Below are 55601 nucleotides of genomic sequence, written 5' to 3' on the forward strand. Positions count from 1 at the left end.
GATCGGCGCCGTCCTGGTCTGGGTCGCCTACTACGGCCACTTCGTGGCCCACCTCACCGACCGGGAGGTGGTCGGTGGTCCGGGCGCCCAGGCCACCGCGGTCGCCGACCGGGAGGAAAAGCAGGTCAAGGGCCCCGGCCCGGTGCTCGGCGTGTTCTCCACCGGTCCGGAGATCCGTAACGCGGCGCAGAACCTGGCCACCGAGGCCATCGGCACCTTTGTACTGGTCCTGGCGATCCTCTCCCTGGGGCTCACCGAGGGCCTGGCGGTCTCCGGCACCGGAGTGCTCATCGTCGCTCTTGTCGTCGTGGGTATCGGCCTCTCGCTCGGCGGCCCGACCGGGTACGCGATCAACCCCGCTCGTGACCTCGGCCCGCGTATCGTGCACGCACTGCTGCCGCTGCCGAACAAGGGCGGTTCAGACTGGAGCTATGCGTGGGTTCCGGTCGTTGGTCCGCTGCTCGGCGGCGCGCTGGCCGGCGGCATCTACCAGCTCGCGTTCGCCTGAGGCTTTCTCCTTTCCCCACACGACTTCTTGGAGTATCCACACTATGACTGACAGCCACACCACCGGCCCATTTATCGCCGCGATCGACCAGGGCACCACCTCCAGCCGCTGCATCGTCTTCGACACCGACGGCCGGATCGTCGCGGTCGACCAGAAGGAGCACGAGCAGATCTTCCCGAAGCCGGGCTGGGTCGAGCACGACGCCATGGAGATCTGGACCAACGTCAAGGAGGTCGTCGACGGGGCGATCGCCAAGGCGGGCATCACCCGGGACGATGTCAAGGCCATCGGCATCACCAACCAGCGCGAGACAACCGTGCTGTGGGACAAGAAGACCGGTGAGCCCGTCCACAACGCACTCGTCTGGCAGGACACCCGCACCGACACGCTCTGCAAGGAGCTGGGCCGTAACGTCGGCCAGGACCGCTTCCGCCGGGAGACGGGCCTCCCGCTCGCCTCCTACTTCTCTGGGCCCAAGATCGTCTGGACGCTCGACCATGTCGAGGGACTGCGTGAGCGTGCCGAGCGCGGCGAGATCCTCTTCGGCACCATGGACTCCTGGGTCATCTGGAACCTCACGGGTGGTACGGACGGCGGCGTGCACGTCACCGACGTCACCAACGCCTCCCGCACCATGCTCATGAACCTGCACACCATGGCCTGGGACGAGAAGATCTGCCAGTCCATGGGCGTCCCCATGGCGGTGCTGCCCGAGATCCGCTCCTCCGCCGAGGTGTACGGCCTCGCCAAGGGCGGTGCGCTGGACGGTGTACCGGTCGCCTCCGCGCTCGGCGACCAGCAGGCCGCCCTGTTCGGGCAGACCTGCTTCGCCACCGGTGAGGGCAAGTCGACCTATGGCACCGGCACCTTCCTGCTGATGAACACCGGCAATGAGCCTGTCAACTCCTACAACGGCCTGCTGACCACCGTCGGCTACCGCATCGGCGACCAGGAGCCGGTCTACGCCCTGGAGGGCGCGATCGCGGTCACCGGGGCGCTGGTGCAGTGGATGCGGGACCAGATGGGCCTGATCAGCACCGCGGCCGAGATCGAGACCCTGGCCAGCTCCGTCGAGGACAACGGCGGCGCCTACTTCGTACCGGCCTTCTCCGGTCTCTTCGCCCCGTACTGGCGCTCGGACGCGCGCGGTGTCATCGCGGGCCTCACCCGCTATGTGACCAAGGCCCACCTGGCGCGGGCCGTGCTCGAGGCCACCGCCTGGCAGACGCGCGAGATCGTCGACGCGATGGCCAAGGACTCCGGTGTCGAGCTGACCGCGCTCAAGGTCGACGGCGGAATGACCTCCAACAACCTGCTGATGCAGGCCATCTCGGACTTCGTGGACGCGCCCGTGGTGCGGCCCATGGTCGCCGAGACCACCTGCCTCGGCGCTGCCTACGCGGCCGGCCTGGCCGTCGGCTACTGGCCCGACACCGACGCGCTGCGCGCCAACTGGCGCCGGGCCGCTGAGTGGACCCCCCATATGGATGCGGACGTACGCGACCGCGAGTACAAGAACTGGCTCAAGGCCGTCGAGCGGACCATGGGCTGGCTCGAAGAGGAGAACTGATCAGCATGAACACCCTGCAGAGCGTCCCCACCCTTGGGACGCACCCGGCTGCCGGTTTCAACCCTGGCCGTGCCGAGACAAGAGAGGTGCTCGCGAACGCGACATACGACCTCCTGGTCATCGGCGGCGGCATCCTGGGCACCTCGGTGGCCTGGCATGCGGCGCAGTCGGGGCTGCGGGTGGCGATGGTGGACGCCGGCGACTTCGCCGGTGCCACTTCGTCCGCGTCCTCGAAGCTGGTCCACGGCGGACTGCGCTATCTGCAGACCGGCTCGGTCAAGCTGGTCGCGGAGAACCACCACGAGCGGCGGGTGCTGGCCAAGGATGTGGCTCCGCACCTGGTCAATCCGCTCACCTTCTATCTGCCGGTCTACAAGGGCGGCCCGCACGGCGCCGTCAAGCTGGGCGCGGGCGTCTTCGCCTACTCCGCGCTCTCCGCCTTCGGTGACGGTGTCGGCCGGGTGATATCCCCGGCCAAGGCCGCCGCCGACAACCCCGGGCTTCGCACCGAGAACCTCAAGGCGGTCGCGGTCTACGGCGACCACCAGATGAACGACTCCCGGGTCGCCGTCATGACGGTCCGGGCGGCCGTCGAGTCGGGCGCTGTGGTCCTCAATCACGCCGAGGTCACCGGGCTGCGCTTCACCCATGGCCGGGTGACCGGTGCGGAGCTCAAGGACCGGCTGGACGGCACCGAGTTCGGGGTGAACGCCCGGCTGGTGCTCAACGCCACCGGGCCCTGGATCGACCACCTGCGGACGATGGAGTACGCGGGCGCCGCGCCCAGCATCCGGCTGTCCAAGGGTGCTCATGTGGTGCTCAAGCGCAAGGCGCCGTGGAAGGCCGCCATGGCCACCCCGGTCGACAAGTACCGCATCACGTTCGCCCTGCCGTGGGAGGACCAGCTCATGCTGGGCACCACGGACGAGGCGTACGAGGGCGACCCGGCCGACGTCCGCGCCACCGAGGCCGATATCCAGCAGATCCTGGAGGAGGCGGCCTTCTCGGTCCGTGACGAGCACCTCTCCCGTGATCTGATCACCTATGCCTTCGCGGGCCTGCGGGTGCTGCCCGGCGGTCCGGGCGGCGTCGAGTCCGCCAAGCGCGAGACCGTCGTCACCGAGGGCCGGGGCGGCATGCTGTCGGTCGCGGGCGGCAAGTGGACCACGTACCGGCACATCGGCCGCACCGTCATGAACAAGCTCGCTCAGCTGCCCGGCGGGCCGCTGAACGAGGACATGGAGCCGATCTCGCAGCTGCCCCGCCGGGTGCCGCTGCCGGGCATCGCCAACCCCAACGCGGTCGCACACCGGCTGCTGGTGGACCGCGAGCCCAGTACCCGGCTCGACCCGCTGACCGCGCGGCATCTCGCCACCCACTACGGGGCGCTGTCCTTCGACATCGCCCGCCTGGTGAACGAGGACCCGTCGCTCGCTGAGCGGATCCACCCGGACGGCCCGGAGATCTGGGCGCAGGTCGTCTACGCCCGGGACCACGAGTGGGCCCAGACCGTCGACGATGTGCTCCGCCGTCGCACCACGGTGACCATCCGTGGCCTGGACACCCCGGAGGTGCAGGACCGGGTGGAGAAGCTGCTGGGCGATCGCCAGGCCTGACCTGGTCCGGCGGTGCCGTACCCGTATGACCGAGCGCGCACGCCGCTCGGTCATACGGGTACGCGCGTTCATACGGGTAACGCACACCGGTACCGATGGTCACTGAGGTGTTTCAGCCAAGTTGCCCGCGCTGCCAGGCCAGTTGTGGTGACCAGCGGCGACGCCGCAATGCCCCAGCGGGGCGGGTACGGGAGTTATGTCACCCGGCGAAACATGGCTCGTCCCGCGGGTGACGCCCGGCCGAGCCGGGCGGATTCCGGCCCGCCAGCGGGGCGGGACCGACTCAGCAGGCTCATAGGCGTGCGAGGGCTGCGGCATGGGCACCGTCACGCCGTAGGCTGGGCCCGCACGTACAACGAACGGCAGCCGGTGCGGAGTGGACGACTTCGTCCCGGCCGGAAGGAGGCACTGGGTGATCGAGCTCGAGGGGGTTCCCGAGCTGGTCGACCCGGTTATGGTGGCCGCGTTCGAAGGCTGGAACGACGCCGGCGACGCCGCCTCCACCGCGGTCGGGCACTTGGACCGGGAATGGAAGGGCGAGGTATTCGCGGCGCTGGACGCCGAGGATTACTACGACTTCCAGGTCAACCGGCCGCATGTGTGGCTGGACGGCGGGGTGCGGAAGATCACCTGGCCGACGACCCGGCTGTCGGTGGTCCGGGTGGGCGGTGACAAGCCACGGGACCTGGTGCTGGTGCGCGGCATCGAGCCGAGCATGCGGTGGCGGTCGTTCTGCAATGAGCTGCTGGGCTTCGCCCATGAGCTGGGCGTGGAGATGGTCGTCGTGCTGGGCGCGCTGCTCGGCGACACCCCGCACACCCGTCCGGTACCGGTCACCGGTGTCACCTCGGACGCGGACCTGGCGCGCACGCTCGACCTGGAGGAGTCCCGCTACGAGGGCCCCACGGGCATCGTCGGCATCCTGCAGGAGGCGTGCACCCACGCCGGCGTACCGGCCGTGAGCCTGTGGGCCGCAGTGCCGCACTATGTCTCGCAGCCGCCCAACCCCAAGGCCACTCTCGCCCTGCTGAACCGGCTGGAGGACCTGCTCGGTGTGCGGATCCCGCTGGGTGAGCTCCCGGAGGACGCCCGGGCCTGGCAGCTGGGCGTGGACCAGCTGGCGGCCGAGGACAGTGAGGTGGCGGAGTACGTCCAGTCGCTGGAGGAGGCACGGGACACCGCGGAGCTGCCGGAGGCATCCGGCGAGGCGATCGCCAAGGAGTTTGAGCGCTATCTGCGGCGCCGCGACGGCCAGCCGGGCGGGCATGGCGGGCACGCCACGGACAGCGGGCTCGGTGGCGTCGGCGGTGCCGGTGACACGGGCTCGTATCTGCGCGATACGGGCAGCGGCCGCACCCGGCCGCCGAAGCGGAAGCCCGGTGACACGGAAGAGCCGCCGGAGACATCCGGTTCAACGGAAGAACCGGACGACTCCGACGGCTCGGAGAAGTAGCGCTGCAGAAAGAACGCCGCCGCGGCAAGACGTTCAGAGTGCGACACCCAGGAGGGCGTCCACGGCCCGGGAGACCAGGCCGGGGGCGCCCTCGTCCGTACCACCCGACGAGTGCTGGGTGGCGGCCCAGCGGTCGACCGCGGCCAGCGCGGCGGGGGTGTCGAGATCGTTGGCGAGCGCCGCGCGGATCTCCTCGACCAGCGCGTCGGCGCCGGGACCGTCGGGGCGGGAGACGGCGGCGCGCCAGCGGCCCAGCCGGGCGGTGGCCTCTTCGAGTACCGCGTCGGTGTACTCCCAGTCCGCGCGGTAGTGGCGGGCCAGCAACGTGAGCCGGATGGCGGCCGGGTCGACCCCGTCCCGGCGCAGGGCGGAGACAAAGACCAGGTTGCCCTTGGACTTCGACATCTTCTCGCCGTTCAGGGCGACCATACCGGCGTGCACATACGTCTTCGCGAACGGGTAGTCGCCAGTGAGCGCTTGGGCGTGCGAGGCGCCCATCTCATGGTGCGGAAAGGCGAGATCGGAGCCGCCACCCTGAACGTCGAAGCCCATACCGAGATATTGGAGGGCGATGGCGACGCACTCGATGTGCCAGCCGGGCCGGCCGGGCCCGAGTGAGGCGCCGTCCCAGCGCGGTTCACCGTCGCGGGCGGCCATCCACAGCATCGGGTCCAGCGGGTTCTTCTTCCCCGGGCGGTCCGGGTCCCCGCCGCGCTCGGCGGAGAGCAGCCGCATGGCCTCGGCGTCCAGCCCGGAGACCTCACCGAAGTGCGGGTCGGCTTCGACGGAGAAGTAGATGTCGCCCTCAAGCTCATAGGCGGCACCGGCGTCACGCAGTCGCTCAACGAGGGGGATAATCCTGGGTATTGACTCCACGGCGCCGATGAACTGCCTCGGGGGGAGCATCCGCAGGGCGGTCATGTCCTCCCGGAAGAGCGCGGTCTCGCGCTCGGCCAGCTCGGTCCAGTCCTGCCCGGTGGCGCCGGCCCGCTCCAGGAGGGGGTCGTCGATGTCGGTGACGTTCTGTACGTAGTGGACCTGCCGCTTCGTGTCGAGCCATACGCGCTGCACGAGGTCGAACGCGTTGTACGTCGCCGCGTGCCCCAGATGGGTGGCGTCGTAAGGCGTGATGCCACAGACGTAGATACGGGCGACGGGACCGGGGGCGAGGGTTACCCGTCCGCCGGTCGCGGTGTCGTGGATCCTGAGGTCGCGGCCCTTGCCAGGCAGGGCGGGGACCTCGGAAGCGGGCCAGGCATGCATGGACACGAGCCTAACCGGACGGTTGTTCTTGAAACGAACGGCACCTGCGCAGATGGCCGAAACCGTGCGCACGGAAGCCGGCTCCGCCGCGCGGCGGGGCTCCGCCCCCAGGGCCCCGGGGATCGCCGCTGCGGCTCTGCCGCGTGGCGGGGCTTCGCCCGGCTGCGGGGTGCTGTGGGTGGGGGTTCCCCAATTCCCGCCCCTTCCCGGCTGTGCCGATATGCGGCTCAGCCGCGTGGCGGGGCATCGCCCGGCTGCGGGCGTGCCGTGGGTGGGTGTCCCCGTGTCCCGCCCCTTCCCGGAAACCGGGGCTCCGCCCCGGGGCCCCCGGGGTTGGCCGGTGCGGGCCGGTGGCCGGGTGTTGTGCCCACCCTCCCCCATAGCCTTAAGGGCATGGGGGGACCCCCATCGCCCCTCGGGCGGAACGACTGCCCACAACACGGGTGGGGGTCTGGGGGCGTAAGCCCACAGTTTCGGGAAGGGGTGGGTCAGGGGGATTCCCCCCGGGCACCTACACCGGTGGCCAGGGGATGGCGGGCCAGTCGCCGCTGGGCAGGGGGTGGCGTCCGGTGTGCAGCAGGGCGTCGGTTCGCTTGCGCAGCGCGTCCAGCTCGGCCGGGGTGATCAGCTCGGCCAGCCGGGTGGCCAGCGGCCGCCCCCCGGAGAGTTCGTCGGCCAGCGCGCGCAGCGACGCCAGCGCCTCGGCGGGCAAGGGCTCGCCGGACCACCCCCACAGCAGGGTGCGCAGCTTGTCGTCGGTGTGGAAGGTGACCCCGTGATCGATGGCGAACAGCCGGCCGTCCGGCAGCGGCAGCAGATGGCCGCCCTTGCGGTCGGCATTGTTGATCACCGCGTCCAGCACGGCGAGCCGGCGCAGCCGCTCATCATCGGCGTGCACCAGCAGCGCGGTGCGGCCTTGGCCCACGTCCGCGAGGCCCACAGCTTTCCAGCCCGGCTCGGGCTCCTCGCTGTCCACCAGCGCGAGGAGCTCCTCCGCCGCCAGCGGCTCCGCCTCCGCCGTGTCCGGGGCGGGCCCGACCCACTGCTGGCACATGCCTTCGCCATAGGGCCCGTCCCGCAGGACCGTGGGCGGCACCAAGTCCCAGCCCAGCGCCCGGCAGACCTCGTACGTGGCCACCTCGCGCTGGGCGAGGGTGCCGTCGGGGAAGTCCCACAGCGGGCGTTCCCCCGCGACTGGTTTGTAGACACAGGGCGTGTTCTGGCCGTCGGCGGCGACCGTGCCGTAGAGCACCGCGTTGGACGCCTCCCGGATGCGCCCGCGCACCGTCAGCTCGCCGCTGGCCAGCAGCGTGGCCAGGGCTTCCGGGGTCACGCCGCCCCGCGGCGGTATCCGTTCTGGCGCGGACATACGTGTCCTTCCGGATCAAGCGGCAGACTGCACAGCGGGCAGGGCGGACGGCCCGCGTTGACGACCTCCATGGCGCGCTTGGCGAAGGCCCGCGCCATGGCCCCGCTGAGCCGTACCCGGAGCATGGGCGGGCCGTTCTCGTCGTCCTGGAGCAGCCGCTCCTCGGCCTCGGCGAGGTCCTCTTCGGAGTCGGCCTCCAATTCAACCAGGGCCTGCGCCTCAACGACCATCCGCTCGCTCTCCCCGTCCCAGGCGAGCGCCATGGTGCCAACCCGGAATTCTTCCTCAACGGGCGACTCCAGCGGCTCGGTGTCGGAGACCTCGGACGGCGCTACGGCCGGGACGGGCGCGCTGCCGCCGCTGCGCCGTACGACCTCGTCAAGGAGCTCATCGATCCGCTCGGCCAGCGCTTCGACCTGGGCCTTCTCCAGGGCGACGCTGGTGGTACGGCTGCCTGCGGACGCCTGCAGGAAGAAGGTGCGCCGTCCGGGCAGCCCGACCGTACCGGCGACAAATCGGTCCGGGGGGTCGTAGAGGAACACCTGACGGGACACGTCCGCTCCAACGGATTCGACTACTGGGGTCACTGGCACCCTACTGCCCGTACTGATCAACGCGCTTACGCACCGCCCCCGACAGCGGCGTCCGCCGGGTTTCCCTCCCGCCCGCCGGGGGACGTGGAATCCTCACGCGGGGCCAGCGACCCGAGTGCCCCGGTCTCGCCGAGCCGCAGCAGAAAGGGCCGCAGCGGGGTGTAGCGGATCACGGTGACGGTGCCGGGTGCGACGGAGATCCGCTGGAACAGGTCCAGATGCATACCGAGGGCGTCGGCAACGATCGACTTGATGATGTCGCCGTGCGAGCACATCAGATAGAACGCGTCCGCCCCGTGCTCCGCCTCAACGCGGATGTTCCAGTCCCGTACGGCCTCAACGGCGCGCTGCTGCATGGCGCGCATCGACTCACCGCCGGGGAAGACGGCGGCGCTGGGATGCTGCTGAACGGTGGCCATCAGCGGTTCATCCGCGAGTTCGGCGAGCTTACGGCCCGTCCAGTCGCCGTAGTCGCACTCGCCGATGCGCTCATCGGCGGTGATCTTCAGCTCCGGCCGCTGTGCTGCCAGCGGTTCAAGGGTCTCCCGGCAGCGCCGCAGTGGGCTGTGTACAGCGGCGGCCAGCGGGAGTCCGGCGAACCGTTCAGGCAGGGCGGCGGCCTGTGCGACGCCCCGGTCGTCCAGCGCGACGCCGGGCGTACGGCCCGCGAGCACTCCGGAGGTGTTGGCGGTGGACCGGCCATGGCGCACAAGCAGCAGCGTGGGCATGCCAGCCAGCGTAAGGCAGGCCGGGCGTAACCCCTCGGGGCCGGTGGGCGTTGTGCTGAATGACGGCCGTGGCGGGGAAGACCCCGAGCCCCCACCACGGCCGCAGAACGCGTAGAGAGGGGCGGGGGTTACGCCAGCCCGGCCCGTTCCATGGCCTCGACCGCCGCCCGCAGCGAGGCGATCCGCTCGTCCAGGGTGAAGCCCGCGGGTGCCAGCGAGAGCGTGGTCACCCCGGCTTCGGCGTAGGCCCGCATCCGGTCGGCGATCCGGTCGACGGGGCCGAGCAGGGTGGTGGAGTCGATGAGCTGCCGGGGCACGGCCGCGGCGGCGCCCTCCTTGTCGCCGGCCAGGTACTTGTCCTGGATCTCGGCGGCCTCCTTCTCGTAACCCATGCGCTGGGCGAGCCTGTTGTAGAAGTTCTGCTTACGGCTGCCCATGCCCCCCACATAGAGCGCGGTGTACGGGCGGAACTGGTCGGCCAGCGCGTCCACATCATCGCCGACCGCCATCGGCACGGTCGGGCAGACATCGAAGTCCGCAAGGTCCTTGCCCGCCTTCTCGCATCCGGCACGCAGCGAGCCGAGGGTCGTCTCCTCGGCGTGCTCAGGCGCGAAGAAGATCAGCAGGGCGCCATCGGCGATCTCACCGGTCTGCTCCAGGTTCTTCGGGCCGATGGCGGCGATGTAGAGCGGAATGTGCTCGCGTACCGGGTGGACGGTGAGCTTGATGGGCTTGCCCGGGCCGTCCGGCAGCGGCAGGGTCCAGTGCTCACCGGAGTGGGTCAGCCGCTCGCGGGACATCGCCTTGCGGACAATCTCGACGTATTCGCGGGTGCGGGCGAGCGGCTTGTCGAACTTCACGCCGTACCAGCCCTCGGAGACCTGCGGACCGGAGACGCCCAGGCCCAGCCGAAAGCGTCCGCCGGAGAGCGAGTCGAGGGTGGCCGCGGTCATGGCGGTCATGGCGGGCGTACGGGCCGGGATCTGGAAGATGCCGGAGCCGACGTCGATCCGCTCGGTCTGGGCCGCCACCCAGGAGAGCACTGTGGGCGCATCGGAGCCATAGGCCTCAGCGGCCCAGCAGACCGCGTAGCCGAGGCGGTCAGCCTCCTGCGCGACCGCGAGATTGTCCTGGTCCATCCCGGCGCCCCAGTAACCGAGGTTGATCCCGAGTCGCATCGCGCTCTCCTTACTGATCAGTAACGTAACTGTCCCCCGGACTCTAGCGCGCCCCCGGAAGTAGTCTCAACGCCCATGGAGCCACGGCACCTGGGCCACACGGGCCTGCGCGTATCCCGGATCGGACTGGGCACCCTCACCTGGGCGCGGGACACCGGGGAGCACGGCTTCATGGAACAGCACGCCGAGCAGCACGCCGCCGACCTGCTGAAGACGTTCTGGGAAGCGGGCGGCACCCTGGTGGACACCGCCGATGTCTACGCGGACGGCGGTGCGGAATATCTTCTGGGGCGGCTGCTGGACGGTCTGGTGCCCAGGCGGGAGCTGGTGATCGCGACCAAGGCGGGCAGCGTGCCGGACCCGTACCGGCGCTTCGACGGCTCGCGCGGGCACCTGCTCGCGGCGCTGGATGCCTCACTGCAGCGGCTCGGCACCGACTATGTCGACCTCTGGCAGGTCCACGCCTTCGACCCGCGGACGCCGCTGGAGGAGACGCTGCAGACGCTGGATATCGCGGTGAGCAGCGGCCGTGCCCGCTATGCCGGGGTCTCCAACTTCTGCGGCTGGCAGCTCGCCAAGGCCGCCACCTGGCAGCTCGCCGCACCGGGAACACGTACCCGGCTGGCGAGCACACAGATGGAGTATTCGCTGCTCCAGCGGGGCGTGGAGCGGGAAGTGCTGCCCGCCGCGCTCGATCTGGGGGTCGGGCTGCTGCCGTCCTCACCGCTGGGTCGCGGGGTGCTGACCGGGAAGTACCGGAGCGGGGCGAGCCCGGTGGGCTCACGGGGCGCCTCGGAGCGGCTGGCGGCTTTTGTGGCGCCGTATCTCGACGAGGCGGCGGGACGGATCGTGGACGCGGTCGCCATAGCGGCCGACGGGCTGGCGGTCACCCCGCTCCAGGTGGCCCTGGCATGGGTGCGTGACCGGCCGGGAGTGGCCGCGCCGATCGTTGGCGCGCGGACATCACAGCAGCTCACAGAGGCTTTGTCGGTGGAAGCCCTTACTCTTCCTGATGAGATCAACCAGGCGCTGGACGATGTGTCCGCCCCGGTGCACCACTATCCCGATCAGGACTGGAGCGCGCTGTGACCATCCCTCAGGGCCCCCAGGGCAAGGCAGCCGAGCTGCTTGCCGCCGTGCGCGCGGTGGAAAGCGGCGAGCGCTCGGCCGCGGAGTTCTTCGCCGCCCCCGAGCCCGCCTCCCGGCCCCGGCGGGCCGCCACACCGACGCCTGCTCCCACCCCCGCTGCCGGGGAGCCGGGACCGGTCACGGTGCCGGACGAGGTGCGGACGGTGCTGGCCGAGGGCGGGGCCCCGGAGTCCCTGGGCCGCGCGGTCGTGGCGGCGCTCGGCCAGCAGGCCGCCGAGGGACTGCGCGAGGACCCCTGGCGGCTGCTGGCGGTCGCCGGAGTCCGGCCCGAGCAGGCGGACTCCTTCGCCCGGGCGCTGCTGGGCGCGGAGGCCAGGGGGTGCGGCCCGGATGAGCCACGGCGGGCTCAGGCCCTGGTGGTCTGGCTGCTGGAGCGGGCGGCGCGCTCCGGGCACACCGCGCTGGAGGCCACGGCGCTGGGCAAGGGGCTCGCACAGTACGGCGTGCCCGATCCGGAAGGGGCGGTCCGCGAGGCGGTGGAGGCCGGTGCGGTGCTGGCCTTCCACGACATCATCAGCGATGGCAGCAGCCAGCCCACGGCCGGGGAGGCCGAGGAGATCGCGGGGGCCGGAGAGGCCGGGGAGGCCGGGGAGGAGCAGCCCGTACGGATCCTGCTGGGCCTGGACCGCTGGGCGCTGGCCGAGGAGAGCCTTGCCGACGGGCTGAACCGGCTGGTGAACACCTTCGCGCCGCCCGGCGAGGAGGACACCGCGGCCAGTCGTTCGGCCTGGGAGGACACCGCCGCCGCGGCGGTGTCGCCCTCCACGGCGGAGCTCATCCGCGCCGCGGCGGGCAGTGGTCTGGTCGTCCACACCGGCGGCGAAGCCGCGCGGGCGGAGCCCGCGGCGCTGGTGGCCGCGGCGCGGGCACTGGGGCTGCGCGCCTGTGCGGCGGTCCACAGCGAGGACGGCCGCCAGCGGCTCGCGGCGCTCATCGGCACCGCCGCCCGCGCAGACGAGGAGTCCGCCGAGGAGCCCCTGCCCGCCGTAGTGACCGTTGCCGGGCTGCTGGCCGGGCGGGAGGGGCCCGGGCGGGACGAGGACGGGGCGTATGACATCGATCTGCTCGCCGTGCTGGACGCTCCGCAGCTGGACGCCGAGACAGCGGCGACGCTCGTGGAGTCACTGCCCGACGGTGCCCGGCTGGTCCTCAGCGGCGACCCGCGGGTGCTCGGGGCGGCCGGCGCGGGTCAGGTACTGACCGACCTGCTCGCGGCCCGGATCTGTCCGCAGGTGGCCTCCCGGACACCGGATCCCGGCCCGGTCGGCGAGCTGGTCTCGGGGATCGGGATCGGCGAGCTGGGCCAAGTGGCGGCGCCCGGCAAGGAGGTTGTGATCGTTCCTGTGCGGGATGCCGGGGAGGCGGTGCACCGCACCGTGCAGCTGGTCGCGGACTCGGTGCCGCGGGCCATCGGGGTGCCCACCGAGCAGACTCAGGTGATCACGCCGGGCCATGGCGGCGCGGCGGGCACCCGGGTGCTGAACGCGGCCTTGAAGGAGCGGCTGAACCCGGGCCCTGGCCGGTTCGGCGGCTTCGACCCGGGTGACCGGGTGGTCTGCTCCCCCGCCGCGGGGCGCTCCGTCATCGGCTCCGTGGTCTCGGCCGACGCGGACGGGCTGCGACTGGAGTGTGCCGGGCATCCGGTCACCGTGGCACGGGAGCGGGTCGCCGAGACGGTACGGCACGGCTGGGCGGTCACCGCGCACCAAGCGGCCGGCCAGCGGTGGCCTGCCGCCGTAGTGGTCCTGCCGGGCGATGCCGTCCAGGCCCTGGACCGGGCCTGGGTGTACACCGCGTTCGGACGGGCGGAACGGCATCTTTCGGTCGTGCAGGGCGTGGACCAGGCGCTGCCCCACGCTGTCGCGGAGCGTCCCGCGCCGGAGCGCATGACCCGGCTGCGCGGTCTGCTTCGCGGCTAGGTGCGGGGAGGGACCGGTCAGGGCGCTGCCTCGTCGTCATGGGTGCCGTAGAGCTCTTCTTCGTCGAAGACGGAGCTGATGTCGAAGCGGCAGATGACCCGCTGCGGGTCGACCGCGTCAAAGGGAGCGGCCAGCCACTCCCCCGGCTCGGCGGGCTCGTCGCCGGCCGCCACCCAGAGCGTGGAGTCGCCCTCCGTCAGGCCGAACTCCTTGTGTCTGGTGGCGATCTCATCGGGCTCGAACTCCCCGAAGAGCACCCCGAGTGCGGCGTGCACACTGCTGCCCGCCGCCGGGCCCTCGCCCTCGGCGGTGTCCGCCGAGTCCGGGTCGAGTTCGGTGATGCGCTGGGCCTGGGCAAGCAGCCGCAGCGGTTCGGAGACGGTGTAGTCCCGGCGGATCAGCACGCTGAGCACGCTTGGGTCATCGGGACCGAGATAGGCGGGCGCGCTTTCGCCGCTCGGAATCTCGAAGGGGGTGACCTCGTCATAGGCGTCGTACAGCAGCTCGTCGTACGCTTCGCCCGCGGCGGCCAGCTCGTCGAATGCGGAGTAGACGTCCGTATCCGCCTCGGCGGCCGCGTTTCCGTCGGAGGCCCGTCGTTCGATGGCGTCGAGGTGACGGTCCAGCGCGGTCTTCAGCGCTTCGACGGCGGCACGTACCTCGGCAGCGGTGGGCTGCGCAGCATCAGACATAGTGCAGACGCTATCCGTATCCGGGCCCCACACGCACAATAGATGCGATGCCGGAATACGAATTCTGTGATGTGTACGTCCCGCGAGGGGTCTCCCGCAGAGCCGCCACTCGTCTGCTGACCGACCAGGCCGAGTACGAGCACTGGGAATTGGACCGGTTGCGGCTCAATCCCGATGGCAGTCGCCGGGTGCGGTTGCGCCGACGGATCATCCGACAGTTGCGCGCCACGTGGTAACGCGGATGGCGGCGAAGCGGGCTCCACCGAGGCGGGACCCGCTCCACATGGTGCCGTACGCCCGGGCTCAGCCTCGCGCGGTGCGGGAGCGCCGGTAGAGCACGTAGCCACCGATCAGCAGCCCGGCGCCGGCGGGGAGGGCGGCGCTCAACGCGGCCCCACCGGTCTGCGCCAGCTCGGGCCCCGGCTGCCGCACCGGCCGCTCAGGGGCCGATCCGCTGCGCTGCTCCGGAATGCCGACGTGCGCCTGTTCAGCCATGGCCTGCTCGGTCCTGGCCTGCCCGGCCTCGCCCCGCGCGGCCTTGGTCTTCCCGGGCTTGGTCTTTCCGGGCTTGCCGGTCGTGGACTTGCTGTCCTTGCCGTTCTTGCCCCTGTCCGAGGCGTCCGCCTCCGGGTCCAGGATCTCGGCCTCCGGCCTCTCCGACGTGTCCTTCCCGTGCCCCGGCTGCTCCGTCTTCGGCCACTTGTGCTTCGGGTGCTTCGGCTTGGAGTGCTCCGGGGCGTGGCCCGAGGAGTTCTCGCAGCTGTTGCCCGTCGCGGTGTTGCCGGCGCCAACGACGTTGACGCTGTTGCCACAGGCGTTGACCGGGACATTCACAGGTGCCTGCACGGTGTTGCCGGAGGCGACACCGGGTGAACCCTGGGCCTCGCCCCTGGCATGCGAGGAGCCCTGCCCTGCGTGGCCGTGGGCTTGCGCGCCACCGTTGACGCACTTGTTGCCCATCGCCGGGTTGAGCACGCCGACCCCGTTCACGGTGTTGCCGCAGGCATTCACCGGTACGTGCACGGGAGCCTGCACGGTGTTGCCGGAGGCGACACCGGGTGAACCCTGGGCCGTGCCGTCGGCGCCCGCGTCCGCCTGCGCCACCCCGCTCGACATGGCGAGCGCGCCGCCCACGGCGGCTACGGAGATCAGGCTCTTCCTGGTGACCTGTCGCATGGTTGACTCCTGCATTCGTTGCTTGCGAAATGCGCACAGGCGGCTCTACGGACTCACGTCCTGGGCACACCTGCTCGACCAGAAACCCGACGACCCCGGAGCGCATGGCGCGCACTCCGGGGTCATGGCATCCGCCTCGGGTTGAGACAACGACGTCAGTCGTTGACGCAGGTGTTGCCGAAGGTGGGGTTCAGCAGCCCGATGATGTCGATGGTGTTACCGCAGAGGTTGATCGGAATGTGGATGGGCACCTGAATAACATTGCCGGACAGGACACCCGGGGAGCCCACGGCGGCGCCCTTGGCACCGGCGTCGGCGACGGCCACACCTGAACCGGCGAGGACCAGACCACCGGTGGCAGCCGCGGTAGCGACAACCTTCTTGAGCATTCTTCCTCCTTGTTGGCAATGCGGTCCCAGCCGCGGACCGCATCACCTGTAACGAGGAGGGAGGAATCGGGCAACGACCCGGGGCACGCATTCACCCTTCCTGAGTACACACGTACACCCGGACGATTCCGACATCGGGCGGCGTTCCGGTCAGCCCGTCAGCACTGGTCCAGGAACCGGTCCAGCACCCGTACGCCGAACTTCAGCCCATCCACCGGCACCCGCTCATCGACGCCGTGGAACATTCCGGCGAAGTCCAGCTCCGGCGGCAGCTTCAGCGGTGCGAAGCCGAAGCATCGGATGCCCAGATCGTCAAAGTGCTTGGCGTCGGTACCGCCGGAGAGCATGTACGGCACGGCCCGCGCGGCCGGGTCCTCGGCTTTGAGCGAGGACCGCATCGCCTCGACGAGCGCCCCGTCGAAGGTGGTCTCCAGAGCCTTGTCGGCGTGGTCGTCCGTACGTTTCACCTTCGGCCCGAGGATGCGGTCCAGATCGGCCAGGAACTCCTCCTCGTATCCCGGCAGAAAGCGGCCGTCCACATGTGCGGTCGCCTGCCCGGGGATCACATTGACCTTGTAGCCGGCGCCGAGCTGGGTCGGTGCCGCGGTGTTCTGCAGCGTAGCGCCGATGATCTTGGCGATGCCGCCCAGCTTGGCGAGCGTCTCCGCCATGTCCTCGGGATCCAGCTCGGTGCCGAGGGCGTCGGAGAGCTCATCGAGGAAAGCCCGTACGGTCTTGGTGGGCCGGACCGGGAACTTGTGCCGGCCGAGCCGGGCCACCGCCTCGCACAGCTCGGTGATCGCGTTGTCGGTGTTGGTCATCGAACCGTGCCCGGCGGTGCCCTCGACGGTGAGCCGCATCCAGTGCATGCCCTTCTGGGCGGTCTCGATCAGATAGAGCCGCAGATTCTCGTTGACGGTGAACGAGAACCCGCCGACCTCGCCGATCGCCTCGGTGACCCCCTCGAAGAGCCCGGGGTGCCGGTCGACCAGGTGCCGGGCGCCGTACACACCCCCCGCCTCCTCGTCCGCGAGGAACGCGAGCACGATGTCACGCGGGGGCCTGCGTCCGGTGCGCAGCCGATCGCGTACGACCGCGAGGGTCATCGCGTCCATGTCCTTCATATCGACGGCACCACGCCCCCAGACGCAGCCGTCGGCGATCTCCCCGGAGAACGGGTGATGGGCCCAGTCATCCGCGTTGGCCGGAACCACATCCGTGTGCCCATGGATGAGCAGCGCGGGCCGGGAAGGGTCCTCGCCCTCGATTCTGGCAACGGTCGAGGCCCGCCCCGGAAGCGATTCGAAGATCTGCGGCTCCAGCCCGACCTCGGCGAGCTGCTCGGCCACATACTCGGCGGCGGCCCGCTCGCCGGGGCCTTCGTTGTTGCCGTAGTTGCTGGTGTCGATCCGGATGAGATCGCGGCAGATGTCAACGACCTCATCCTCGCTGGTAGCGACGCTGCCTGCCGTGGTCGAGCTCGACTCGCTCACACTGCCTCCTCCTGTAGCGGGGTCCGCCCCCATCCTCCCGCCTTCGCCTCCCCGCCCCAAGGGCCAGGGGTGATCGCCGGGGCCGATTCCAGTGCTATGGTTGACGGCGTCGTGAGCGGCCAGGGCCGCGCGGCACCACCGGTCCGGGTGGCGGAATGGCAGACGCGCTAGCTTGAGGTGCTAGTGCCCTTTAACGGGCGTGGGGGTTCAAGTCCCCCCTCGGACACAGACCGTAACTCCCTCTTGTGCGGGTCGAGGCAAGCCTCGGCCCGCACAAGCTGTTTTCCGGGCTCGTACGCCCCGGCGGCGGGTGGGGGTATTGAGCCACGGCAGGCGACGCCTGCTGAGGGCAGCATCAGAACGCGAGGGCCGGCACCAGCTGGTGGTGACCCTCGCGTTGTCGGTCATGCGGCGGGACGGTTATGCGGGGCCTCCCTTCGCCGCGTCCTCCTCGTCGATGATTTCCGCGTCCACAACCTCCTCGTCACCGGAGCCCTCGCGTGCCTCCGTGCCGGTGGTTTCCTGCTGTTGCTCCTGCGCCCGGGCGTACAGGGCCGAGCCGATTTTCTGGCTTGCCTCGGCGACCTTCTCGGTCGCGGTGCGGACGGCAGCTGTGTCGTCGCCCTTGAGGCTTTCCCTGAGGTCCGAGACAGCGGATTCGGTCTCCTGCTTGGCGTCCGCCGGGATGTTGTCGGCGTTCTCCCGCAGGAGCTTCTCGGTCTGGTAGACGAGCTGCTCGGCGTGGTTGCGGGTCTCGGCGGCCTCGCGCTTCTGACGGTCCTCGTCCGCGTGCCGCTCCGCCTCACGGACCATGCGGTCGATGTCCTCCTTCGGCAGCGCCGATCCACCGGTGATGGTCATGCGCTGCTCCTTGTTGGTGGCGAGGTCCTTGGCGGAGACGTGCATGATGCCGTTGGCGTCGATGTCGAAGGTGACCTCGATCTGCGGGACGCCGCGCGGGGCGGGCGGCAGACCGGTCAGCTCCAGCATGCCGAGCCTCTTGTTGTACGCCGCGATCTCCCGCTCCCCCTGGTAGACCTGCACATTCACGGAGGGCTGGTTGTCCTCGGCCGTGGTGAAGATCTCCGAGCGCTTGGTCGGGATCGTGGTGTTGCGCTCGATCAGCTTGGTCATGATGCCGCCCTTGGTCTCGATACCGAGGGACAGCGGGGTGACATCCAGCAGCAGAACGTCCTTGACCTCACCCTTGAGCACACCGGCCTGGAGCGCGGCGCCGATGGCGACCACCTCATCCGGGTTGACGCCCTTGTGCGGCTCCTTACCGGTGAGCTCCTTCACCAGATTGGTCACTGCGGGCATCCTGGTCGAGCCACCGACGAGGATCACGTGGTTGATATCGGAGACCTTGATCCCGGCGTCCTTGACCGCCTGGTGGAACGGTCCCTCGCAGCGTTCGAGCAGGTCGGCGGTGAGCTGCTCGAACTGCGAGCGCGTGAGCCGCTCGTCCAGGTGCAGCGGGCCCTCGGACGAGGCGCTGATGTACGGCAGGTTGATGTTCGTCTCGGTGGTGGCCGACAGCTCGACCTTGGCCTTCTCCGCGGCCTCGCGTAGCCGCTGGACCGCCATCTTGTCCTTGGACAGGTCCACGCCGTAGCCGTTCTTGAACTGCTTCACCAGGTGGTCGACGACCCGCTGATCCCAGTCGTCGCCGCCCAGGTGGGTGTCCCCAGAGGTGGACCTCACCTCGACCACGCCCTCGCCGATGTCCAGCAGCGACACATCGAAGGTGCCACCACCGAGGTCGAAGACCAGGATGGTCTGGTCGTTCTCCTTGTCCAGGCCGTAGGCCAGCGCCGCGGACGTCGGCTCGTTGATGATCCGCAGGACATTCAGACCCGCGATCTCCCCGGCCTCCTTGGTCGCGGTGCGCTGGGAGTCGTTGAAGTACGCGGGCACGGTGATGACGGCGTCCTTGACGTCCTCGCCCAGGTAGGACTCGGCGTCGCGCTTGAGCTTCTGCAGCACGCGAGCGGAGATCTCCTGTGCCGTGTACCTCTTGCCGTCGATGCTGCCCGACTCCGGGAAACGCCAGTCGGCCTCACCCATATGGCGCTTGACCGAGCGCGCCGTGCGCTCCACATTCGTGACTGTCTGACGCTTGGCGACCTCCCCAACCAGCAGATCTCCGCTCTTGGCGAAGGCCACTACCGATGGTGTGGTCCGCGAACCCTCCGTGTTGGCGATGACGCTGGGCTCACCGCCCTCCAGCACGGCGACCACCGAGTTGGTTGTCCCAAGGTCGATACCGACCGCTCGTGCCATCTCAGGTCTCCTCCTCCGACCATGTCACGTGCCACCAGGCGCGGGCCGGTGTTGGGGACGCCGACTCCCACACGGGCACTGGGCTTCCGGCTTTGATCGGGGCGGCAGGGTTCACAGCCATCCGCCTCCTGAGATCCATCGCGGGCCCCATAGGGCACCGCCGCGTCGAGGCCTGATCGCTGTGTACCGCTGTGGCGGCTCCACCCGGACGGGACCGCCGCAGCGGCGGCTCGGTCACGGGTCCGCCTGCCGGGGCTTGTGGGGTATCCATGACCCGCACCCGGACGGGACGGCCACGCGGAGCGCTGGGCTTGCGATTCCTGCGGTCGCGCTCCGCGTCGTAGGCCGATCGCTGCGCCGGGTCATGGAGCGTTTCGTATGCGTCCACCACTTCGGCGAAGCGCTCCGGGGCTTCCGGCTGGCTGGGCCGGGAGTCCGGGTGGAGCGAACGCACCAGCGTGCGGTAGGCCGACGTGATCTCCCGCGCGGAAGCCGACGGCTCTATGCCCAGCACACCGTAGTGGTCCCGCCACGCCGCCACCGCGATCACCTCCCGTCTGCCGGGACCGTCGCTCAGAGTCAGGGGCCGCTCCGCATGAAACCTCTAACACTTCTTAGATAAAATCTGCGCAGGACATTGTCAAGGCGCCCACAAAGAGGTATATGACCCATAAGGGACACTACCCGCCATAAGGTACGAGTTGGAAGCTGTCATACGTTGAGACTGTCATACGTTGAGAGGGGTGTGACCGATGGTGCTGATGCGTACCGATCCCTTCCGCGAACTCGACCGGCTTACCGAGCGTGTCCTGGGGACGGTCGCCCGTCCGGCCGCCATGCCGCTGGACGCCTACGAGCATGACGGCATGTTCACGGTCCACTTCGACCTGCCCGGTGTGGAACCGGACTCGATCGACCTGAACGTCGAGCAGAACGTCCTCACGGTGCGGGCCGAGCGCCCCGCCCCGGTGGGCGCGGACGTGGAGCTGGTCGTGGCCGAGCGTCCGCGCGGTGTGTTCAGCCGACAGGTCTTCCTTGGAGAGACGCTGCAGCTGGACAAGATCGAGGCGAGCTACGAAGCCGGCGTGCTCACGGTGCGGATCCCCGTCGCCGAAGAGGCGAAGCCGCGAAAGATCGAGATCAGCAGCGGTGGTGGGGCGAAGCAGATCCCCAGCTGACCGCCCAGGGACGAAGCCCGAGGTTGCTGGCCCGCACGGGCCACCGCCTCGGGCTTTTGACGCCGTCGCCCCGCGCCTCAGCTTCCGTCGCCGGTGGACTGACCGACCGAATCCCCCTCGGCGTCACCGCGCTCATCCCCGCCCCGAGCGGCGGCCAGGTCCGCCTCCAGGTCCTCAACCCTGGCCTGCAGGGCCAGCACACGCCGTACACCGGTCAGAGTGAGGCCCTCGCGAGTCAGCCTGATCACCTCAGCCACCTGGCTGATTTCCCGCCGGGAATAGCGCCGCTGGCCGCCTGCCGAGCGGCGCGGGACCACCACCCCCTGCTCATCGAGGCGCCTGAGGAAGGCCACCTGCACATCGAGCATGGCCGCGACCTGCCCGACCGTATACAGCGGAGCATTCACGTCATCGATCGGCAGCTCCACCACGGGTCTCCCATCCACAAACCAAGGAGAAAATCTGCGTCCCAGCTTACAGGTTTCCTCCGCAGGAGATGGTAGCCGCAGCGGAGATGACCGACCGCCGCGGCCGTGTGCGTGTGCGTGTGCGTGTGCGTGTGCGTGTGCGCATAAGGGTGGCCCCCACGGCGTGTGGAGGAGAACCGTGGAGGCCATGCCTGTTGCGCCGCGAAGCGCAACTCAGTCTTCAGGGTAAATCGCCCCGCCCCGGGACCAGCAATTACCCGCTTACGGATTCCGGCCGCACGAAGCCACCTTTATTGCTCGACCTCTCCCTCATCCGCCCGGTAAGTCCTGGTCCACGTGGCACCGCAGCGGCAGTCAGACTGCTCCAGCAGCTCGCCTTCCTCGGTCACAGCCAGACCGCGGCTGATGCGGACGTGAACATGCTTACTCATAACGGGGGCTTCCTCTTGAGGGACGTTTCTTACCCATGTAAAGGAAGCGATGATACAGGAACCCAGCGACGCTCGAATATTGGAATATGCCGTCACGGAATATCAAGAAAGAAAAACGGAAAGTGAGCTCGGATGGCGTCGTGGCGACAGATGGGCGGGAGCGGAGTCAGTCATTGACGGGAGGTAATAGTAGGCAGGGGACAGAGTGCGGGCGCAGGGGTGTGAGGAAGGACACCCGCGGTCCTGAAGGCTTGTGCGGCAGGGGAGTTGGGGCGCCGGGGGCGGGCCGTGGCAAGGCAGTCAGTTCCAGTGCCGGGGAGCATCTGTGAGCATGGGGGATCGCCGGGCCCGCACCGTTGCGGAGCCAGCACGCCGAGCCGCTGTCTGCCGCTCGACTTGCCCCGAGCCCCCGGGCGGGCCCCCCGACCAAGCCTTTCACTATGCCTTCATCTTCTGCGATGCCCTCTTCTGCTGCCCCTGTCCCTGATACCGCCCCCGATCCTGCCGAGTCCGCGCCGCCCTCCAGACTCCGCCTCGCCCTGCGCCGCCGGAAGGCCGGGCAGGGCGAGGACCGTAAGCCGTGGCGGTGCCTGCGGTATCCCAGCATGCGACTGTGGTCCGCCGCGAATCTCGTCTCCAATGCCGGCACCTGGATGCAGATGGTGGTCCAGAACCTGCTGGTGCTCCAGATCACCGGTTCCGCCGCGCTGACCGGTGTATCGGTGGCCGTGCAGGCCGCGCCCGGCCTGCTGCTCGGCCTCGCGGGCGGTGCCGTCGTGGACTCCTGGCCCCGTAAGCTCACCGCTACGGTGAGTCAGGCCGTGCTGGGGCTCGTCGCCTTCACCACGGCCTCTCTGGTGGCCTTCGACATCCTGAACGTGCCACTGCTCCTGACGCTGGCCGCGGTCACCGGACTGATCGCCACGGTGGACGGTCCGGCGTGCGCGCTGCTGGGCAACGACCTGGTGGAGGCCAAGGACGTACCGTCCGCCATCGCGCTCGGCTCCATGGTGCACAGCGTCGGCCGTCTGGCCGGCACCGCGCTGGCCGGTGTGGCGGTGGCCTGGTTCGGCACCGCCGCCGCGTACGCCGCCAATGGGCTGTCGTTTCTTGTGGTCGCCGCCGTCATTCCGTTCCTCCGGCCGGTGGCCAAGGCGCTCGATCGCCCCGCCGAGCCCGCCGGGGAGAAGCCGCAGCGGAAGAAGCGTGGCAGCTCCCGTGAGGGGCTGGCGTTCTTCCTCCGCAGGCCACAGCTGGTCGCCCTGGCGGGGATCACCGGGCTGGCCGCGATCTTCGGCCGGAACTACGGGCTGACGCTGGCCGTTCTGGTCACGGGTCCGCTGGCCGGCGGTGCGGGGGACTTCGGAACCGTCTCCACCGTCCTGGCCATCGGCGGCATGACGGGAGCGGTGCTCGCCGGACGGCTGCGCAAGCCGTCTGTCCGGCTGGTGGCCACCCTGGCCGCCACCGGGGCGCTGCTCCAGATCGCCGCCGGACTCTCGCCCACGCTGTCCGTGCTGATCCTGCTGGTGGGCCTGATGGCCATCGCGGAGTCGGTCTCCGATACCGCGGGCGCCACCGTGCTGCAGACGGACCCGCCCGCCCATATGCGTGGCCGGGTCCTCGGGGTCTGGCGGAGCGCGAGCACCGGCTGGGGGCTTATCGGTCCTCCGCTGCTCGGTGTGCTCATGGAGCTGGCGGGTGCCCGTGGTGCCCTGGTCATCGGTGGCCTGGTCATCATTGGTGCCACCGGTGCGGGCGCGCTGCTGCGCAGCCGCCGCCGTACCGAGCCCGTGGCCGTGGTTCCCGCCCCGCGCCGGCCCGCCTCCGAACCGGTGCGGGAGCTGGCCCAGGTGGCCTGAGCACGGGCCGCCGGTGAACGGGAATCTGCCCACTTCGACCTCTGGACCACAGTGACTGTCAATCTCTCGTCCGTCATAGCCGCCACTACCCGGTGGCTGACCCGGGCCTACCCCGCGGCGGAAGGCGCGCTGAGCGGCACCCTTGCCGAGGCACAGGCGCGGCAGGCAGTCACGGTCGCGGCGTGGCTGCGCTACCCGACGGCCGTGGACGCCGAGCTGGTCATGGTGGTGGGGCCGGGCGGTTCCGGACGGCTCGACCAGCTCTGCGGTGCCGACCCCTCCGGGTCCGAAGACGGGGAGTACGCATGGCGCACCTGGGTGGATGAGGTCCTCGTCAGCTGGGCTGCCTGCCTGCTGACATCGCCCGCCCTGGCGGACGCCGCGGTGGCCGAGATCACCGCCAGTGAGCATGCGAGCGGTTCGCCCGTCGCCTTCCGCCGCCTGACCGCACCCGATGCGCTCGACCGGGCGGCCGCGCCGCTGCTGCGGCATCCGGATCTGCTGGCTCCGGTCGCTGATCTGCACCGCGCCGAGCTCCGGCGGCGTCTCGGCCCGGAGCAGGACCCGGACGGTGACCCGGAGAGCATCACGGCCGACTGACGGACCCGCCCCTCCGCGGGAGCGATGTCGGCGTTTCACGTGATGCGCTCCGGGGACCCGATTGCCGGGTTCGCGAAGCGGGACACCGGCAGGAGGTGGCCGCTATGACGGCCAAGGCGGGCGAGAAGGCCCAGAAGACAGGCGACTTCTACTGCGCCAAGTGCGATGGCAAAGTCCATGTGCAGCAGGGCGACAAGATTCCGAAGTGCCCGAATGGCCACACGGAATTCGAAACCCGGCGCCACGAGCCCGATACGAAGACATAGGGCCCGACGATGAGACTGTCCTTCCTTGAACCGCTGTACGCGCGCCCGGGCCCGTATGCCTCGGTCTGTCTGGACACCTCGCGTGACATCGACGATCCGGAGAGGGCCATCGAGCTGCGCTGGCGGCATCTGCGCGACGATCTGGTGGAGCAAGGTGCCGATGACGGGACCGTGCAGGCCCTGGCGGATGCGGTGGGCACCGACCGGGATGTGCCCGGACGGCACGGGCAGGCGCTGTTCGCGGCACACGGGCAGGTTCTGCTGTCGGAGGAACTGCCCGAACCACCGGCACAGGACCTGGCACGTTTCGCCCCGCTGCCGGAGGCGATGCCGCTGGCCCTTCAGCACGCCCCCGACATCACGTACGCGGCCGTCGTCATCCACCGCATCGACCGGCGGGACAGCGGCGCCGACCATGATGAGCTGGACGTGGATCTCCAGATCGGGCAGTGGCCGCTCAGCAAGGTGCGGCCGGGCGCCCGTGTCCACCGGCACTTTCGTTTCGCGTCGGACGCGTGGCAGGAGGGCGCGGCACGGGTTGTCGATGACCTCGTTGATCCCACGCGTCAGGACGCCGTCGAGGCGGTCGTCGTCTGCGGAGAGGTGTGGGCGCGTGGCGTCCTGATCAACCGCATGCCCGTAGCCCTGCGTGAACGTGTCGAGACGCTGGAGGAGGACGGCGGGCGGACCCGGGAAACGGACCGGGCGCTGCTGGAGGAGGAACTGAACGGCCTGTTCCAGGGGCGTATGAATGACCAGGACGCGGCTTTGACGGAGACATTCCTGGCCCAGCGTGCGGCCCGGGGCGGGAGTGAGGTGGAGGGGAAGGCAGCGGCCATCGAGGCCTTGCAGCGTGCTCAGGTACGGGCCCTCCTCATCAATCCCGCCGCGGACTTGTCGGAACCGGTGTGGGTGGGTGCGGAGCCGGCGCAGATTGCTCTGGCCGCCGCGGACCTCCGGCATTTCGGGGTCGGCGCCGTCGCGGAGCAGACGGCCAGCGCCGCGCTGCTCCGCGCACTCGTCGGCACCGGTGCCCAGCTGGTCGTGGTACCGGACGAGCGGCTGACGATGGACGGCCGGCTGGGCGTCCTGCTGCGCTACACCGAACGCCACGCGGCGCCGTGACCTGAACGGAGCAGGAAGGGGAAGCCATGATCACTCATGAACGGCTGGTCGAGACCGTCGCGACCGAGGCCCAGCTGAACCGGTCGGAGGAAGCCACCCATGTGGCCAGAACGGTCCTGGCCGACCTCAGCCTCCGCCTCGGCATGCCGGACCGACGGCGCCTGCAGCGAGCCCTGCCCGCCGCCGACCGCGACGCCGCATACGCCACCGTCCCCACGCGGACCGGTGGAGCCGTGGAGTTCTTCCACGACATCGGCGAACATCTGGGCACCCCACCCGAGCGCGCCCGCTATCTGGCCAGGACCGTGCTGTCCACCCTGCGCGCCTCCGACCCCGAGCTCGTGGATGACATCGGCGGGCACCTCCCGCCCGACATCGCCGAGCTGTTCGCCGAAGCCGAGCCCGATCCCGCGCGTCAGCACCCTGCCACGCCCGCCCCGGCGCCGCTGACCGTGGAGGAGGTGAACGAAGCCCTGCGCATCCGGCCGGACTGGAGCGGCGACACCCGCCGCCTGGAGCGCACCGTGACCCTGCCGGCCGACCGCGTCCAGCCGCTGCTGCGCCGGGTCAAGCTGAACACCCGCGACCTGGGCCATCGCTTCGACTACCGCGTCGCCGGGGGGACGATCACCTTTGTGCTGTACACCCGCTCGGTGGGGGCGGTCACCGAGCCGGATCTGCGGCTGGCCGACGCGATTGACGCGACGGTCAACGCCTTCGGATCGGGCGGATAGACGCGGACAGAGCCTCACGAGGCAGCGGCCCGGCCGGGTGCGGGACGTGGGTCCCGCGGTGGCTGCCCAGCCGCCGCCGTACGCCGTCGACCAGCCGCCGCGCCGTAAAGGAGGCGCCGTAGACGAAGCGCATCGACGGCCCGAAGGACGGCGCGGTCAGCAGTCCGGCGAAGAACAGCCCGGGCAGGGATGACTCAAAGCGAGCGGTCAGTTCTGGGGCCCGGCTCCGTCCGACGGTCCGCAGCGTGTCGCGCCGCATCGGCTCGAGCAGCTGGAGCCGCCGCAGATCGGGGGTGAAGCCCGTGGCGGCGATCACATGGTCGGTCTCCAGTGTCGTCGTCTCTCCGTTCGCGCCGGTGAGCTCGAGCCGTACGCCCGATCCGGCGGGTCCGGCCGCCCGCAGCTGATGTCCCAGCAGCACGGGGACCCCTGCCTCGAAGCGTTCACGCAGCCACCAGGCGCCGGCCGGCCCCAGTGCGGTGGCGGCGATACGCACCCGTGTGAAGGCCGGGAGGCGGCGGACCGCCCAGGGGATCTCCGACCAGACCCAGCTGGGCCAGCCGGTGCCCAGTCCGCAGTGCGGGTCACGGAGGGCGCGCAGTGAGCCGCGGTGCAGGGGCTGCGGCGGGGTGTTCCAGTTGATGCGGTCGGCGCGGGCGACGATACGGGCCCGGGCGCCCTGTTCCGACAGCAGCGCCGCGGTTTCCAGGGCCGCCTGTCCCGCGCCGATCACCGTGACGTCCTTGCCCCGGAAGAGCGAGAGATCGCGGTGGTGGCTGCTGTGTGAGACGAGTCCGGCGGGCAGCGAGCACAGCGCCTCAGGGCGGTTGACGAACGGCATCACCCCGACCGCGAGTGCGACATTGCGGGCAAGAACGCTCTCGCCCTCCGCCGTCTGCACCAGGTAGCCGTCGGCGTGCGGCCGGACCGCGGTGACGGTCTGCTCCTCGATCCTCGGTGTGGCACGCTCCCCGAACCACAGGCCGTAGTCGGTGAAGGTTCCGATCGGCAACGGGCTGCCATGCTCCGCCGTGAGATTCCGCTCGGCGCAGTAGGCGGCGAGGGTGTGTTCCCCCGAGGGGTCGGACAGATTGGACGACCAGGGCTCGGACTTGAGGAACATGCCCTCAGGCATATGGTCCCGCCATGACGCCATGGGCCGGCCGAAAACACGCAGCTCCAGTCCGGCTGCCGCAGCGTGTGCGGCGACCGACAGCCCATAGGGGCCGGCGCCCACCACTACCAGGTCATACATGGATGGTTCCCGCTCTCTCATCGTGGGGGTGTCGCAGGGTCGTTGTGCTGGCCGGCCGGGTGACTGCCGTTCGGCACAGCCCCTTTCGTACGCCTCGGGCCAGCCAGGCGGCGGCCATGGCGAGGAACGGCACCGGATCGTCGGCGGCGAACCAGGCGGTCTCCGTGGAGCGGACGCCGCCAGCGGCGCCCGCTGGCGGCCGGTCGTCCGGTGGCCGCGTCATGGTGGCGGAGGCCAGCGAGGACAGCACCGCGTAGTTCTCCACCAGAAAGATCCGGCCCGGTGCGCTTCTCAGCCGGGGAACGGCCCGGCCGGTGAGGTCCAGATGCAGGGCGCGCACCACATCGAGGCCGGACCGGTCGGTGAAGAGGCGGAACTGCGCGCCGGGCCGGGGGTTGAAGTCGAGCAGATGGTAGGCGCCGGTGGAGCTGTCCAGCCGGAAGTCAAGATCCAGGATTCCCCGGTAGCCCAGCTGGCCCGCCAACCGGCACGCGGAGTCCTCCACCTCGGTGTTGGGCAGCCATCGGCCCATCGCTGTGAGCCCCGTACGCACCGGCCATGAGCGCTCCTTACGGCCCGCTCCGCCGATGAGGCAGACCGCGCCGTCCGTGAAACAGCCGTGGAAGAACCAGTCGGTCCCGCGTCCGCCGGGCAGATGCCGCTGAAACAGCAGTCGGCTGCCCGCCTGTTGGTTCCGCTCGTACAGCCGCTGGGCCTCATCCGGGGTACGCACCAGTGTGGTGCTGCGCAATCCTGCCGCTGGCGGCAGCAGCCAGGGGCGGCTCCACTTCGCCACCATCGGCAACCCGAGGTCCTCGGCGGACGCGACGGCCTCGGCCGCGCTGTGCGGAATCACGGTCGGCGGATGCGGGATGCCCAGACGGCGGCAGAGCCCGGCCAGCTCCGCCTTGTCGGCCACCTGCTCGGGCAGCCCGGCGGGCTGCGCGGGCAGCAGGAACCGGTCCATGAGCCGGTTGGCAAGGTGCGCCACGGCGATCGCGCTCAGATCGTCCATGGGAATCAGGACCGCCGGCCGGCCAATACGCTCGGAGATCTGACGCAGCGTCTGAAGCAGTGGCACACCCGGCGCACCGTCCTGGGGATGCGTGTATGTCCGGTGCAGATACCGGGAACGGCTGACGGGACCGCACGCGGGTTCTGCAAAGACGTGCACCTCGATTCCCGCGCGTCCCAGTGATCTGACCGCGCCCAGGGTGCCGTGGTGAAAGGGATTCCGATCGAGCCGGAGCAGCAGGACGGGCACATCGGTGTCGAACGATGACATGGCGGTGAGTCCTTCACTTCGGTGGGCCGAGCGGGGGACGGAGTTCGCGAATGGGCTATGGATAAGCATTCGGGCAGCCCGTCAGGAAGATCTCCTGATTACTGTCAAAGGCGTGACCGCACCGATCCAGGAGCATGCGGAAACGGGAGCGTCCGGAAAGGAGTCACCATGTCCCACCCACGCCGATGGCTGGCGGGCGCCTGTGTCGGAGCGATCACGGTAGGCCTGTTCTTCAGCACCACCCTCACCACCATCCAGGACAGCGGTCACGACATCACCGATGGCCGTAACGGGTCCCCGACCCCCGCACCGTCCGCTCCGGCATCCGCCTCGGCCTCCCCATCGGCACCCGCCACCGGGGGCACCGCGGCCATGGGGGCATTCCTCCACTCGGGCCCGGAAGGCGTACGCCGGATGGCCGAACTGCAGAGCTGGCTGGGCGGCGCGGAGCTGCGGGTGGGGCACACCTATCTGCCCGGTGACCTCTGGTCCAATATCGAGGGCCGGCCGTCCTTTCTGCAGGCCTGGGCCCAGTGGCGTAAAGACGATGACGACCGGCTCTTCGTGCTCAATGTCCCGATGCTGGAGCGCAATGAGGAAGGCGTACCCGATGCCGAGGTCCGGCGGCTGCTCAGGGCGGGCGCTCGGGGCCGCTTCGACCACCACTTCCAGAAGCTGGCCGACCGGCTGGTCCGTATGGGCGTTCCCGACACGGTGATCGTGCTCGGGTGGGAGATGAACGGCGACACCTACACACACCGCTGCGGCCCGGACCCGGAGGCGTGGAAGGCATATTGGAAGCGCATCATCACCACTATGCGCTCGGTGCCGGGCCAGAAATTCCGATTTGATTTCGCGCCCAACCGCGGTGAGGACGCCATCGCGTGGACCAAGTGTTACCCGGGCGATGATGTTGTGGACATCATCGGTATGGACTCCTACGACCAACCGCCCGGAAAGACCTTCGACGACCAGGTGAAGCAGCCCTACGGGCTCCAGCACCAGGTGGATTTCGCCGCCGCTCACGGCAAGCCCATCTCGTACCCGGAGTGGGGGCTGTTCCGGAACGGCGACAACCCTGAGTACATGCGCCGGATGCTGGAGTGGATGGACGAGCACCAGCCGCTCTACCAGACCATCACCGACTACTGTCCGCACGGCGTGTGGCAGTGCCGGGTCAATCCCAGGTCCTCGGCGGTGTTCCGGTCCGCGCTGTCCCCGAAGACAGCCCCCACGCCTCAGCGGGACCCCGAGCCGACCCCGGTGCCCGACGCGGCGCGCGACCCCAGCTGTAAGCCGCTGGAGCTGGGCGAGTGGGTCGAACGGTGGCTCGGTGACCGCAAGCTGTGCATCCGCCTCGGCTGGAACAACGGCTGACGGTCGCGGGGCCCTTCCGGCTGAGCCGGACGGGAGCGGCAACGGCTTCACCTCTTCGTACCATCCGCACGCCAGCTGTTCAGCCGGGAACGCCATCTGCCTACGGCCGGCATCTTCGTCCGGACGGCTTCGGCCGCCAGGGACCGGCCGGCCACCTGGGCCGCGTGCAGCCCGAGCGCGGGGGCCAGTGCGTGCCGGGCGAGCAGAAACCGCTGGTTGATGACGGTCTCCGGTCGCCAGTGGCGCTTGTACGGCTCGGTGCCGCGCAGCATGCTGAGCACGCTGCGGCCGGTCTCGGTCACATGGCGGGCATCGTGGCGCAGCAGCATGGTCGTGATGTCCACCTTCCTGGCCCGCAGTTCGGGATGGGCGCCGTAGAGGTAGCCGCCGGCCAGGTCCGCGGACATCAAGGTCATGTCCGTGGCCACCACTTCGCCGCCCATCCGGTACTCGGTGAGGAGAGCATCGCCGCTGCTGACCATCTGGGTGGTGGCCCGTACCAGATGTTCCGCGAAGCGCGGCCTGAGGTGTTCGGGGGTCACGCCCCGGCCCTGCCACTGCAGGCCATGCAGCCTGAGCATGGTGTTCACGGCCTTCGGGACCTCGTGTCCCGGCACAACGCGCTCCTCGATGTCCAGGGCCTCCAGTTTGCGCAGCTTGGCGCGGAACCTTCGGGCGCTCGGACTGGGCAACCGTTTCAGCAGCTCGGGCAGGGGAGCACCGGGCAGCTCCAGGCACTCCGAGTCCCGCAGCCGCAGACGTAGCCCGGGCCAGCAGTCGTAAAGCCGCTCGGCGGCGGCTCCGGGGCGTACCTCACGCAGATCGATCAGGGCGCACCGCGCGGCGTGCCACAGGCCCCGGGCGAGACCGGCCGCCGCGGTGGAGGCGCAGGAGTCGTCCAGCAGAACATCGGAGAAGTCGGAGATGTCCCCGCCGAGGGGCACCAGCAACGGCAGCGGCCGGAACGACAGCATCAGCGGGGCGACACCGATCAGCCGCCCCGCCCGTCGTACCAGCACCAGGCGCAGCCGTCCCGGGATGCCGTACGACAGCCACCAGGAGTGCAGCCAGGGGTGGCTCTGGAATGGGGTGGCGGCCCCGCAGCGCCGGTGCAGTTCATTCCATCGCGGGCCCAGCGCCGCGAACTGTCGCGGGTCGCGGCACAGCGTCACGGACAGTCCTGACGCACGCTGATCGGCCGTCATCGCGCCCCTTCCATTTCCTTCCCGGCCGGTTCCCGCACCCCGGTGGTCCGCGCTGGAGTATCTGGTGCCGGAGCACTCTGCGCTGAGGTGTTCTGCGCCGAGGTGTTCTGGACCGGGGCCGGCAGAGCGGAAATCGCCGAGCGGCGGCCGCCGAGCGGGCGCACGAGCTGGAACAGACCGCCCACCAGTCCCCCGGCGCAGCCGCCGACGGCGGCGGAGAGGGCGGCCGAGGGGGAGGAGGGGGCGGTGGGTGTGAGCGCTTCAGCGAAGAGCACCAGCCGTACCCGGGTGCTCTTCGCGGACTCGTTGCCGTTGCGGGTCAACGCCCGCGCCACCGCGTTGGCGAAGTCGGCTGCCCGCTCGGCCCGGGTGTCGGTGCCGGTGATCTCAATGACCGGTGCGTCCGGTGAGGTGGCCGAGCGCACACTTTTCCGCAGGGCGGCCGCTGGCACTCCAGCCGCCACCCGGGCGTCCCGGAGGACGGCGCCGCTGGTGGCGACTCGGCCATAGGCCTGTGTGAAGCCGAGTGCTGTCGCTGAGTCAGCGCGTGCGCCCGGCACCACGACCACATAGCCGGTGGCGGTGTACTGCGGGGTTCTGAGCATTCCGTAGGCGCCTCCGCAAACCACCCCCAGCAGGAGGCAGAGCGCGGCCGGCCACCAGCTGGGCAGTGGCGTGAGCCACGAGCGCAGACGGCTGATCGGTCCAGGTGCACAGGGCTCGGACCGGACGGTCCCGGTCGGGTCGGTCATGGCGGTACTCACCTCTTCAAGTGGGGCCGGGCGGTGCGGGTGGCGCGTTCGTAGATGCTCATCAGGCGGTCAGCACTGCGGCTGATGTCATAGCGGTCCACCGCGGCGGGTACGGACAGCCGACGGATCCCGGCTTCCTGCTGCTCCCGCAGAGCGGCGGTCAGCTCGGCGCTGCCCGGTCCGATCCGGCGCGCGCCGGGGGCCGCGTCCGGCGGCAGCTCATCGATCGCCGGGCAGGTGACATGGAGGACGGGGAGCCCGGCCGCGAGCGCTTCGAGCACGGCGAGGCCGAAGGCTTCCTCGGCGGACGGAGATACGAAGACATCCATGGCGGCGAGCAGTCCGGGCAGGTCCGGGCCCGCGTCGGAGGTGGCCGCGACGGCTCCGTCACGCTCTCCCAGCAGCCGGACCCGGTCAGCCGCGCCGAGCCGGGCCGCCAGCCGCTCCAGGGCGGCCCGCTCCGGTCCGTCGCCGACCAGAAGCAGCCGCGCCTGGGGCAGTGCGGCGACGGCCCGGACCAGCACCTCGAAGCGTTTGCCGGGCACCAGCCGTCCCACGCCGCCGACGACGAAGACATGCTGCGGCAGGCCGATCCGGGCCCGGGTGTCTTTGCGCGCGGCGGGGTTGAAGCGGAAGCGGCCTGCCTCGATGCCGTTGGGCACCACCTCGATACGCGGGCCGGGGACGCCCCAGTCACGCAGCCGCCGGGCGACGGTGGCGGACACCGCCACGGTGGTGGCACCCAGCTTCTCGGTGGCCAGATACAGCGCTCGGGTCCCACGGGTGAGCGGGCGGCCCTCGATCCGGGCGTCACCCAGTGAGTGCTCGGTGGCGACCACGGTCCGAACTCCGGCCAGCCGGGCGGCGATCCGGCCATAGACACAGGCCCGGTAGAGATGGGTGTGGACCAGGTCATAGCCGTCGTCCCGGATCAGCCGGGCGAGCCGGGGAAGCGCCGGCAGATCGCGGTTGCCCGTCATACCCAGATCGGTGACGCGCACGCCATCGGCCCGCATGCCCGCCGCCACGGCACCGGGGTTGGTCAGGGTGATGACATCACAGGACAGCGGCAGCCGCCGGAGCAGCAGCCGCAGTTGCTGCTCGGCGCCGCCGACGCCAAGCCCGGTGATGATGTGCAAGGCCCTCACCGGCCGCCTCCCGGGTTCGGGGACCCGAGGGGGGCGGCCGGCTCAGCGGGCAGTGCACGGCGGCGCACCGGGTGGAGCACTCTCTTGAGGTACAGGCGCCCGGTGGTGTCCGTGTCACCGATATGGGCACGGGGCAGGGCGTACCGCCCGGTCAGCGGCCCGGGGTCGATGGCGCAGGCGTAGCCGTAGCCCGCGGTGCGTACGGCGTCGACGGCTCGTTTGTCGACGGCGCCATAGGCGTAGCAGAAGCCGTCCGGCGCGCCGCCGGTGATCTCCCGTAGCAGGGCACGGCTGTGCGCCGTCTCCTGCCGCAGTACGTCATCGCCGGCCGTGGTCAGATCCTCGTGGCGCAGGCCATGGGAGCCGATCTCCATTCCGGCGCGCGCGGCGGCACGGATCCCCTCCTCGGTCAGCAGCGGCTTACGCGGGCCCAGGGGGTCCCAGTCATTGCCGCCGCCGAGCCTGCCGGGCAGTACGAACACCGTGGCGGTGTACCCGTGGTGGCGCAGCAGTGGAACAGCGTGCTCGACAAAGTCGGCGTAGCCGTCGTCGAAGGTCAGTCCCACCAGTCCCGCGCTGCGTCCGGCGGCGCGGGCACGCAGCAGCTCACCGACGCTCACCCCGGTCAGGCCACGCTTCCCCAGCCAGGACAGCTGATGGTGCAGCCGGTCGGGAGAGACGGTGATCTGGTAGGGGTCCTCGGTGTACTCGGTCACCGAGTGGTACATCAGCAGCCAGGGCGGGGACAGCCGGTGGCGCAGCAGGGTCTTGGAGGGCGTGGAGCGGCGCGTACGCGCCCAGTCAGCGGACATGGCGGAGCCTTCGTTTGACGGCGGAGATCAGCTGCGGTACTTCCGGTGCCCGTACGGCCAGGGCCGCAGCGGTAAAGACGGCCGGGACGACCAGACAGCCGGCCGCGGCGGTGAGGAGGGTGCCGGGGGTCAGCGGTGCCACCGACCAGCCGACTGCGGCGGCCACCCCGGCGGCCAGTGCCAGCCGGCCGAGGCCGTCCGCCATCCGGCGCACATTGATGGCGATCATGCGAGCGCCCAGACCGCGCAGCAGCAGCAGTGCGGTGGCGGTGATCCCTGCGGCGTTGGCGGCCGCGATGCCATGGATGCCCCAGTGCGGGGCGGCGACCGCGCCGGCCGTCACAGTGATCAGCAGGCCGACGGCCATCGCAGCCGCCGGATACCAGGTGGGGTGCGCCGCGGAGAAGAAGGGCCGGACCAGGGCGCCGACCAGGCTGTGGCCGAGCAGACCGAGCGCGTAGACCCGCATCACGGACGCGGTGGCGGTGGTGTCGCGGGCTTCGAACGCCCCCCGCTCAAAGAGCAGTTCAATGATCTGGGGCGCGTAGGCGACCACATAGGCGGCGCCCAGCAGGACCACGACCCCGGCCAGGGTCAGATCACGCTCCACCCGGCGCCGGGCCCGGTCCGCTTCGCCGTCGGCCATGGCCCGCGCGACCACCGGGAAGGTGACGGTGCAGATCATCAGGGAGAGCACCATCGGCATCTGGGCCACCTTCTGGGCGTAGTTCAGATGCGAGATGGCTCCGGCCGGCAGCGTCGAGGCGAAAAACCTCTCGACCAGCACCTGAGCCTGACGGCTCAGCGCGAACAGCACAACCGGGGCCAGCAGACCGAGGCTCAGCAGCGCGGCGCGATCGGTGGTGGGGGCGGTGCGGTGGCGCCGTCCGCTGCCCCCGTGGGCGCGGACGGACAGCCGCCGCACAAAGGCCGGGAGCTGGACGAGCACCATCAGGGTGCCGCCCGCAGCGACCCCCAGCGCGGCGGCGCGCACCCCGAACAGGGAGTGCAGCGTCAGCATGGTCGCGATGATGCCCAGGTTGTACGCGACGTAGATCGTGGCGGGCGGGACGAAGCTGCGGTGGGCCCGCAGCGCGGCGCTGAAATATCCGGCGGTACCGAAGGTGAGAACGGTGACGGCCGTCAGCCGGGTGCAGTCCACCGCCAGGGAAGGGTCTTCGAGTCCGGGCGTGAGGATCCGTACAAAGAGCGGCGCCCCGACGGCCAGGAGCCCGGCGGCCCCGGCCAGCACGGCGAACAGCCAGGGAAAGGTGGCGGACACCAGGGACCGGACGGGATCCGGGCCGGGCCGGGCCCGGCCGGTACGGAGCAGGGCCCGGCGGGAGAGGGCCAGGCTGAAGGCCGGGACGAGCACCAGGGCCATCGCGTCCTCGATGAGCAGCGTCGAGGCGACTTCGGGCACGGTCCAGGCGACCAGAAAGGCATCGGTGCCGCTGCCCGCGCCGAACAGGTGGGCGATGGTCTGGTCCCGTACGAGACCGAGGAGGGCCCCGGCGGCCGTCAGCACCGCGGTGATCGCCGCCGCTCGGGCGAGGAACCGTCCGAGCGGGGAGGAGGGGGACGGCGGGGCCTGGGCAGCGGTCGTCATATCGCTCACCGGGCGACCGCCTCATCCCCGGTCCGCGCCCCGGGACGCAGAGCCCACCAGGCGACCAGGCCGAACACCACGGCCGTCAGCACGCTTGTGGGGCCCCCGATGTCGGTGTAACCGAAGTCCACGAGCTGCCAAATGAGCAGCCCGGCCGCGATCAGCCCGCAGTCGGCGGCCGGTCCGCGCGGACGCGCGGTGGCGAGCCGCCGCAGTCCGCACGCCAGGAGCGCCGCCCAGCCGCCGACCAGCGCGGTGACCCCGATCAGTCCCTGCTCGCTCAGCACGAGCAGATACATGTTGTGCGGGGAGAGCAGCGGTTCCCGCTGGAACTCCATCCCCGCGCCGGCGGTGTCGCTCGCCGAGGAGAGCCCGACCGAGGCGTGCCCGTCGCGGTGGGCTGGGAAGCCCTTGAGACCCACGCCGGTCGCCGGATGGTCGCGCCACATGCTCACGGCCGCCGCCCACATGGCGTACCGGTCGGTCACCGACCGGTCGGGCGCCGCGGTCACCTGGGTGATGCTGCTCAGTCGCTGTCCGATGAGGTCAGAGCCCACCCCGGCACCGCCCACGAGCACCACGATCGCGGCCATCAGCACAGTGAACGTCCGCAGTGCGAGCCGCAGTCCGGCCAGCAGCAGCACCGCTGTACCCGCCACGGCGGTGGCGATCCACGCGCCCCGGCTGAATGACAGCGTCAGCGGCACCAGCAGCGCGGCGGCGCAGCCGAGGGCGGCGGGCCGGAACCACCGGGGACTGCCCGCCGGCGGCGCCAGCCCCAGACTCAGGGCGATGATCACACCGTGGGATACGACCGTGGCCATGCTCATCACATGCACCGCGCCGAAGGTGCCGACCGCCCGGATGTCCTGACCCTGATACGACGCCCCGGTGCCCGTGAGGTACTGCTGGACCCCGATCGCTCCCTGCACCAGGGCGAGCAGCAGCACGGAGCCCGCGACCAGCCGGAAGTCGCGGCGGCCGCGCAGCAGGAGCAGCAGGGCGGCCGGCACCAGAACGAAGACCTGCAGATACCGGATAAAGCCGGTCAGGCTCGCCGCCGGGTCGCTGGACGCGACGGTGGCGACGGCGAACGCCCCAGCGGGGGCGGCCAGGATCACGGCGGCGGGCCAGCTCAGCGGCCGTGACCGGGCGCGCAGCACACGTACGGCGCAGTACACCACCAGCAGCGCGGAAGCCACGTCCGCGAGGGTGATCCGGCCGGCCGCGCTGGCGTCAGCGGTGTCAACGAGGGCGATGGGGCCGCTCAGCAGCAGCACGGTGGCGACAGCGGGCAGCACCGGCCACAGCGCGGCCAGCCGCTCCCGTACCCTGCTGGACGGCCACCAGGCGACCGCCGGGGTGTGCGACACCGTAGCCACCCTCAGCTACCCCCGAGCCGGACCAGGGAAGCGGCGGTGCGCAGCAGGATCCGCACGTCCTGCCAGAGCGACCAGGTCTCGATGTAGTGGTTGTCAAACCGTGCCCGGTCCTCAATGGAGGTGTCCCCGCGCAGCCCATGGACCTGGGCGAGGCCGGTGATACCCGCCGGCATCCGGTGGCGGGCGGCGTAGCCCGGATAAGTCTGGCTGAACTGCCGGACGAAGTACGGGCGTTCCGGCCGGGGGCCGACCAGGCTCATATCGCCGCGCAGCACATTCCACAGCTGCGGGAGCTCATCGAGCGAGGTACGGCGCAGCAGCCGCCCGACCGGGCTCATCCGGTGGTCGTCCGCGACGCTCCACAAGGTGGCCGACTCATGCTGGTCAGCGGGGAGCAGCGTACGGAACTTCAGCAGGACGAACCGCCGTCCCCCCTCGCCGATACGTTCCTGCCGGAAGATCACCCCGGGGCCGTCGGAGAGCCGGACGGCGAGCGCGCAGGCCAGCAGCAGCGGTGCGGTCGCCACCAGGGCCAGGGCCGCGACGGTGAGGTCCAGGGTCCGTTTCCCCAGAACGCCCGGGCGGCGCCGGGGGGCCGGGTCGATGCGCCGGCAGCCGAAGCCCCACATATGGCCGGCCCCCGGGACCCCGGCCGTGGCGGCGCCGGTGGCCGGATCGCAGTTCACCAGCCACACGGTGCAGCCCTGCGCCAGAAACAGCTGGACCAGGGCCGCGGCCTGTGGGTCCGCTTCCGGGGCGCAGCTGAAGACGGCATCCCGCACGGTGTTCTGGATGACGGCCCGGGTGATGTCCTCAACCGAGGTGAGCGCCGGAAGAGACAGGTCCGGCAGATTCGGCAGATTCGCCGCACCCGGTTCCTGGTCGGGACCGGGCACGACCAGGCCGACCGGGCGCATACCGTATTCGGGGTGCTCATACAGCGTGCTGGTGAGCCGCCGCCCGGCCGGGCCGACACCGACGATCAGCGCGGCACGCGGGTGGCGGCGGTCGGCCGAGCGACGTCCGAGATGCACGGCGCCACGGCCCGCGCAGGCCAGCAGGGAGTGCACCAGTACCAGGCTGAGCAGCATGGCCCAGCCGAAGGCGCGCTCCGGACGCACGGCGGCCAGCACCGCGGCCGTCGCACACCAGGTGGCCGCCGCACGGCCGAACAGCGTGGGCAGCTCATCGAGGGCGGACCCACAGAGTCCGGGCCGGTACAGCCCACCGTGCGCGTTGAGCAGTACGACGATCGGCAGGCCCGGGCCGAGCACGATCAGGGCTTGCTCCGTTCCGCTCACCGCGGTCACGGCGATGGCCGCCGAGAGACAGTCGGCGAGGACGAGCGGCGCGGTGGTCCGGCGTCGGTACGGGCGCTGCCGACTGGGCGGCGTCGCCGGCCAGCCCGCCGATCGGGGAGGGGGAAAGACCGACGTGGCCGCGTGCTTCTGAGCCACCGGACTGGCCATGACCCGACCGGAATTGGGCACGTCCGCGCTCTCCGTCGTCATCGCCTGATGCGCTCCCTGCACTCGGGGTGCGGCAAGCCGAGTAGTTCGCGGTACAGCTCCGATACCGCCGCCGCCGTCCGCCGCACGTCGTAGGTCGTCCGTACGTGTTCCTGGGCCTGCCGACCCAGCCTGTCGCGCAGTTGCGGGTTCATCAGCAGATGGGTCAGCGCCCGGGCGAGCGCCGGTGGCTCCGCTGGCGGCACCAGACAGGCCGGTCGCTGAGCCGGATGCAGGCTTTCCCGGGCGCCACTGACGTCGGAGACCACGACCGGCCGGCCGCAGGCCATCGCCTCCAGCGGCGCCAGGGCCATGCCCTCCCAGCGGGACGGCAGCACGACGAGGTCCGCCGCCTGGTACCAGGGCACGGTGTCCTCCGCGGCACCGGCGAACAGCACCTGCGCGGGGGCGGCGCTCAGCAGCGCGTCCCGGTCGGGCCCAGCGCCGACCAGGGCAAGGCGGGCGCCGGGGATCCGCGCGGTGACCTCCGGCCAGGCCCGTAGCAGTACATCCTGACCTTTCTGCGGGCACAGCCGGCCGACACAGACCACCAGCGGCCCCTGCGACGGCAGACCCTCCAGGGCGGGCAGCCGGGCGCGGGCCCGCTCCCTGGCCGAAGCGCCTGCCCAGGGGTCCGCCGGGCGGAAGCGGCCGAGGTCAACGCCGTTACGGATCACCGCCCAGCGGGCGGCCACCCCGGACAGCTGGCCGCGGCGGCGCTCGGCCTCGCTGACGCACACCACCCGCGCGGCCCAGCGGGCGGCGAAACGCTCCCAGCGCAGCGCCAGTCCGGCGGTCACCCCGCCGAGGGCCTCGAAAGACCAGGCGTGCGGCTGGAAGACCGTGGGAATACGGCCGCGCACCGCGAGCCGTACGGCGAGTCCGGCCTTGGCGCTGTGAGCGTGCACCAGGTCGGGCGCGGTCCGCTGGATCAGCCGGGCGACCCGCCGGGCCTCGGCCGGCAGGGCGGGTCCTGGTGCCCGGCTCGCCCGCCAGGGGTGCACCTCGGCTCCCGCTGAAGCCGCCGATTCGCTCAGCACGCCCCCGGGCGGGCAGGCCACGAGGACGCGCGTCCGCTGCGCTGTCTGGGCTCGTACCAGTTCGGTGACGACCCGGGCGACTCCGCCGTCAACGGGCTGCGCGATATGGAGCACGGTCAATGGGCGGGTGGATTGCTCATGTTGCGGCACGCGCGGTTCTCCCCGTACACACGGATCGGCTGGACCTTGCTTCCGAGACGTCCCGGAGTCGCCCTCAGTGGCGTGCGTCGGCCTGCACGAAGAGCGCGCCTGTCTGATAGCCCTCGTCTCTGGTGCCGAAGCGGAAGTGCAGTCTGCTGCCGCCGGCCTTCAGCGCGGGTTTGATATCGAATACATCGGAGTCGTACCCCAGAGTGTTCTCATAAGCTGGCTGACGGCCGGTTGCATTGCGACCGTGATCAGCAATCGTGGAGTTCATCACATCGTTCACGGGGTTGGCGGCATCGCGCAGCCGGACCGCTTTACGGCCGTCCGCGTTCACTGTCAGCACGTCATTTCCGGTGCCCCGGTCGCCGTTGTAGGCCACGACACCTACACTGCCCGACGCTTTCGGCGGAATACTCATACCGCCCAAGTCGATTGAGAAGCTCTTACGGCCAGTGGTCAGTGATTCAAAGCCATCCCAGATGGCGAGGTGACGCAGCGGCTCTCGCTGGTTCTCATAGGCGACCACCAGCGTCCAGCCGCCCCAGGCTCCGGCCTTCGACTTCCCCATGGCGACATTGACCTGCGCCACGGTGTAGTAGCCGGACCCGCTGTGCCGCACCAGGCCGGTGACATCCGCGGACGCCTGGAAGCCGTCCGTGTGCCTGGTGGTGCGGTGCCCGATGAGGCTGTCGGCCAGGACCTCCTTGTAGTCCCCGCCCGGCTCGGCGATGAGCACCCGGCCGTTGTCCTCCGGCGGTTTCTGCTCGCCGACGCGGAGGTTGCCGCCCCAGTACAGCCGGGCGTAGCTCACCCGGGAGCCGGACGGAACGCGCAGCCGCGCCCGGCTGGAGTTGTAGGTGTTGGGGTCGTTGTCGACATCGACGTAGGACATCTCGTAGGCGCCGTTGACCCCGGCCCCGCGCCGAGCCGCCTCGCATGAGCTGGCGCCCTTGCCCACCACGGACCGGCACGTGATGGAGGAGTTGGCCGCACGAACGATTCCGCCGTGCTGTACGGCCCCGTACCGCTGCCCGAACGGAACCCTGGGCGACTGCTGCGGAGCCGCCACCGCCGACGGCAGTGCCAGCGCCAGGGACGTCAGCGCACACAGCACACCGCGTCCGGCCAGGCCCATAGGCATTCGCATGGTTCACTCCGACTTCTATCAGTCAATCAGGAGAGCACCTTGACAGAAGGGAGGATGGAGATCACGCAGACGCGCTGACCGGGCCGAAAGGTGACCCTCGTGCCAGAGAATTATTTGCCTTCGTTCTCCAGCGCACCGGCACTCGCTGTCGGTAGTTGACGCAACCGCCGACGGCAGTTGACGCAGAAAATTAACCCATCGGGTGATCACGCGTATCTACGCTCCATTGTGCTCGTTGGGCGAGGTGCCTCATTCACTAACTGAAAGGAAAATGGTGATGAAGCGCATCGTTAAGGCCACCACGATCGCTGCGGTCGGCTGTGCCCTCATGCTCGGTAGCACGGGCACCGCGATGGCTGACTCCAGTGGCGCGCACGCGAAGGGCGTTGCCGCGAAATCCCCCGGTGTCATCAGCGGGAATGTGATTCAGGTCCCGATCGGCATCCCGATCAACCTCTGCGGTAACACCATCAACGTCATCGGGCTGCTGAACCCGGCGACGGGCAACCAGTGCATCAACAAGTGAGCTGATCGCTCACTCGGAGCTCTTCCCGCCCCACTCCGCGACGGCCCCCGGATGCTGTGTATCCGCGGGCCGTTGGCGGGGGCGTCAGTGCCGGTCAGGCTTTGCTCGGCTGGGCTGCACGCGCTTGGGCTCGCCCTTCATCTTCGGGTGCTCCGGCGGGTAGGGCAGGTCCTCAAAGCCGTGGTCACGTTCATCCCGGCTGGCCATGTCGAGGACGGCATCGAGCCGGTACGCGTGCTGATCCATGTCCGCGTGTACATCCCCCACCTCGGCATAGCGTGCCGGCATGGTCGCCAGATCGAAGTCCTCCGGGCGGGCGTCATCGAGCTCCTCCCAGCGCAGTGGCGCGGAGACGGGAGCGTGGGGACGTGGGCGGACGGAGTACGCGGCGGCGATGGTCCGGTCGCGGGCGGTCTGGTTGTAGTCCACGAAGATCTTGACGCCGCGTTCCTCCTTCCACCAGGACGTGGTGATCCGCTCCGGGGCACGCCGCTCCAGCTCCCTGCCGATGGCGATGGCCGAGCGCCGGACCTGGGTAAAGGTCCACTCCGGCACGATGGGCAGATAGACATGGATGCCCCGGCCACCGGATGTCTTCGGCCAGCCGCGCAGTCCCAGCTCATCGAGGAGCGTACGCAGCGCCCACGCAGCCCACCGGGCATCCTCGTAGTCCGTGCCCGGCTGGGGATCGAGGTCAATACGCAGTTCGTCCGGATGCTCGGTATCCGTGCGGCGTACCGGCCATGGGTGGAAGGTCAGACAGCCGAGGTTCGCCGCCCACAGCACGGCCGCTGTCTCGGTGGGGCAGATCTCATCGGCGTACCGTCCGCTGGGAAAGGCAATACGCCCGGTGGGGATCCACTCCGGGAGGTTTTTGGGCGCCCGCTTCTGGAAGAACGACTCCCCCGTTACGCCATCCGGGTAGCGCTCCAGGGTCGTCGGCCGGTCCCGCAAGGCCCGTACGATGCCGTCGCCGACCGAGAGGTAGTACCGGGCGAGGTCGAGCTTGGTGAACCCCCGCTGGGGGAAGTAGACCTTATCCGGATTGGACAGCCGGACCGTCCGCCCGCCGACCTCAAGCTCCAGCGTCTCGCCCATACGATCACGCTAGATCGCGGTGTTGCGGTGCGCCTCCCGGCGAGCGGAAGCCACCGGCCGGGCGCAGAATCACCATCATGGATCTTCCGGTGATGCCGCCCGTGAAACCGATGCTCGCCAGGACGGCGACCAGGATCCCGGCCGGTATGCACTACGAGGCCAAGTGGGACGGTTTCCGGGCCATTGTCTTCCGGGACGGCGATGAGATTGAGCTCGGCAGCCGCTCGGCCAAGCCCCTGACCCGCTACTTTCCGGAACTGGTCACGGCGCTGCGCACCAATCTGCCGTCGCGCTGTGTCGTGGACGGGGAGATCGTGGTTGTCCGCGGCGGGCGGCTGGACTTCGACGCGCTGACCGAACGCATTCACCCCGCGGATTCGCGGGTGCGGCTGCTCGCGCAGACCACTCCGGCAAGCCTGATCATCTTCGACCTGCTGGCGCTGGACGACTCCGCGCTGCTGGATGTCCCACTCAGCGATCGCCATGAACTGCTCACCAGGGCGCTGCGCGACGCCGCCGCCCCGGTCCATCTCGCTCCCGCCACGCGCGATCTCCATGTGGCCCGGCAGTGGTTCGAACAGTACGAAGGGGCCGGTCTCGACGGGGTGATCGCCAAGCGGCTTGACCTTCCGTACCGGCCGGACCAGCGTCTGATGGTCAAGATCAAGCATGAACGCACCGCTGACTGTGTGGTGGCGGGTCTGCGGCATCACAAGAGCGGTCCCGTCGTCGGCTCACTGCTGCTCGGTCTCTTCGACAGCTCCGGCCAACTGCAGCATGTCGGTGTCTGTGCCTCGTTCCCCATGCGCAGGCGGCAGCAGCTCATGGCCGAGCTGGAGCCGTTGCGGATGGCCTCCGCCAGCGGCCACCCCTGGGCCGGCTGGGAGCGCGAGGAAGCCCATGAGGCCAGCAGAATGCCTGGCGGGCCCAGCCGTTGGTCCGGGAAGAAGGACCTGTCCTGGGTGCCGTTGCGACCGGAGCGGGTGTGCGAGGTGGCATACGACCATATGCAGGGTGACCGCTTCCGGCATACGGCGCAGTTCCGCCGCTGGCGGCCCGATCGCGAGCCGGAGCAGTGCACCTACGCACAGCTGGCGGAGCCGGTCACCTATGACCTCGCCCAGGTGCTGAGCGGTCAGGCATGACCACAGCCGTTCAGCACTCCTGCCCGGCAGGACGTCAGCCCACCGCCTTGGCCGCTGCCCGGCCGGCCGTACGCCCGGAGAAGAGACAGCCACCGAGGAAGGTGCCCTCCAGGGAGCGGTAGCCGTGTACGCCTCCGCCGCCGAATCCGGCGGCCTCGCCCGCGGCGTAGACGCCGGGCAGCGGATCACCGCCTTCGGTCAGCACCCTGGAGGAGAGGTCCGTTTCCAGCCCGCCAAGGGTCTTACGGGTGAGGATGCCCAGGCGTACGGCGATCAGCGGACCGGCCTTCGGGTCGAGAAGCGGATGGGGGGAGGCGACGCGGATCAGCTTGTCGCCGAGGTAGTTCCGGGCACCTCGGATGGCGGTGACCTGGAGGTCCTTGGTGAAGGTGTTGCTGATCTCCCGGTCCCGGGCGGTGATTTCCCTGCGCAGTTCGCTCTCGTCGATGAGCTTGTCGCCGGTGAGGTCGTTCATCCGCCGCACCAGTGCGCCCAGATCACGTTCGACAATGAAGTCCTTGCCGTGGTCCATAAAGGCCTGTACGGGCCCCGGGGCGCCGGAGCGGGCGCGGCCCAGCACCTCGCGGACGCTTCGGCCGGTGAGGTCCGGGTTCTGCTCGGAGCCGGAGAGGGTGAACTCCTTCTCGATGATCTTCTGGCTGAGCACAAACCAGGTGTAGTCGTAGCCCGTGCGCATGATGTGGCCGAGTGTGCCGAGAGTGTCAAAGCCGGGGAAGAGCGGTACGGGCAGCCGCTTGCCGGTGGCGTCCAGCCACAGTGCGGACGGGCCGGGCAGGATACGTATGCCGTGCCCCGGCCAGATGGGGTTCCAGTTCTCTATGCCCTCGGTGTAGTGCCACATCCGGTCCCGGTTGATGATCCGGCCGCCGGTCTCCTCGGTGATGCCCAGCATCGCCCCGTCGACATGGGCCGGCACCCCGGAGAGCATCCGCTCGGGCGGGTCACCAAGGCGCGCGGGCCAGTTGGCGCGTACGAGGTCATGGTTGCCGCCGATACCGCCGGAGGTGACGATCACGGCCTGGGCGCGCAGTTCGAAGGCGCCGGTGACCTCGCGGCTGCTGGCCGTGCCGCGTTCGGCGGCGCTGGGCACCAGCACCTCGCCGGTGACGGTGTCGACCGTACCCGCGGAGCGGGACAGACCGGTGACCCGGTGCCGGAAGCGCAGCTCGACCCGGCCGCGCTGGGCGCCCGCCCGGACCCGGCGCGCGAAGGGCTCGACGATGCCGGGCCCGGTGCCCCAGGTGATGTGGAAGCGCGGTACCGAGTTGCCATGGCCGGTGGCCTCGTAGCCGCCGCGTTCGGCCCATCCGACAATGGGAAAGAGCTTCAGCCCCTGCCGGCGCAGCCAGGCACGCTTCTCCCCGGCCGCGAAGTCGACATACGCCTCGGCCCAGCGCCGTGGCCAGTGGTCCTCCGCCCGGTCGAATCCGGCGGTGCCCAGCCAGTCCTGCCAGGCCAGCTCGTGACTGTCGCGGATACGCAGCCGCCGCTGCTCGGGGGAGTCCACAAGGAACAGCCCGCCGAAGGACCAGTGCGCCTGACCGCCGAGAGACTGCTCGGGCTCCTGGTCGAGCAGGATCACCTTCCGTCCGGCTTCGGCCAGTTCGGCGGTGGCGGCGAGCCCCGCGAGGCCCGCTCCGATCACAATGACATCCGCGTCATACGCCATGCCGAAGGCTTACCCGGCGGTAACAGCAACGTCAACCACTTGGCCGCATCTCCCCTCCCCCTCCATGAGCGGAGTCCCTCCATGAGCGGGCGGGGGCTGCCGGGTGTTTGGATAGACGGCATGGACGGTGTGGACGGCATGGCGGGCATGGACGCGGACGAGCTGCTGGACATCGTGGATGAGCACGACCGGGTGACCGGACAGGCCAGGCGCGGTGAGCTGATGGCGCGTCGGTGGCGGCACCGGTCGGTGTCAGTGCGGGTACGGGACGCCGAGGGACGGATCTTCGTCCACCGGCGCACCCCGGAGAAGCTGGTCTTCCCGTCGATGTATGACGTGATGGTCGGCGGGGTCGTCGCTGCGGGGGAGACCTATGACGAGGCGGCGCTGCGGGAGGCCGAGGAGGAGCTGGGGGTCCGTGGGCTGCCGATGCCGCGGCCGCGGCTGAAGTTCCTCTATGAGTCGCCGGAGCACATCTGGTTCCTCCAGGTGTACGACGTGGCCTGCACGCTTCCCGTGCGGCCCCAGGTGGCGGAGGTGGCCTGGTGGGACTTCCTCCCTGAGGACGAGCTGGAGCGACGGCTGCCGGGCTGGGAGGTCGTGCCGGACGGGCTGGAGGGCCATCGCAGACTGCGGCAGTGGCACCGGGACCACGCTGAGCGCTGAGCGGCGCCATTGTTTAGGCTCGAATCATGATCAGACGGCTCTTGGCGGCGCTGCGCCTGTGGTTCGCGCCGCACCGTGTACGAGCCGAGGGCAGCACGCCCGACTACCGCTTCTCACTCGCCAATGAGCGCACCTTTCTGGCCTGGATCCGTACGGCGCTGGCGCTGGTCGCGGGCGGTATCGCGGTGGACCAGTTCCTGACGGAGCTGCGCTGGGTGATGCGTACGGCCATCGCCGTGGCACTGCTGGCAGGCGGCGCGGTGTGCGCGCTGCGGGCGGTGAACCACTGGGTGCGCTGTGAGCGGGCGATGCGGCACGGTGAGGATCTTCCCGGGTCCCGCTTCCCGGCGCTGCTCGCGGTCGGCACGGCGGTGGCCGCGCTGTTGGTGGTGGCCGCGGTGGCGCTGAGCTGGGCGAGGTAGTGAGCACTGGGCCGGGGTCACTCCCCCGTGATCCGGGTGTGCAGCCGGAGCGCACCCGGCTGGCCTGGCGGCGTACCACGCTGGCTTTCGCGGTCGCCACGGTGCTGCTCTTCCGTGGTGTGCTCGTCAAGAGCGACGGGCCGGCCGAGTATGTGCTGGCGGCGGTAGGGGCACTCGCGTTGACAGCGCTGCTCGTCGTGGCGCACCGGCGCGGCCGGGAGCTCAAGGTCGCCGGGCCGTCGGCGCCGGCTCCGCGCACCATGCGGGCAACGGTGCTGTGTACTTTCACACTGGTGATTCTTGGGGTGGTACTGCTGTGGTGACGCCACTGCTGGTGGTCATGGGCGTATCGGGATCCGGCAAGTCGACGATTGGCACCCTGCTGGCCGAACGGCTCGGGGTGCCCTACGCGGAGGCCGATGACTTCCATCCCCCGGTGAACATCAGGAAGATGTCCACCGGCACCCCGCTGGACGACGAGGACCGCCGCCGCTGGCTGGACTCGATCGCCCGCTGGCTCACCGAACACCGCTGGCACGGCGGAGTGGTGAGCTGTTCCGCGCTCAAGCGCAGCTACCGCGATCGGCTGCGTCAGACCACTCCCGAGCTCGTCTTCGTTCATCTGGACGGCCCGCTGGAGCTGATCGCCCGTCGGCTGGCGAGGCGCAGTGATCACTTCATGCCGGAGAACCTGCTGCGGTCGCAGTTCGAGGCGCTGGAGGAGCTGCGTGATGATGAGCCGGGGGTCACTGTCTCCATCGACGCCGCGCCGGAAGACATCGCCGACCGTGCGCTGGCCGGGCTCTCCCGCTGAGCTCACATATGGGTCCCGCCGTCGATGCGGATCTCCGTACCGGTGATGAAGGCGCCGTCGTCCGAGGCAAGCGTCGCGATGACTCCGGCGACCGTCTCGGGCGGGGCGAAACCCTCACCGATGGCGGGCAGCAGGGTGGCCAGCAGACCGAAGTCCGCGTCCTCGGGGAGCCCCGGGTCGCTGGTCATTCCGGACTGGATCGAGCCGGGGGCGACGCATACGGCACGCAGGCCCTGCCTGCTGTACTCCCGCGCGATGGCGTGGGTGAAGGACTGGATGCCGCCCTTGCTCGCCGCATAGGCCGCCATATAGGGGTGTGCGAAAGAGGCCGAGGTGGAGCTGAAGTTCACCACAACGCCCCGGCCGGTCTCCAGCAGCGCGGGCAGCGCCGACCGGGTCACCAGGAACGTACCGGTGAGATTGGTGCCGATGACGGTGTTCCAGAGGTCGAGTGAGGTGTCGTGTGTATGCGAACCGCGCAGGATGCCCGCCGCGTTGACCAGCACATCAAGGCCACCGAGGACGGTGACGGCGTCCGGGACGGCCCGGCGCACCGCGGTCTCGTCCGCGATATCCAGCTCCACGGTGGTCAGGCGGACCTCCTGGCCGGCCGCCGTCGCCAGCCGTACCGTCTCCTTCAGTCCTTCCTCACTGATGTCGGCGGCCACCACCGTGCCGCCCTCGGCGAGCAGCCGCAGCACGGTGGCCCGGCCTATGCCGGAGCCACCACCGGTCAGCAACACCCGGCGTTTCCCGAAGCGTTTCATGCCACTGCCTCCTCCATGTCGGTCAGCGGGGCGGGAGCCTAGCGCCGCCGACCTGAGAACCCCAGCCTCGGGACGGTATCCGCTGCTACGCCGACGACCGGACCCAGCCCGCTCCGGTGGGCGGGTGTGCAACCACATACCGCTCACCCCTGGACGCCATACCGACTAGTCGGCATGATCGGTGCGGTCTGTCCCGTCCACTCCGGCTGGAGGAGCACGATGAGCAAGGGCAATCCACCAGGACTCGACCTGCCGCGGCTGCGCGGTTATCTGGACCGCGAGCGGCCAGGGCTGGTCACCGGTGAGCTGAGTGCGGAGGTGATCGAGGGCGGACGGTCGAACCTCACCTACCGCGTCAGTGACGGCGCCTCTTCCTGGGTCGTACGGCGCCCGCCGCTCGGTCATGTCCTGGCCACCGCACATGACATGACCCGGGAGTACCGGGTCATCAGCGCGCTGGGGCCGACCGAGGTGCCGGTGCCGGGCACGGTGCTGCTGTGCGAGGACACAGAGGTGATCGGGGCGCCCTTCTATGTGATGGAGCTGGTGGCGGGCACCCCGTACCGCACCGCCGAAGAGCTGGCCGTGATCGGCGCGGAGCGCACCCGTAAGGTGGTGATGGCGCTGCCGGATACGCTGGTGGCACTGCACGCGGTGGACCCTGCAGCCGTGGGGCTCGGGGACTTTGGGCGGCCCGAGGGGTTTCTGGAACGGCAGCTGCGGCGCTGGGGCAAACAGCTGGACGCCTCGCGGAGCCGGGAGCTGCCGCGTATCGACGAGCTGCACACGGAGCTCGGCAAAGCACTGCCGCCCTCCCCCGCGCCCACTGTGGTCCATGGGGACTTCCGGCTGGACAATCTCCTGGTCACGGCGGATGACCGGATAGCCGCCGTGCTGGACTGGGAAATGTCCACGCTGGGCGATCCGCTGACCGACCTCGGACTGCTGGTGATGTACAGCGAACAGCGGGATATGCCGGACTCCCCCATCACCACGACCCGGGGCGCACCGGGGCATCCGGAACCGGAGGAGCTGGTGGAGCGGTACGCGGCGGGCTCCGGGCGCGATGTGTCGCGGATCCATTGGTACACCGCCTTCGCCTACTTCAAGCTCGCCGTGATATGTGAAGGCATCCACTACCGCTACACCCTCGGACAGACCGTCGGCGCGGGCTTCGACCGCATCGGCACACTGGTTCCGCTCTTCACCGACAACGGCCTCACGACTCTGCGGAAAGGCTGAGCACATCATGGAGTTCGCATTCGACGACCGTACCGAGGAACTGCGCAAGCGGCTCCACGCTTTCATGGACGAGCATGTCTATCCAGCGGAGGCGGTCGCTGATGAGCAGCGTGCCGCGCAGGAGTCACCGTGGCACACCCCGCCGATCATGGCGGAGCTCAAGGCGACCGCCCGACGGCAGGGGCTGTGGAATCTCTTCCTGCCGGACCGGACCTACGGCGCCGGGCTGACCAATCTTCAGTACGCACCGCTGGCCGAGATAACCGGCCGGAGCCCGCAGCTGGCTCCGACAGCGCTCAACTGCGCCGCGCCGGACACCGGAAATATGGAGGTGCTGACCGAGTTCGGCAGTCCGGAGCAGCGCCGGCAGTGGCTGGAGCCGCTGCTGTCCGGGGAGATCCGCTCGGCCTTCGCGATGACCGAGCCGGACGTCGCGTCCTCTGACGCGACGAATATCGAGACCCGGATCGAGCGGGACGGTGACGACTATGTCATCAGCGGACGCAAGTGGTACATATCCGGGGCGATGAACCCGGACTGCAAGATCTTCATCGTGATGGGCAAGACCGCCCCGGACGCCGAGGACCATCGCCGCCAGCAGTCCATGGTGCTGGTGCCGCGCGACACCCCCGGGCTCGAAGTGCGCCGCGCGATGCGGGTCTACGGCTACGAGGACCACTACCACGGCGGTCACGCCGAGGTGGTCTTCGACCGAGTGCGGGTGCCACAGCGCAATCTGATCGGTGAGGAAGGCGGCGGCTTCGCCATCGCGCAGGCCCGGCTTGGTCCGGGACGTATTCACCACTGCATGCGGCTGATCGGCATGGCGGAGCGGGGCATTGAGCTGATGTGCCGGCGCGCCGTGGACCGTACGGCCTTTGGCAAGCCGCTCGCCCAGCAGGGCGTGGTGCAGGAGTGGATCGCCGATGCCCGGGTGGCGGTGGAGCAGTTGCGGCTGCTGGTCCTGAAAACGGCCTGGCTGATGGACACGGTCGGCAATCGCGGTGCGCACACCGAGATCCAGGCCATCAAGATCGCGGTGCCCCGGACGGTCGTATCGATCCTTGACCGGGCGGTGCAGCTGCATGGAGCGGGCGGGGTGAGCCAGGACTTCCCGCTGGCGGAGCTGTGGGCCGGGGCCCGCACCCTGCAGCTGGCGGACGGGCCGGACGAGGTGCATCAGCGCTCCCTCGCCCGGCGCGAGCTCAAAGCACAGCTCAGTACATAGGCCGCACGGTTCTTATGGCCCTCGCCTTATGCCCCTCGTCTTATGGCCCCCGTCTTATGGCCCCCGGCGAACGGCCCTAGGGAACAACCACGACCCGGCCGGTGGTGACGCCGTCGTAGACCCGCTGCACGGCGTCACCCGCCGCGTCCAGTGCCACCCGCTCGCTGACCACCGGCTTGATGTCACCACCGGCGGCGAGCTTGGTCAGCTCTTCATGGCAGGCCCGGACCGCCACCGGATCGTGGGTGTTGTACAGCCCCCAGTGCAGACCGAGGATCGAATAGTTCTTGACCAGGGCGTGGTTGAGCCCCGGGGTGGGAATGGCGCCGCTGGCGAAGCCGACGACGACGATACGGCCCTCGAAGGCGACGCATTTGACGGACTTGGCGTAGGCGTCGCCGCCGACCGGGTCGTAGATGACATCCGCGCCCCGGCCGCCGGTGGCTTCCTTCACCGCGGCGACGAAGTCGTCCTCGCGCCGGTCGACCACCAGATCGCAGCCGGCCGCCCGGGCCACCTCGGCCTTCGCGGCCCCGCCGACCACGCCGATGACCGTGGCGCCCGCGGCCTTCCCGAGCTGTACCGCCGCGCTGCCCACTCCCCCGGCGGCGGCGTGCACCAGCAGGGTCTCCCCGGGCTGCAGCCGGGCCCGGCGGTGCAGGCCGAACCAGCTTGTCTGGTAGCCGATATGGAGTGCGGCGGCCTCCGCGTCGTCCAGTGCCCCGGGAGCGGGCAGCGCGGTGGCCGCACTCACCACCGCATGCTCGGCGAAGGCACCGCCCGGCAGCACCGGCTGGGCGATCACCCGGGCCCCGGCCTCGGCCGGTACGCCCTCGCCGGCCGCCAGCACCTCACCGCAGAGCTCCACGCCGGGTGTGAACGGCAGCGGCGGCCGGCTCTGGTACTGGCCCAGGCAGAGCAGCGCGTCGGGAAAGTTGACGTTCGCCGCGCGCACCTTCACCAGCAGTTCGCCCGGGCCCGGTGCGGGCTCGGGTATGTCCGCCGCCAGCCGCATCACATCGCGTGGTTCGCCGTTCTGATGAACGCGCCATGCCTTCATGAGGTCCTCCACCCCGGTTGTCGTCTTGCTCGGTTGATCACGGGTCGATCACGGCCGCAGTGCGCGCAGCAGCAGGTCCGCCAGATGATCGGCTACCTCCTGCGGCGAGAGCCGCCCATCAGGGCGGTACCACGCGCCGAGGTGGTGGACGGAGCCGAAGTGGTAGTCCACCACCAGTTCCGCGGGGGTGGCCGTACTGAACACCCCGGCGCGCTGGCCCTCTTCGACCAGGGCGCGGAACCGCTCGTGATAGCGGCGCCGCTCCGCCCGCACCTGCTTCTGCTTCTCCGGGCTGAGGTGGTGCATGGAGCGGAAGAAGATCCTGGTGTCGTCGAAGTTCTCGAGGGTCGTCACCACGACGTCTGCGGCCGCTTCACGCAGCCGCTGCTCGACCGGCGCGTCCGCGTCGGCGTAGGCGTCCAGCCGCTCCTGCTGCAACCGCAGCACCCTCGCGTAGACCTCATGCAGCAGATCGTCCTTGGAGCCGAAGTAGTGGTACAGCGCACCCTTGGTGACTCCGGCCGACTCAACGATTTCCTGAACGGAGGTCCGGTCGTAGCCGCGCTCGGCGAACAGCCGGGTGGCGGTGGCCAGCAGCCGCTGTGGCACCGGCAGGGACTCTGCGTCCTGATGGGCTGACTGGGTCACGGCACTTCTCCCTGTAGCTTCTCCAGCTTCTGCTGGACATGATTCATGCCGCCGAGCCAGTGATCTCTGTCAGTGGCCCGGGACACCGCGTACTCTGCGACCTCCGGGTGCGGCAGCACAAGAAAACGCCCCTCGGCCATGGCCTTGTGCAGCTCCTCGGCGACCTGCTCCGGCTCGATGGCGGTAGGGGCGAGCACCACGTCGCCAGTGGCGCCGGTGGCACGCAGCATGTCGGTACGTACGCCCTGTGGGCATATGGCGTGAACGTCGATACCACGGTGCCGGTAGGTGACCGAGAGCCATTCGGAGAAGGCCAGTGCGGCGTGCTTGGAGACGCTGTAGGGGGCGGAGCCGAACATGGTGAGCATTCCGGCCGCGGAGACGGTGGCGACAAAACGGCCCCGGCCGCGCTCCAGCCATTCGGGGATCAGCTCCCGGGCGGCGCGCACATGGGACATCACATTCACTTCCCAGGACTGCCCCCAGGCCGCGTCCTCGGCCTCTGGTCCGCCGGTCAGCGCGATCCCGGCGTTGGCGCAGTACATGTCGATCGCACCGCCGAGCGCCTCCCGGGCCTGAGGCACAATGTGAGAGGCGTCTCCGGGCACCGCGATGCCGCCGATCTCCTCGGCCACGGCACGCGCCCTGGCGGCGTCGAGGTCGTTGACGGCGACCCGGGCGCCCCGGTCAGCGAAGCTGCGGGCGAGTGCCGCCCCGATCCCGCCCCCCGCACCGGTCACCACAACGGCCGCGCCCTCCACGGTCTCCACCATCTTCGTTCCCTCTCGGTTGTCTCCACCCAAGGGTGCAGACTAACCAGTCGGTATGTTCGACCGAAAGGCTTTGACAAGGGCGGATCCAATGTGCGGTCCGGTACGTCCCATCCCTGACGACTCCGTTCCACTCCGTCGGAGGTGGGATATCTTGGCCGGTTTCAGAGCGCTTGCCGATCAGGTCCGTGACCCGGGCCGCAGCCCCTCTCAGCGCCGCCAGGCGCTGCGTAAGTGTCTGGAGCGATTCGCCCCCTATGGTCATCGCGCCACCTGGCACCATCTGTGCGCCCGCGCCGGATTCGGCCCCGACGAACGCGAACCCGACCCGGCCCGGCTGGTCGCCGCGCTGGCGGAGCTGGAGGAGGCGCGGGACGTATGGCTCGCTTACGAGCGGGACTTCGCTGAGCGCCGCAAACAGCAGAAGCACCACGGCGTCAGACAACCGACCGCCCCCGACAACTGGCACCGCCGCACCTGGGGCGGCCGGGCACTGCTTCCCCTCAATGACCCAGCCGCCGCGCCCAGCGCCCGGCTGGCGGTGGTGCTGCGCGGGCTGATCGACGCCATGGCCGCAGGCGACGACCGCGACGGGCACAGTCTTCGCGGACTGGCGGTTACTCAGTGGTAGTGCGACGATGCGGCTCATAGGTCTCGCGGAAGGCGGAGGGCGATGACGGAGCTGCACGACCTCAGCGCGTTGGAGCAAGCCCAGGCGATCCAGGCCGGGACGCTGTCACCAGTGGAACTGACCGAGCACTATCTGGACCGTATGAACCGGCTGGACGGCTCCCTGGGCGCCTTCCTCACGCCGACCCCGGAAGGCGCCCGCAAGCAGGCGGCGGCCGCGGAGAGTGAGGCAGCCGCAGCCCGCCGCGAGGGGCGTGCGCTGCCACCCCTGCACGGTGTGCCGGTCCCGGTGAAGGACCTCAATCTGGTGGCCGGGGTGCGCTGCACCTTCGGCTCCCGGGTCTACGCCGAGTATGTGCCGGAAGTGGACGACCACTTCGTCGCCCGGCTGCGGGCGGGCGGCACCATCATGACCGGCAAGACCAACACCCCCGAGTTCGGACTGCCGTGTTACACCGAGAACGAGGTCGGCCCGCCCGCGCGTACGCCCTGGGACCCGACGCGGTCCGCGGGTGGATCGAGCGGGGGCGCGGCGGCCGCGGTGGCGGCGGGGCTGGCCCCCGTCGCACAGGGCAGCGACGGCGGCGGGTCGATACGGATACCCGCCTCGGTGTGCGGGCTGTACGGCATCAAACCGAGCCGCGGCCGGGTCAGCGCGGGCCCGGTACTGCACGACATCAGCGGTCTTTCCACCTCCGGGCCGATCGCCCGCACCGTGGCGGACGCCGCCACCCTGCTGGATGTCATGGCGGGGGCCATGCCCGGCGATCCCTTCGGCGCTCCCCCGCTGCCGGCCGGCGAGAGCTTCCGGTCCTGTGCCGACCGGCCGCCGGAGCGGCTGCGTGTGGCCGTGATAACCGAACCGCCGCTGCCGGAGGCGGAGCTGCACCCGCAGTGCCGGGCGGCGGTGGACGGTGCGGCGCAGTTGCTGCGGGAACTGGGCCATGAGGTCGACGAGGTGACGCTGCCGCCCGACGAGACCCTGCCGATGGCCTTCAGCCAGGTGTGGACGGTCATGGCGAACGCCCATCCGGTGGCCGAGCGGGACGAGCCGTTGCTGATGCCGCTCACCCGGTATCTGCGGGCGGAGGGACAGCGGGTCTCGGGGCCGCAGTTCCAGCAGGCCCTCTACGCCTTCCGGGCACTGGGGCAGCTGGTCGCGGACGCACTGCTGAGCCGGGGCACACACTTTGACGTACTGCTGTCCCCCACCCTGGCCCAGCCGCCCGCCCCGGTGGGCGCGTTGCGCGATGACGACGACCCGGCGGCCGAGTTCCGCGCACTCGGCCGCTTTACGCCCTTTACTCCGCTCTTCAACGCCACCGGTCAGCCAGCGGTGAACGTACCGCTGCACTGGACGGAGGAAGGGCTGCCCATCGGCGTGATGCTGGCCGGGCGGTACGGCGAGGACGCGCTGCTCATATCGCTGTCGGCGCAGTTGGAGGAGGCCCGCCCCTGGGCCCACCGCAAGCCGCCGGTGTGGTGAACCGCTGACCGTTGACAGACACCGGGCTCCCCAGCATGCTGAGCAAGCGCTTAGTCGCGCCCTTGATCACATCTGTTCGGGAGGGACGAACCATGGCGGAACCCCGGGTCTTCGCGTCGGTTGATGAGCTGCGGTCGGCGGTCGGTGCGGAGCTGGGCCCCAGCGACTGGCTGGAGATCGACCAGAAACGGGTCGATCTCTTCGCGGATGCCACGGGGGACCACCAGTGGATCCATGTGGATGCGGAGCGGGCCAAGGACGGCCCCTTCGGCACGACCATCGCCCACGGCTATCTCACGCTCTCACTGCTGCCCGCCCTGGTCCCCCAGGTGCTGCGGGTCGAAGGCGTACGGATGGGCGTCAACTACGGGACGAACAAGGTGCGTTTCCCCGCTCCCGTGCCGGTTGGCTCCCGGGTGCGTGCCCGCGCGCGTATCTCCGACCTCGCCGAGGTGACGGGCGGAGTGCAGCTCACCACCCAGGTGACGGTCGAGCGGGAGGGCGGCGACAAACCGGTCTGTGTCGCGGAGATCGTCAGCCGGTACTACCTCTAGCGCCCACCATACGCAGGGCGAGAGTGGCGTAGAACGCGCCGATCTCGTCCGGCGTACGGCGGCCATCGGGGCTGAACCAGCGGGCCACATCGATACAGAGGGAGAGCACGGCGAGAGCCGTGCCCCGGATATCGGCCACCTCGAACTCACCGGCCGCCGCCCCGTCCGCCAGGATGGCGCGCATG

Annotated in this window: 54 protein-coding genes, 1 tRNA gene and 2 pseudogenes (2 of these 57 cut by a window edge); 26 read left to right on the forward strand and 31 right to left on the reverse strand. The window is 70.1% G+C overall.

Annotation, left to right across the window (positions count from 1 at the left end; translation table 11 throughout):
- The 4 genes from test1122_RS01380 to test1122_RS01395 all read left to right on the forward strand — a co-directional run.
- Window positions 1-508: the 3' portion of an MIP/aquaporin family protein gene (locus test1122_RS01380; protein WP_232267311.1), read on the forward strand. The gene continues 287 nt to the left of window position 1, outside the view; only the last 508 of its 795 coding nucleotides appear in the window; the start codon falls outside the window, past its left edge; it ends in the stop codon at window positions 506-508.
- 43 nt (window positions 509-551) lie between these two features.
- The gene (glpK, locus tag test1122_RS01385; RefSeq protein ID WP_232267312.1) at window positions 552-2078 is read left to right on the forward strand and encodes a glycerol kinase GlpK; all 1527 of its coding nucleotides are present in this window, start codon (window positions 552-554) and stop codon (window positions 2076-2078) included.
- A 5-nt stretch (window positions 2079-2083) separates the two neighbouring features.
- Window positions 2084-3694 (forward strand): glycerol-3-phosphate dehydrogenase/oxidase, encoded by a 1611-nt coding sequence (locus test1122_RS01390; RefSeq protein ID WP_232267313.1) that lies wholly within the window; start codon window positions 2084-2086, stop codon window positions 3692-3694.
- A 412-nt stretch (window positions 3695-4106) separates the two neighbouring features.
- Window positions 4107-5147 carry a PAC2 family protein gene (locus tag test1122_RS01395; RefSeq protein ID WP_232267314.1) on the forward strand — a complete coding sequence of 347 codons (1041 nt, stop codon included), beginning with the start codon at window positions 4107-4109 and terminating at the stop codon, window positions 5145-5147.
- Between the two features lie 33 nt (window positions 5148-5180).
- On the opposite strand, the gene mshC is transcribed toward test1122_RS01395, so the two are convergent.
- The 5 genes from mshC to test1122_RS01420 all read right to left on the reverse strand — a co-directional run bounded on the left by mshC (window position 5181) and on the right by test1122_RS01420 (window position 10278).
- The gene (mshC, locus tag test1122_RS01400; RefSeq protein ID WP_232267315.1) at window positions 5181-6410 is read right to left on the reverse strand and encodes a cysteine--1-D-myo-inosityl 2-amino-2-deoxy-alpha-D-glucopyranoside ligase; all 1230 of its coding nucleotides are present in this window, start codon (window positions 6408-6410) and stop codon (window positions 5181-5183) included.
- A 511-nt stretch (window positions 6411-6921) separates the two neighbouring features.
- Window positions 6922-7779, reverse strand: a complete 858-nt coding sequence (locus test1122_RS01405; protein WP_232267316.1) for an SCO1664 family protein — start codon at window positions 7777-7779, stop codon at window positions 6922-6924.
- Window positions 7740-8333, reverse strand: coding sequence for a DUF3090 domain-containing protein (locus test1122_RS01410; RefSeq protein WP_232267317.1), 594 nt, complete (start codon window positions 8331-8333; stop codon window positions 7740-7742). The genes test1122_RS01405 and test1122_RS01410 overlap by 40 nt, the downstream gene beginning before the upstream one ends.
- Before the next feature lie 65 nt (window positions 8334-8398).
- Window positions 8399-9100 (reverse strand): histidine phosphatase family protein, encoded by a 702-nt coding sequence (locus test1122_RS01415; protein ID WP_232267318.1) that lies wholly within the window; start codon window positions 9098-9100, stop codon window positions 8399-8401.
- A 128-nt stretch (window positions 9101-9228) separates the two neighbouring features.
- A complete protein-coding gene (locus test1122_RS01420) occupies window positions 9229-10278 on the reverse strand; it encodes an LLM class F420-dependent oxidoreductase (RefSeq protein ID WP_232267319.1) in 1050 nt (349 codons plus the stop codon).
- 75 nt (window positions 10279-10353) lie between these two features.
- On the opposite strand from test1122_RS01420, the gene test1122_RS01425 reads away from it, so the two are divergent.
- Together test1122_RS01425 and test1122_RS01430 are read left to right on the forward strand one after the other, a co-directional pair.
- Window positions 10354-11367 carry an aldo/keto reductase gene (locus test1122_RS01425; RefSeq protein WP_232267320.1) on the forward strand — a complete coding sequence of 338 codons (1014 nt, stop codon included), beginning with the start codon at window positions 10354-10356 and terminating at the stop codon, window positions 11365-11367.
- A pseudogene (locus test1122_RS01430) lies at window positions 11343-13346 on the forward strand (helix-hairpin-helix domain-containing protein); the annotation flags it as partial. The gene test1122_RS01425 and the pseudogene test1122_RS01430, both read left to right, overlap by 25 nt.
- Before the next feature lie 17 nt (window positions 13347-13363).
- Here test1122_RS01430 and test1122_RS01435 read toward each other — a convergent pair.
- A complete protein-coding gene (locus test1122_RS01435; protein ID WP_232267322.1) occupies window positions 13364-14038 on the reverse strand; it encodes a hypothetical protein in 675 nt (224 codons plus the stop codon).
- A 47-nt stretch (window positions 14039-14085) separates the two neighbouring features.
- On the opposite strand from test1122_RS01435, the gene test1122_RS01440 reads away from it, so the two are divergent.
- Window positions 14086-14274: a DUF5703 family protein gene (locus test1122_RS01440; RefSeq protein ID WP_232267323.1), complete on the forward strand. Its 189-nt coding sequence runs from the start codon at window positions 14086-14088 to the stop codon at window positions 14272-14274.
- A 67-nt stretch (window positions 14275-14341) separates the two neighbouring features.
- Here test1122_RS01440 and test1122_RS01445 read toward each other — a convergent pair whose 3' ends face one another.
- From test1122_RS01445 to test1122_RS01455, 3 genes are all read right to left on the reverse strand, one after another.
- The gene (locus tag test1122_RS01445; protein WP_232267324.1) at window positions 14342-15214 is read right to left on the reverse strand and encodes a chaplin; all 873 of its coding nucleotides are present in this window, start codon (window positions 15212-15214) and stop codon (window positions 14342-14344) included.
- Window positions 15215-15369: 155 nt separating this feature from the next.
- Window positions 15370-15603, reverse strand: coding sequence for a chaplin (locus tag test1122_RS01450; protein WP_232267325.1), 234 nt, complete (start codon window positions 15601-15603; stop codon window positions 15370-15372).
- A gap of 158 nt (window positions 15604-15761) precedes the next feature.
- Window positions 15762-17129, reverse strand: a complete 1368-nt coding sequence (locus tag test1122_RS01455; RefSeq protein ID WP_422396897.1) for a M20/M25/M40 family metallo-hydrolase — start codon at window positions 17127-17129, stop codon at window positions 15762-15764.
- A 108-nt stretch (window positions 17130-17237) separates the two neighbouring features.
- Between test1122_RS01455 and test1122_RS01460 the strand changes: the two genes are divergently transcribed.
- Window positions 17238-17322 (forward strand) — tRNA-Leu (locus test1122_RS01460).
- A 194-nt stretch (window positions 17323-17516) separates the two neighbouring features.
- On the opposite strand, the gene dnaK is transcribed toward test1122_RS01460, so the two are convergent.
- A complete protein-coding gene (gene dnaK / locus test1122_RS01465) occupies window positions 17517-19379 on the reverse strand; it encodes a molecular chaperone DnaK (RefSeq protein WP_232267327.1) in 1863 nt (620 codons plus the stop codon).
- A 1-nt stretch (window position 19380) separates the two neighbouring features.
- A complete protein-coding gene (locus test1122_RS01470; RefSeq protein WP_232267328.1) occupies window positions 19381-19920 on the reverse strand; it encodes a J domain-containing protein in 540 nt (179 codons plus the stop codon).
- A gap of 211 nt (window positions 19921-20131) precedes the next feature.
- Here test1122_RS01470 and test1122_RS01475 point away from each other — a divergent pair, with 211 nt between their 5' ends.
- Window positions 20132-20557, forward strand: a complete 426-nt coding sequence (locus test1122_RS01475) for an Hsp20/alpha crystallin family protein (RefSeq protein WP_277879785.1) — start codon at window positions 20132-20134, stop codon at window positions 20555-20557.
- A 77-nt stretch (window positions 20558-20634) separates the two neighbouring features.
- On the opposite strand, the gene test1122_RS01480 is transcribed toward test1122_RS01475, so the two are convergent.
- Together test1122_RS01480 and test1122_RS01485 are read right to left on the reverse strand one after the other, a co-directional pair.
- Window positions 20635-20985, reverse strand: coding sequence for a MerR family transcriptional regulator (locus tag test1122_RS01480; RefSeq protein ID WP_232267329.1), 351 nt, complete (start codon window positions 20983-20985; stop codon window positions 20635-20637).
- Between the two features lie 290 nt (window positions 20986-21275).
- Window positions 21276-21416, reverse strand: coding sequence for a hypothetical protein (locus test1122_RS01485; RefSeq protein ID WP_232267330.1), 141 nt, complete (start codon window positions 21414-21416; stop codon window positions 21276-21278).
- 605 nt (window positions 21417-22021) lie between these two features.
- Between test1122_RS01485 and test1122_RS01490 the strand changes: the two genes are divergently transcribed.
- The 5 genes from test1122_RS01490 to test1122_RS01510 all read left to right on the forward strand — a co-directional run bounded on the left by test1122_RS01490 (window position 22022) and on the right by test1122_RS01510 (window position 26003).
- The gene (locus test1122_RS01490) at window positions 22022-23278 is read left to right on the forward strand and encodes an MFS transporter (RefSeq protein ID WP_232271703.1); all 1257 of its coding nucleotides are present in this window, start codon (window positions 22022-22024) and stop codon (window positions 23276-23278) included.
- Window positions 23279-23329: 51 nt separating this feature from the next.
- Complete coding sequence (locus test1122_RS01495) at window positions 23330-23878, forward strand: hypothetical protein (protein ID WP_232267331.1); 549 nt, start codon at window positions 23330-23332, stop codon at window positions 23876-23878.
- A 104-nt stretch (window positions 23879-23982) separates the two neighbouring features.
- The gene (locus tag test1122_RS01500) at window positions 23983-24144 is read left to right on the forward strand and encodes a zinc ribbon-containing protein (RefSeq protein ID WP_232267332.1); all 162 of its coding nucleotides are present in this window, start codon (window positions 23983-23985) and stop codon (window positions 24142-24144) included.
- A 9-nt stretch (window positions 24145-24153) separates the two neighbouring features.
- Window positions 24154-25269 (forward strand): baeRF2 domain-containing protein, encoded by a 1116-nt coding sequence (locus tag test1122_RS01505; protein ID WP_232267333.1) that lies wholly within the window; start codon window positions 24154-24156, stop codon window positions 25267-25269.
- 26 nt (window positions 25270-25295) lie between these two features.
- Window positions 25296-26003, forward strand: coding sequence for a DUF2267 domain-containing protein (locus test1122_RS01510; protein ID WP_232267334.1), 708 nt, complete (start codon window positions 25296-25298; stop codon window positions 26001-26003).
- Here the strand turns inward: test1122_RS01510 and test1122_RS01515 are convergent.
- Window positions 25978-27258, reverse strand: a complete 1281-nt coding sequence (locus test1122_RS01515) for an NAD(P)-binding domain-containing protein (RefSeq protein WP_232267335.1) — start codon at window positions 27256-27258, stop codon at window positions 25978-25980. The two genes, test1122_RS01510 and test1122_RS01515, sit on opposite strands and share 26 nt — an antisense overlap.
- A complete protein-coding gene (locus tag test1122_RS01520) occupies window positions 27251-28543 on the reverse strand; it encodes a carboxylate--amine ligase (protein WP_232267336.1) in 1293 nt (430 codons plus the stop codon). The genes test1122_RS01515 and test1122_RS01520 overlap by 8 nt, the downstream gene beginning before the upstream one ends.
- A gap of 168 nt (window positions 28544-28711) precedes the next feature.
- Here test1122_RS01520 and test1122_RS01525 point away from each other — a divergent pair, with 168 nt between their 5' ends.
- Complete coding sequence (locus test1122_RS01525) at window positions 28712-29920, forward strand: glycoside hydrolase family 26 protein (RefSeq protein WP_232267337.1); 1209 nt, start codon at window positions 28712-28714, stop codon at window positions 29918-29920.
- Between the two features lie 47 nt (window positions 29921-29967).
- Here test1122_RS01525 and test1122_RS01530 read toward each other — a convergent pair whose 3' ends face one another.
- The 9 genes from test1122_RS01530 to test1122_RS01570 all read right to left on the reverse strand — a co-directional run bounded on the left by test1122_RS01530 (window position 29968) and on the right by test1122_RS01570 (window position 40670).
- Entirely contained in the window at window positions 29968-31125 is a 1158-nt protein-coding gene (locus tag test1122_RS01530; protein WP_232267338.1) for a GNAT family N-acetyltransferase, read from the reverse strand.
- Window positions 31122-31877, reverse strand: coding sequence for a YveK family protein (locus test1122_RS01535; protein ID WP_232267339.1), 756 nt, complete (start codon window positions 31875-31877; stop codon window positions 31122-31124). The genes test1122_RS01530 and test1122_RS01535 overlap by 4 nt, the downstream gene beginning before the upstream one ends.
- 8 nt (window positions 31878-31885) lie before the next feature.
- Entirely contained in the window at window positions 31886-33025 is a 1140-nt protein-coding gene (locus test1122_RS01540; protein WP_232267340.1) for a glycosyltransferase, read from the reverse strand.
- Window positions 33022-33837, reverse strand: a complete 816-nt coding sequence (locus tag test1122_RS01545; protein WP_422396898.1) for a polysaccharide deacetylase family protein — start codon at window positions 33835-33837, stop codon at window positions 33022-33024. Before test1122_RS01545 ends, test1122_RS01540 begins: the two co-directional genes overlap by 4 nt.
- Window positions 33827-35446, reverse strand: coding sequence for a lipid II flippase MurJ (locus tag test1122_RS01550; protein ID WP_232271705.1), 1620 nt, complete (start codon window positions 35444-35446; stop codon window positions 33827-33829). Before test1122_RS01550 ends, test1122_RS01545 begins: the two co-directional genes overlap by 11 nt.
- 5 nt (window positions 35447-35451) lie before the next feature.
- Window positions 35452-36828, reverse strand: coding sequence for an O-antigen ligase family protein (locus tag test1122_RS01555; RefSeq protein ID WP_422396899.1), 1377 nt, complete (start codon window positions 36826-36828; stop codon window positions 35452-35454).
- A 2-nt stretch (window positions 36829-36830) separates the two neighbouring features.
- Window positions 36831-38339, reverse strand: coding sequence for an exopolysaccharide biosynthesis polyprenyl glycosylphosphotransferase (locus test1122_RS01560; RefSeq protein WP_232267341.1), 1509 nt, complete (start codon window positions 38337-38339; stop codon window positions 36831-36833).
- On the reverse strand, window positions 38336-39526 hold the full coding sequence (locus tag test1122_RS01565; protein ID WP_232267342.1) for a glycosyltransferase: 1191 nt from the start codon (window positions 39524-39526) through the stop codon (window positions 38336-38338). The genes test1122_RS01560 and test1122_RS01565 overlap by 4 nt, the downstream gene beginning before the upstream one ends.
- A 64-nt stretch (window positions 39527-39590) precedes the next feature.
- Window positions 39591-40670 carry a DUF3344 domain-containing protein gene (locus tag test1122_RS01570; protein WP_232267343.1) on the reverse strand — a complete coding sequence of 360 codons (1080 nt, stop codon included), beginning with the start codon at window positions 40668-40670 and terminating at the stop codon, window positions 39591-39593.
- Between the two features lie 277 nt (window positions 40671-40947).
- On the opposite strand from test1122_RS01570, the gene test1122_RS01575 reads away from it, so the two are divergent.
- On the forward strand, window positions 40948-41196 hold the full coding sequence (locus tag test1122_RS01575) for a chaplin (protein WP_232267344.1): 249 nt from the start codon (window positions 40948-40950) through the stop codon (window positions 41194-41196).
- An 84-nt stretch (window positions 41197-41280) separates the two neighbouring features.
- On the opposite strand, the gene ligD is transcribed toward test1122_RS01575, so the two are convergent.
- A complete protein-coding gene (gene ligD, locus test1122_RS01580; RefSeq protein WP_232267345.1) occupies window positions 41281-42294 on the reverse strand; it encodes a non-homologous end-joining DNA ligase in 1014 nt (337 codons plus the stop codon).
- A gap of 77 nt (window positions 42295-42371) precedes the next feature.
- On the opposite strand from ligD, the gene test1122_RS01585 reads away from it, so the two are divergent.
- A complete protein-coding gene (locus test1122_RS01585) occupies window positions 42372-43439 on the forward strand; it encodes an ATP-dependent DNA ligase (protein ID WP_232267346.1) in 1068 nt (355 codons plus the stop codon).
- Window positions 43440-43473: 34 nt separating this feature from the next.
- Here test1122_RS01585 and test1122_RS01590 read toward each other — a convergent pair whose 3' ends face one another.
- Complete coding sequence (locus tag test1122_RS01590; RefSeq protein WP_232267347.1) at window positions 43474-45129, reverse strand: FAD-binding dehydrogenase; 1656 nt, start codon at window positions 45127-45129, stop codon at window positions 43474-43476.
- Window positions 45130-45267: 138 nt separating this feature from the next.
- Here test1122_RS01590 and test1122_RS01595 point away from each other — a divergent pair, with 138 nt between their 5' ends.
- The 4 genes from test1122_RS01595 to test1122_RS01610 are packed head-to-tail and all read left to right on the forward strand — an operon-like array spanning window position 45268 to window position 47031.
- Entirely contained in the window at window positions 45268-45795 is a 528-nt protein-coding gene (locus test1122_RS01595) for an NUDIX domain-containing protein (RefSeq protein WP_232271707.1), read from the forward strand.
- A 26-nt stretch (window positions 45796-45821) separates the two neighbouring features.
- Window positions 45822-46217 (forward strand): YidH family protein, encoded by a 396-nt coding sequence (locus test1122_RS01600; protein ID WP_232267348.1) that lies wholly within the window; start codon window positions 45822-45824, stop codon window positions 46215-46217.
- Window positions 46217-46540 (forward strand): DUF202 domain-containing protein, encoded by a 324-nt coding sequence (locus test1122_RS01605; protein WP_232267349.1) that lies wholly within the window; start codon window positions 46217-46219, stop codon window positions 46538-46540. The genes test1122_RS01600 and test1122_RS01605 overlap by 1 nt, the downstream gene beginning before the upstream one ends.
- Window positions 46534-47031 carry a gluconokinase gene (locus test1122_RS01610; protein ID WP_232267350.1) on the forward strand — a complete coding sequence of 166 codons (498 nt, stop codon included), beginning with the start codon at window positions 46534-46536 and terminating at the stop codon, window positions 47029-47031. Before test1122_RS01605 ends, test1122_RS01610 begins: the two co-directional genes overlap by 7 nt.
- A gap of 2 nt (window positions 47032-47033) precedes the next feature.
- Here the strand turns inward: test1122_RS01610 and test1122_RS01615 are convergent, their stop codons facing one another.
- Window positions 47034-47798 carry an SDR family NAD(P)-dependent oxidoreductase gene (locus test1122_RS01615; RefSeq protein ID WP_232267351.1) on the reverse strand — a complete coding sequence of 255 codons (765 nt, stop codon included), beginning with the start codon at window positions 47796-47798 and terminating at the stop codon, window positions 47034-47036.
- A gap of 219 nt (window positions 47799-48017) precedes the next feature.
- On the opposite strand from test1122_RS01615, the gene test1122_RS01620 reads away from it, so the two are divergent.
- The gene (locus test1122_RS01620; protein WP_232267352.1) at window positions 48018-49040 is read left to right on the forward strand and encodes a phosphotransferase family protein; all 1023 of its coding nucleotides are present in this window, start codon (window positions 48018-48020) and stop codon (window positions 49038-49040) included.
- A 7-nt stretch (window positions 49041-49047) separates the two neighbouring features.
- The gene (locus test1122_RS01625) at window positions 49048-50268 is read left to right on the forward strand and encodes an acyl-CoA dehydrogenase family protein (RefSeq protein WP_232267353.1); all 1221 of its coding nucleotides are present in this window, start codon (window positions 49048-49050) and stop codon (window positions 50266-50268) included.
- A gap of 76 nt (window positions 50269-50344) precedes the next feature.
- On the opposite strand, the gene test1122_RS01630 is transcribed toward test1122_RS01625, so the two are convergent.
- From test1122_RS01630 to test1122_RS01640, 3 genes are read right to left on the reverse strand one after another with little or no spacing between them, the layout of a single operon-like run.
- The gene (locus tag test1122_RS01630) at window positions 50345-51328 is read right to left on the reverse strand and encodes an NADPH:quinone oxidoreductase family protein (RefSeq protein ID WP_232267354.1); all 984 of its coding nucleotides are present in this window, start codon (window positions 51326-51328) and stop codon (window positions 50345-50347) included.
- 48 nt (window positions 51329-51376) lie between these two features.
- Window positions 51377-51976 (reverse strand): TetR/AcrR family transcriptional regulator, encoded by a 600-nt coding sequence (locus tag test1122_RS01635; protein WP_232267355.1) that lies wholly within the window; start codon window positions 51974-51976, stop codon window positions 51377-51379.
- Window positions 51973-52749, reverse strand: a complete 777-nt coding sequence (locus tag test1122_RS01640; protein ID WP_232267356.1) for an SDR family NAD(P)-dependent oxidoreductase — start codon at window positions 52747-52749, stop codon at window positions 51973-51975. The genes test1122_RS01635 and test1122_RS01640 overlap by 4 nt, the downstream gene beginning before the upstream one ends.
- A 151-nt stretch (window positions 52750-52900) precedes the next feature.
- Between test1122_RS01640 and test1122_RS01645 the strand changes: the two are divergent.
- The 3 genes and pseudogenes from test1122_RS01645 to test1122_RS01655 form a co-directional block, all read left to right on the forward strand.
- Window positions 52901-53326 (forward strand): annotated as a pseudogene (locus test1122_RS01645) (hypothetical protein); the annotation flags it as partial.
- Window positions 53327-53419: 93 nt separating this feature from the next.
- Complete coding sequence (locus test1122_RS01650) at window positions 53420-54862, forward strand: amidase (protein WP_232267358.1); 1443 nt, start codon at window positions 53420-53422, stop codon at window positions 54860-54862.
- A 92-nt stretch (window positions 54863-54954) separates the two neighbouring features.
- On the forward strand, window positions 54955-55416 hold the full coding sequence (locus test1122_RS01655; protein ID WP_232267359.1) for a MaoC family dehydratase: 462 nt from the start codon (window positions 54955-54957) through the stop codon (window positions 55414-55416).
- On the opposite strand, the gene test1122_RS01660 is transcribed toward test1122_RS01655, so the two are convergent.
- Window positions 55397-55601, reverse strand: partial view of a TetR/AcrR family transcriptional regulator gene (locus tag test1122_RS01660; RefSeq protein ID WP_232267360.1) — the final stretch only. 422 nt of this gene lie beyond the right edge of the window; 205 of the gene's 627 nt are visible here — the last part of the coding sequence; the start codon falls outside the window, past its right edge; the stop codon is at window positions 55397-55399. The two genes, test1122_RS01655 and test1122_RS01660, sit on opposite strands and share 20 nt — an antisense overlap.

The sequence above is a fragment of the Streptomyces gobiensis genome (assembly GCF_021216675.1).
GTDB lineage: Bacteria > Actinomycetota > Actinomycetes > Streptomycetales > Streptomycetaceae > Streptomyces > Streptomyces gobiensis.

Excerpts from the sequence above, each read along its gene's own strand:
- test1122_RS01475 (WP_277879785.1), top strand. The coding sequence starts at position 20,132 with ATGGTGCTGATGCGTACCGATCCCTTCCGCGAACTCGACCGGCTTACC.
- test1122_RS01455 (WP_422396897.1), bottom strand. The coding sequence starts at position 17,129 with ATGGGGGCGGACCCCGCTACAGGAGGAGGCAGTGTGAGCGAGTCGAGC.
- test1122_RS01500 (WP_232267332.1), top strand. The coding sequence starts at position 23,983 with ATGACGGCCAAGGCGGGCGAGAAGGCCCAGAAGACAGGCGACTTCTAC.
- test1122_RS01650 (WP_232267358.1), top strand. The coding sequence starts at position 53,420 with ATGACGGAGCTGCACGACCTCAGCGCGTTGGAGCAAGCCCAGGCGATC.
- ligD (WP_232267345.1), bottom strand. The coding sequence starts at position 42,294 with ATGGGCGAGACGCTGGAGCTTGAGGTCGGCGGGCGGACGGTCCGGCTG.
- test1122_RS01575 (WP_232267344.1), top strand. The coding sequence starts at position 40,948 with ATGAAGCGCATCGTTAAGGCCACCACGATCGCTGCGGTCGGCTGTGCC.
- test1122_RS01590 (WP_232267347.1), bottom strand. The coding sequence starts at position 45,129 with ATGGCGTATGACGCGGATGTCATTGTGATCGGAGCGGGCCTCGCGGGG.
- test1122_RS01420 (WP_232267319.1), bottom strand. The coding sequence starts at position 10,278 with ATGCGACTCGGGATCAACCTCGGTTACTGGGGCGCCGGGATGGACCAG.
- test1122_RS01505 (WP_232267333.1), top strand. The coding sequence starts at position 24,154 with ATGAGACTGTCCTTCCTTGAACCGCTGTACGCGCGCCCGGGCCCGTAT.
- test1122_RS01405 (WP_232267316.1), bottom strand. The coding sequence starts at position 7,779 with ATGTCCGCGCCAGAACGGATACCGCCGCGGGGCGGCGTGACCCCGGAA.
- test1122_RS01570 (WP_232267343.1), bottom strand. The coding sequence starts at position 40,670 with ATGCGAATGCCTATGGGCCTGGCCGGACGCGGTGTGCTGTGTGCGCTG.
- test1122_RS01445 (WP_232267324.1), bottom strand. The coding sequence starts at position 15,214 with ATGCGACAGGTCACCAGGAAGAGCCTGATCTCCGTAGCCGCCGTGGGC.
- test1122_RS01520 (WP_232267336.1), bottom strand. The coding sequence starts at position 28,543 with ATGTCATCGTTCGACACCGATGTGCCCGTCCTGCTGCTCCGGCTCGAT.
- test1122_RS01425 (WP_232267320.1), top strand. The coding sequence starts at position 10,354 with ATGGAGCCACGGCACCTGGGCCACACGGGCCTGCGCGTATCCCGGATC.
- test1122_RS01595 (WP_232271707.1), top strand. The coding sequence starts at position 45,268 with ATGGCGGGCATGGACGCGGACGAGCTGCTGGACATCGTGGATGAGCAC.
- test1122_RS01515 (WP_232267335.1), bottom strand. The coding sequence starts at position 27,258 with ATGTATGACCTGGTAGTGGTGGGCGCCGGCCCCTATGGGCTGTCGGTC.
- test1122_RS01640 (WP_232267356.1), bottom strand. The coding sequence starts at position 52,749 with ATGGTGGAGACCGTGGAGGGCGCGGCCGTTGTGGTGACCGGTGCGGGG.
- test1122_RS01600 (WP_232267348.1), top strand. The coding sequence starts at position 45,822 with ATGATCAGACGGCTCTTGGCGGCGCTGCGCCTGTGGTTCGCGCCGCAC.
- glpK (WP_232267312.1), top strand. The coding sequence starts at position 552 with ATGACTGACAGCCACACCACCGGCCCATTTATCGCCGCGATCGACCAG.
- test1122_RS01550 (WP_232271705.1), bottom strand. The coding sequence starts at position 35,446 with ATGACGACCGCTGCCCAGGCCCCGCCGTCCCCCTCCTCCCCGCTCGGA.
- test1122_RS01560 (WP_232267341.1), bottom strand. The coding sequence starts at position 38,339 with ATGACGACGGAGAGCGCGGACGTGCCCAATTCCGGTCGGGTCATGGCC.
- test1122_RS01490 (WP_232271703.1), top strand. The coding sequence starts at position 22,022 with ATGCGACTGTGGTCCGCCGCGAATCTCGTCTCCAATGCCGGCACCTGG.
- test1122_RS01615 (WP_232267351.1), bottom strand. The coding sequence starts at position 47,798 with ATGAAACGCTTCGGGAAACGCCGGGTGTTGCTGACCGGTGGTGGCTCC.
- test1122_RS01440 (WP_232267323.1), top strand. The coding sequence starts at position 14,086 with ATGCCGGAATACGAATTCTGTGATGTGTACGTCCCGCGAGGGGTCTCC.
- test1122_RS01485 (WP_232267330.1), bottom strand. The coding sequence starts at position 21,416 with ATGAGTAAGCATGTTCACGTCCGCATCAGCCGCGGTCTGGCTGTGACC.
- test1122_RS01620 (WP_232267352.1), top strand. The coding sequence starts at position 48,018 with ATGAGCAAGGGCAATCCACCAGGACTCGACCTGCCGCGGCTGCGCGGT.
- test1122_RS01625 (WP_232267353.1), top strand. The coding sequence starts at position 49,048 with ATGGAGTTCGCATTCGACGACCGTACCGAGGAACTGCGCAAGCGGCTC.
- test1122_RS01535 (WP_232267339.1), bottom strand. The coding sequence starts at position 31,877 with ATGACCGACCCGACCGGGACCGTCCGGTCCGAGCCCTGTGCACCTGGA.
- test1122_RS01510 (WP_232267334.1), top strand. The coding sequence starts at position 25,296 with ATGATCACTCATGAACGGCTGGTCGAGACCGTCGCGACCGAGGCCCAG.
- test1122_RS01435 (WP_232267322.1), bottom strand. The coding sequence starts at position 14,038 with ATGTCTGATGCTGCGCAGCCCACCGCTGCCGAGGTACGTGCCGCCGTC.
- test1122_RS01545 (WP_422396898.1), bottom strand. The coding sequence starts at position 33,837 with ATGTCCGCTGACTGGGCGCGTACGCGCCGCTCCACGCCCTCCAAGACC.
- dnaK (WP_232267327.1), bottom strand. The coding sequence starts at position 19,379 with ATGGCACGAGCGGTCGGTATCGACCTTGGGACAACCAACTCGGTGGTC.
- test1122_RS01530 (WP_232267338.1), bottom strand. The coding sequence starts at position 31,125 with ATGACGGCCGATCAGCGTGCGTCAGGACTGTCCGTGACGCTGTGCCGC.
- test1122_RS01450 (WP_232267325.1), bottom strand. The coding sequence starts at position 15,603 with ATGCTCAAGAAGGTTGTCGCTACCGCGGCTGCCACCGGTGGTCTGGTC.
- test1122_RS01415 (WP_232267318.1), bottom strand. The coding sequence starts at position 9,100 with ATGCCCACGCTGCTGCTTGTGCGCCATGGCCGGTCCACCGCCAACACC.
- test1122_RS01525 (WP_232267337.1), top strand. The coding sequence starts at position 28,712 with ATGTCCCACCCACGCCGATGGCTGGCGGGCGCCTGTGTCGGAGCGATC.
- test1122_RS01585 (WP_232267346.1), top strand. The coding sequence starts at position 42,372 with ATGGATCTTCCGGTGATGCCGCCCGTGAAACCGATGCTCGCCAGGACG.
- test1122_RS01655 (WP_232267359.1), top strand. The coding sequence starts at position 54,955 with ATGGCGGAACCCCGGGTCTTCGCGTCGGTTGATGAGCTGCGGTCGGCG.
- mshC (WP_232267315.1), bottom strand. The coding sequence starts at position 6,410 with ATGCATGCCTGGCCCGCTTCCGAGGTCCCCGCCCTGCCTGGCAAGGGC.
- test1122_RS01390 (WP_232267313.1), top strand. The coding sequence starts at position 2,084 with ATGAACACCCTGCAGAGCGTCCCCACCCTTGGGACGCACCCGGCTGCC.
- test1122_RS01630 (WP_232267354.1), bottom strand. The coding sequence starts at position 51,328 with ATGAAGGCATGGCGCGTTCATCAGAACGGCGAACCACGCGATGTGATG.